Consider the following 57,671-nt stretch of genomic DNA (forward strand, 5'->3'; position numbering starts at 1 on the left):
CGGGCTGTACTACTTTGCGTTTGGTCATGGTTTTCCTTTGGAGGTGGCAGTCTCCTGCCTAATGACCGTTTACACAAAATTATTTACACCCTCAATTCCAACAGTCAAATCGGCTCCTACCAAGAACCCCCTCCAAGTCATCAGCGACCCATTCCATGGCGATGTAGTGCTCGTCGGTGTCCTGGTCGAATCCCGAATCGAATATCTGGACTATATTTGGATGTTGGAGGTCGGAAAGCGCTTGTGTCTCTCGTCGAAATGATTCTTCGACAACTGGGTCAGTACCGCCTATCGGACGGAAAACCTTGAGCGCAACATGCTGTTCTTCCTGGGTATCAAACGCCCGATAAACTGAAGCGATGCCTCCTGAACGCGGCTCCCCGCTAATTAAATAGCGACCATCAGCCAACAGTCTCTTATTGGTTTCTTTCTTATTCTTTATCCCGCTCAACGTCAGCGTTTCTTTTTGGGCGCTCAATCTTAATTCTCCTTGTCCAATTCGATTTCTGTTGAACTGAAATCTCAGATATCTATTTACATCAATCCAAGTTTCCAGAGGTAAGCCCATCCCACGTCCAACACCAACCACCGGGTGCGGTAGAGGCGTTCCAAGCCGCCGGTACTGGCCAGAGGGTTCGGAATTCACTGAAGGCGTGTTCGTCGTTCATTCAAAAAGCTGCGGCAGCAAGCGTCGTTTGAAGAGCAAATGCTCTTCTGCGCCTGGAAGTAACTCCAAAACAACGTACCGTGTTGTCTGAAGTGCTGCAGGTGGAGCGGAGGTTGTCGTCACGATGTATTGAAACGGGACAGCCCCATCAGCAAACATCAACTCGGCTGCCTCTGCCGCAGTCAATAAGAATTCGCGATACAAGCGCTCGCTCATATCGGCCTCACGGGGGCAATCGTGCACGGCAAACCCGGGATGATGGCTTTCTAGGGCGATCGCCGCGTCAAGCAGGCATGTCATGTCGCCAAGAAGCACTTCGAGAACCTGATAGGCTTCCCCGCCCACCGAAATCTCGAACGGATGGTCGTCGGATTCAGGAACGAATCTGCCATAGCCTTCCTCGCCGAGCAGCCTTGCGGCAATTGACCGGGTCAGCACTTTGAGGGCCTCTGCCCGTACAGAGTGCACTTGGTTTTGCTTGACCAAGGCAGTTTTCTTGGCGTTTAGCTCCTGAGTAAGCTTCTGTTGCTGGCTTCGTGCAAGCTCCAGTTCTCGGGAATCTTTCCCTCCGGCGCGAGCAGCGATACGCGGTTGCAAATCACCCCAAACCGATTTGAGGTAATCGCGCTGCGCCTCACTCGTGCCTATACGAACTTGGAGCCGCCGAATCTCTGCCTGCTTTGCGTTGACAAGAGAGACTTGGTGACGCAGCTCAGCGGTTGCTGCTTGTTCTGTCACCGTTGCCGCTTGCACTGCTGCCCTGAGCTTGGGTTTGTTGGCCTCGGCTTCACGCTGGCTGAGACGCCACGGCAAGCTAGGCGTGCTCCGGCGACTGAGAATGTAGTCACATTTTGAAAAATCAACATCGCCATGGCGACAATGTCCTGCAAGATTTTCTAGCTGCTGTAACTCGGTCGTCAGGCGAATGTAATCCGCTTCGTTGGCGTCCAGCAAAGATTGAGCAATCTCCCGTTCCTTTTCACGAATCGCCGCCTCACGGCGGAGCGCTTCAAGCTCGACCAGCAACGGTGCCAAGTTCTCCTCTGCTGCTTCAGTTTCGCGTTCCAACGTGGTTTCGGCTCTCACGGCTTCAGCCAGTGCATCCGCCACCATCGACTGCAATGACGGCCCCAAAATCGTCTCTAAAACGGGCAAGTCGTCATCTGCCTTGAACTGCGCTCTAAGCTTTCGCTCTAAATGAGCCAGCTCAAAAATTGACTCGCGTTCCAATGCCTCTAATTCTTGCTCAAGGTTAATCAAGTCAGATTGTGCATGCTCCACCTCTCGCATAAGTCGGTCGGTATCGGCATCCAGCAAGCCCAACACAGTGTGGACAAAAAGGGGAGGATCTTGCCTGGGCCGGCGAAACCCCAATCCGTCGCCATCGCGCCAATGGAAAAAACCATCGAAACGCGTCTTCTGGTCGCGAATACACCAGGCCAGCAGGTGACGCCATTCCAGAGTCTGGCTGCTGCCAGGTAGCGACGTAGCCGGCAGCTTGGCGATGAATGCCTCATGTAGTGCAGCCGAAAATGCCGAGAAATCGCCATCCAACCCACCGGCGAGCAAGGATTCGAGCTCTTCTCCCTTACCCGCGCTAGAGTGACTATGCGTACCGTATGGACGGTAAACGAGCCACGTCGTCCCATCCACATGAACCTTGGCGGCTACGCCGCCCTTCGGAAAACCAGCCAGAGCCTTCTCGCGCAGCGACGATATCGACGGTGCCTCATCGCCCAGGCAGTAACGAAGCAGCAGGCACAAGGATGTCTTGCCGACACCGTGCCCGGCGCTTGCCAAGCCCGAGGCCGCTTCGGATTCAGGTTCTCTCGCCCAAACAATATTCAGGCCCGGATGCAAATCAATGGTCCGAACGACAGCAAGAGGTTCCTTGGATTCAAGCAGCCATAGCCGCTCGATCCAGAGGCGCGGAAAGGATCGAGGCGTTGAATCAGCTTGTAACCAAGTTGCCATCGTGTCCTCTCAACCTACACCGCTGTCGCGTTCGCCCTGCTCGTTGCTTGACATGTCAGCGCTTTGAGCACGCCGCCGCTGCGCATCGAGTGCCAAGATCAAATCGGCCAATTCCGTTTGTACGGGACTCATTCGTACATCCGCCGGGATTGGATTGACCCCCGGCCTGAACAGGGTTGTTTCACCTTTACGCTCTCGACGGACCGAACCACTCGCCTCCAGGCGCTCAACAAACTGTGGAATCAACGCCAGCGCCTCGGGCGAGGTCAGTGCAGTCATGCTCCCTACCAGTGACTGAAGCCGCTCGGCTTGTTTCGATTCAAGCAACAGTTCCGGGTAGCCGGTTCGCGTTGCGGAAGCAACCATCTCCTGCAACTCGGCAACGGAAATGCCCACCCCACACTGAGCGACCAGCGCAGCAACCAGCCCCGCCAGTTCGGCCTCGCTTTCGTTCCGGATGACCGCAAGTTCAGAGTAAACAACCAAAACCCCATGATCCGGCAACACTGTGGGAACGAGCTCTCCCGACTCCAGCCTATCCCACGCCTCCAGCACCAGCCGCCGGGTGCGGTATTCGCCGAACTCACGCATCTCGCTGTTCTTGAGCACGCGGAAGGTTTCGCTGGGGTAGTCCTCGCCCATGACGTCAGCGGGGTCAAGGATGTAGCGGAGTTCGTCGCGGGTGATGCTGTAGAGGCGGGCGTACCAAGCGTCGAGTTCGGCGCGGATCTGGGCACGGCGCTCCGGGTTCCAGGCGAAGGGGGTAACCCGCTGGTCAGCCGGACGGGGGTCGTAGGCGGCGAGGTCGTCGGCCCAAGGCTTGAGATTGTGGGCGGTGTAGGTGAGTTCCAGCACGCGCGGGACGATGTAGGCGAGGTCGGCTTCGGTATAGCGGTCAGGGGGGAACACCGGGAACTGCTTAACTATGAAGAAGTTTAAGTTCGTTCCACCAATTTTCTGCCGTGCCACGAAGTCAAGAACCAAGGTTCCTAGGTTACCAATCAAAGCAGCCCAAGACCTTGCATTCCGTGTAGAAATCAATATTGGAAGGCTATTGCCAGCCGCAATGCGTGGCACTGCCGTAGCGATAAATGAACGCTCATTTGTCGCATTCGTAATGCCTCGAAAGCCCATCAACCAGCGGCGGCTACGGGCATCCATCCAAGTGTCGAGCAAGACCAGCAGCGCCGCCGGTTCGGCGATGGCTTGGGCCAGGGTCGCAAGTTCCGCGTCGTTCAGCCCTACCTCGTCGTCCTGCAAGGCCCATTTACCGAACTCGATCAGGGCCTTTTTGCCGCTGATGTCAGCCGCCTTGAGCGCTTGCGCTAACGCCGGGAACCGCTGTACCAAACCCGCTTCGGCAATCTTTAGGCCTTGCAGGCGCTGGCGGCTGGACCAGTCGTCACCCTCTTCCGGCGCTCCGGCGGCGCGGCGAAACAGTTCGCCCGCCACCCAGGCGGCGATAGCGAACTGGAGTTTCTGCTCGTCCTCGGCTTGGTCGCTCGGACTGGCAATGTGCATGCCCAGCCAGGCGTTGGCCACCCGCGCCGGCACCCGGGCGATCCGGGCCAGCACCTCGCGCTCGTCTACCCAGTAGCGCGGGCGCACCACAAAGTCGGGTTCTGCCTTCTGGGCATCGGTGCAGTCTTCAGTGTCCAGACCATCCGGCCTGGCAGGCGCGGCCACATAGGTGGCCCAGCGGTGGTCGAATTGGTGGATCATCTTGGCTTCGTATAGTGGCAAGCGCGGCGCTTCGCCGGGAGCGGCGGGCTCATCGCGGAACAGGCCGCTATCGTTGGACATGTCGAGCATCCGCATGAAACGGATGCCCCACGGATTCTTATCCGTTTCACCCTCCTCGATCAGTACCGGCGCTGCGCGGTAGAGCTTCTTGGTCAGCTCGGCGTCGCGCTGGCTGCGGAACACCGGGCAGGTGCGGGTGTTGGGGTTGATAAGGCGGAATTCGTCGGGGGTGAGGGTGAAGCGACGATGCTGGTCCCCGAGGTGCTCAACAGAAAGAGCGTAGTGAACCAGTTGCGCGGCTTCCGCCTTTGGCCCAAGTGTCACCAGCGCAAACGGCGTGTCTGGATGCACCGCAGGAAAGATTCGCTTGGCGTTATCGAAACCAAAGAAAGATGCAAGTCTGCCCGTTTGGGATATGGCCTGAAAGAAATGCTTGGTTGAATCGTCAGTACCGAGGCCGGATTGCACAATAAAACCGGTACGTCCAGTGGGCGCTACAAGCTGGAAAAAACTCTCGGCAAACAAGGCATAGGTATTGACGTCGCCCACGCCGGTTAACGGGTAGCGGCCGCTATCATGGGCGTAGAGGCTGGCGGCCTCCGCACCACGTCGGGCGCTGATGAATTCCTCGTGCAACCGCATCTCGGCCCGATTGGGCGGGCTCAATCCTTCGGCAGCTTCCACGTCCGGGAACAGGGTGTGCAGCAGGAGGCCTTGTTGCAGCCATTCGATGCGCTGGCCGCGTTCGGCTTTGTTTTTGGCCATGGCCACTAAAGGGCTGCGGGCGGCAAAGAATTCTTCTTCCTGCAACTTGATTCGCTCCCAAGGTGGATTGCCCAGCATGACCGAGAAGCCACCCCGAGCCCGCACTTGGGGAAAGGCCAGCCACCAGTGGAACACGCCGTGCGCGCGGCAGAGTTCCTGGGCCGCGTTGTCCACCTCGGGCTTGCTCTGCCCACCGTTGATGATGCCCCACAGATAGCCGGACAGGGGGATGTGCGGCGCGTCCTGGGGTAGTTTGGGGGCGAGAAAAGCAGCGACATAGGTGTCCGCCAGGTGTGCCAGGATGCTGTGCCGCGCCTGGTCGGCTGCCTGTGCCCAAGCGGCGCGTTTGGCCTCGATGCCGGCAAGGCTGTCGTCGGCCAGATGTTCGACTGCATCAGCTTGGGTGGCCAGATCGGTCTTGGTAAACAGGTCGCCGGCGGTGATAGCCTGCCAGCTTTTGAGATCGGCCTTGTTCTGTTTTTTCAGTGCACTGGCGGTAGCTTTATCGTCGCCAGAGAGTGCAGCGTAGGCTTCATCAGGAATACCGTTTTCCAGCACCTTGGGATCGAGCACGCCGAGTAGCGCGTCGCCGACTTGCAGGTGGTGGTCGAGGAAGCTGAGCGGCATGTCAGGCGTATAGGCCTCCAGCCACAACGCAGTCTTGGCCAGGGCAATGGCCATGGGGTTCTTGTCGACGCCAAAGATGCAATGGCTGACCACATCACGCAGGGCGTGACGGTAGTCGGCCTGACTAGGCGCGCCACTGGGGGCGCGGAGCTTGGCGACTTCGTCCGCCAAGCGACGGGCGGCGGCGAGCAGAAAATGGCCAGATCCGCAGGCAGGGTCGCAGATGGTGATGTCGAGTAGGGCTTCCACTGGGCGTTGCGGATTCGCCCGCAGGGTGCCGGCAATGACCGGCTCCAGCGCGGACTGGATAAGTTCCTGCACTAGAGGGTCGGGGGTGTAGTAGCTGCCGGTGAGCTTGCGGGTGTTACCGCGGGTGGAAGCGGTGGTGTCATCGTCGCCCACAAACGCCAGCCGAGCGGCATGCGCCTGAGTGAGGTTTTGCAGATCGGGCACCAATTCCAGGAGACTTTCGTAGACGCTGCCGAGTTCTTCCGGGCCCATGTCGCGGTAATTGACGCGGGTGAGGCCAGTGGGCTCGCGGAAGTAGCCGAGCTGGAAGATGGCAGCAAGCAGCCAGCGATTTTCGATCTGGGCAGCGCCGAGGTGGGCGCACTGGTCGGCATCGAACAGCCCGCCCAGCGCAGGCAATGCCAGTGCCGGTTCCCCCCGCCCAAGGGCATCGAAGGTGATGGACAGGGCCTGCCAGAGATCGCTGTGGGTGTCGAAGCCGCTGCGGCGAGCAGCGCGCTCGCGCAGCCAGGTGAGCGAATAGCCGGCGAGATAGCGCTGCTGGACGTCCTTGGGGCTGTTGGGAGTAAAGATGAGCGGCAGGCCGGTGGCGCCTTCGGTGCGGTCTTCCACGGTGGCTAGGAAAATAAGGCGATAGACCAAGCGCAGCAGTTCTTCGAAGAAGGCCTGTTTGGACAAGCCGTTTTCCTGTTGCAGTGCTTGGCGCAGGGCGTTGTTGTCGCGGTGGCTGAGGAAGCCGGTGCCGAGCGCCCTTAGCGCCTCGGCGACGCCGTCGCGCAGACGATCTCGGGCACGCACGCCGGCTTCCTGACCGGCATTGCGCCAGCGTTCCCATGCGCAGTCGGCGGGGTCGAAAGGCGCCCCAGCTCCGCTCCCGCCCTGCGCAGAAGAAGCACCCGCAAAACGGCTGGCATGCGCCAGCAGCCAGAACGCAACGAAGTCGGCGTACAGCTCTTCGGTGAAGATGGCCTCGAGGTCGATTTCCACATAGACCGGGCGGGTGAGGCTGGGGTTGTCACGCAGGATGCGGAGGCGCAGACCATTGCTAACCACGGCCCAAAGCGCGTCATCCGAGGCGTTGAGGGCTTCCTGCGCCAGCATGAAGGGGGAACGGCGACGGACCTTGCCGGTTTCCGGGTTCGTCTCGCCAAAACGATCATCCGGCACATCCAGCCCCTGGTTGTGGGCAGCCAAGATGAGGGGCACGCGCCCGCCACCGGAGAGATGGTCGATGTTGTAAGTGTGGCCCGAGGCATGGATGCGCGCGCTCTCCTCCAGATCAGTAAATCCCAGGACGCTGCGAAGCAACGGCAGCAGGAATTCGCGCAGGGTGAGGTTGTGGGCATTAATGTCGGTGCGCTGACGCTGCGTCTGAAAGTCAGTCCAAAGGTTCTGGGCGATCTTCCAGTAGCGAGCAACCTCGTCACGCAGTTTGAGGCCACGGGGAATGCTGTAATGATTTTCGGTCTGCTCGGTTTTGTCGGGAGTTTGCAGGCTGGTGAGGCGCGCAAGTTCGTCGGCGGGGATCAGGCCGCCTTCTATACGGATGGCCTGATAGCCAAGCTGGGTGGTGGAGCGACGCGCCATGGCTTATGCCCCCGCCTCGGCCGGGACCAGCACATAGACGCCCATGATGTCGACAGGCAGGCTGGCTGTGACTTGATAGGAGCCTTTGGCTTCTGCGGCATCACGCACCCGGCGGTGGTCTTGGAGCAAAGTCTGGGCGCGTTCATGGGCAAGGTTTTCCAGCTGGCCCTGCCAATCTGGGATGGCCTGCAAGGCTTGCTTGATGTGTAAGTCGCGCACCGGCGGTGGCATGTTGCGCACCGCTTCGGCGCCAAGTAAAGCTTGGGTTTGTTCGGGCGTGAGCACTTCGGGCGAGGCAGATCCAGAAACGGCGATGGCGATGGTTTCCTCGCACAACATCAGGCGAGTGCCGGCTTCGCGGATGACACTGAGCTGATGGCGCAGGCGCAGCAGCAGTACGGTGGTCTTGAGGCTGACGTTGCCAACAAACGCGGCGCCGGCGCGAGCGACGGCATCCGCATCGCTGGTCTCAGCGGCGGACTCCAGCGCCCGCTCAAGCAGCGTGTCGGCCAGCGCCACAACCAGCGGGTGGGTGCGCTGAATGAAGTGCGCACCCTGTGCGGCGGGCTGGTGGAAGTCGATGCGCAGCGTGCCGGTGAGACCGTCGGCGGCAAGACGTTCGCGCACCGTGGCAGGCAGGTGGTCGAGGTAGAGCTTGTGGTGCTGCTTGTAGGGCTCAAGCGCGGCCCCCAGCTTGGCGACGGCGCGGCTGACGAAGCGTTCGACGTCGTCCTCGCCCCCGAGTACGGCGGCGGACTTACGCCATTCGGGCAGCACGTCCTCCGGCTTCAGACGGCGCTGGGAAAAGATGGAGCGGTTTTTGGCGGCCTTTTCGCGGACGCTCTGCCAGGCGGTTTCGATTTCCTCGGCAGGCTCACCAAAATCAAACATCGCCTGAGCCTTGTTGCCGATGGCATTGTGCTTGCGCATCAGCACCGCATTGAGCAGCGCCTGTGTGAGCTTGCCCTCGTTGTCGGGCATGGGCACCAGCACGCCCAGTTCTTTGCGGATGCTCTCGGCCTTGCGCAGGATGACTTGCAACACGGCGCCATCGACCGGGTTGTCTTCGCCGTAGAGAATGGTGCTGCGCACCTCGGGCTCTTTCTGGCCAAAACGATCGACTCGGCCTTCCCGTTGCTCGTGACGGGTAGGGTTCCACGACAGGTCATAGTGGACGACGGCGGAGAAGAGATGCTGCAGGTTGATGCCCTCGGACAGGCAGTCGGTGGCCACCAGGATGCGCTTCTCGGTATCACTCATTTCTTCAATCGCCGCCTCACGCTCACCTGAGGTTAGTTCGCCGGTGACGGCCTTGATGGTGACGTCTCTGAACTTGCCGCGAAGGAACTCGGCCAGGTAATGCGCGGTGGCAATGTAGCGACAGAACACCACGGGCTTGAAACCCTCTTTGATCAGGGCGACCAGGTGATCCTGCAGTTTGGTGAGTTTAGGATCATTGGCGGCGCCAGCCAGGCTCTCGGCGGCGACAATGAGCTCCCGCAAGCGAGCGCTGTCTTCCGTCTGAGCGGCAGGTTCGATGTCGTCGGTAGATAGCGCGTCGTCGAGGCCGTCGAGCACGCGGTCACCGGCCTGGGCTTCGATGTCATCGAGTGTGAGTTCGTCACCCCCCGCCTCTTCCGAAGCGCCTTCGAGACGGGTGCGCAGTGCATTGACCGCTGCCGCCGGAGAAGAGGAAATACAGCGCAGCAAGGCCAGGGCTGCCCACCAGTTCATGCGCTGTTCTCGCTGACCCCGGCCTTCGGCCCGTTCAACCAGTTCGCGGGCATAGTCCAGCACATCGTTGAACAGCTGCCCCCAGGCGCCGGTCAGGCGATAGGTCAACTCGGCGGTCTTGCGGTCGGGGAACATCGAGGTGTCCTGCCACTCGGCGATATCCGGGCGACGGCGCTGGACGAAGTGGCGCGAAAGATCGTCGCGCAAGTCCATGCGCGCGCCGGGCGGCAGATCCTTCAGCGCGGTGAATTCGGGGCGCAACAGGCCAAGCAGGTTGAAGAAGGCATCTTCGTCTCCACTGTGCGGAGTGGCCGTGAGCAGCACCATATGCCGGTTGGCGTCTTCTGCCAACCCCTTGAGCAGCTGGTAGCGCTGTTGGCGGCTCTGACCGCCTTGGGTGCAGGTGTGCGCCTCGTCAACGATGACGAATTCGGGGCAGAAGCGCTGGAAGGCTTCGCGGCGACGCTCGGACTTGATGTAGTCAAGGCTGACCACGGTGAAGGGATTGGCGTCAAACACCGATGTGCCGGGCGGCAGATCGCGTTCGAGCCGGGCCGCCGAGGATGTGCGCACGATCACCGACTGGATATGAAAGCGCTCGGCCAGTTCGCGCTGCCACTGCTCGCACAGGTGAGGCGGACAGAGCACGGTGAGGCGCTGAATTTCGCCTCGGTCGAGCAGTTCGCGGGCTATCAAGGCGCCTTCGATGGTCTTGCCGATACCGACGTCGTCGGCGATCAGAAGGCGCACCGTGCCCAACTTCATCGCCATCAGCAATGGTACGAGCTGGTAGGCGCGTGGCTCGACGGCGATGTTTCCAAAACTGCGGAAGGGTCCGGCGCCATTGCGCAGCTTGAGCTGCAGGGCGTCCATCAGCAACTGGCTGGCGGCATGGTTGCGTGCCTGCTCGACCAGGGGCAACGGGAAGGTGGCCGGCTGAACCGGTTGGCGCTCCAGCGGCAGGAAGATAATGGATTCATCCTTCTCGCCACCGCCCAGAGGGCGCAGACGCAGGGTCTCGGCGGAGGATTCCGGCAAGACAATCCATTCTCGTCCGCGAGCCGAAACAAGACTACCGGGATAAAACTCGGGGGTGGGTGCGTTCATGTTTTATGCCGTGATGCCAGCGCCGAACAGGTCGGCGTAGGTAGAGAAAATTTCTGGCCAGGTACCCGTGTCTTTGGGGAACCGAACAATAAGGTAGCCCTGCTCTTCCAGGCGACGATTGATTGCGGCGTCCTTGGCCCGCTGGGATTCGCTTTCGTGGTGCGGGCCGTCGATAAAGATTGCGAGTTGGTAGTCGTCGTAGAAGAAGTCGGCGCAAGTTTCGGCTTTAGTGATGGTGTGCTGGCCGCGATCCGGCTTGCGATGGCCATGTGCTTCCACATAAGCCAACCAGGCTTGTTCCAGAGTGCTGCCGGAGACGCGTGCCAGCTCGGAGCTGTGCTGGTCAGGTGCACGCCCCTGGGTGCCCTGCCTGGTCTGGGCAGCGGTGAGCCGACAGAGCATGTCGAGCACCAAGCCATCGGCCTCCTTGTCCTTGCGGTCAATAAGCGGGTGGTCGGGCTGGTTGTAGTAGGAAAGCAGGCACTTGTAGCAACCGGCCTCGCAGAGGGGCTGACCGTTGACATCGGCCTCTTCGATCAAACCCACCTTGGTCCAGGGCTGGCCTGCTGGTGGTGGCTGAAAGTGCATGATTTCCAGTGCTTCTGCCGCAACCGCCGTCAGGGCTTGGGGTTCGCTGGCGAGGCGGGTGAGCACGCCCGCGCCACCTTCAGCCGCTTCGTAGAACAGGATGGACTGGCGTGCATCACGGGTGGGCAGTGGCTCGGCCATGAGCTCGCTTTCTTCGAGCTGATAGACCGATTCGATGCCGCGCTTGAGTGCGTATTGCAGGGTGGTCAGGGACGTTGCCGAAAGCTGGCCGAACTTGCTGTGAGGGCGAACGATGAGGATGTTGCGACGGTCTTCCACGTAGGGGACGATGCGCTGGGGCGGGGTTCTGTCCGGCGGGGCATTTTCATCTCCCTCTCCTTCGCTTTCATCGACCCCGCCAACCCAGTGGCCGGTGACCGGATTGATCATGAATCCCAGCACCGACTTTTCCTTGCGACGGCGCCAGCCGAAGTTCATGCGCCACACGGTAGCAGCGGAGCCATACTGGAGTTCCAGCAGAGGGCCGGCGGCATCCGCGACCACGCAGGTGACCATCTGCGGTTTGCCGTCGACTTCGGCGAATTGCAGCGTGGTCTGCATCTCGTAGCCCTGGCGGACGCGCTCTTCCTCGTTGGCGGTAATACGCTCCGCCCGTTTGGTGGAGACGTTCTCGATGCGATAGAGATTCTTCACCTCCTCGGCGTTGGCCAGGGAAGCACCGCAGGATACGCAGCAGTCGGCGTCACGCTGCGAGCGGAAATGGCCGTAACCACAGGCCGGACAAAGGCGCGCGACTTCGGTGGATAGCTTGGCACCCTCGGCGACCTGATCCTGGCTGGTGATGGCGAGCAGAGCCTTGATGACGCGGTATTGGCTACCCTCGTGATAGATGAGGCTGTAGGGGCCAAACTCGCTTAGCGCCAGGAAACGTGGGCGGGAAAGGAATCTTTCGCGCCCGATGTTGCCCCGGCGCGCCGGGATGTACGCCATCAAGGGCAAGCGGGGAAAGTTGTAACCCGGCAGGAAACCTTGGCTAGCCAGGTAGCGGTAAGTGTAGAAGTCGCTGTTGAACGCGCTGTCGCCTGCTAACAGCAGGTCGCGCTGTTTGCGCGCCTCATTATGGCGTTGCTGTGCTTCGCGCCGCTCGCGCTCGCTGGCAGCCGGGTTGTTCTCGATCTTGAAATTGAGCTCGATCTGGCGGGCGGTGGCTCGGTAGAGGTCTCGCCAGCGTTTGAGGGAATCATCCAGTTCCTTATAGGCGCGCTGGAATACCGTCTCCGACCATGTCTCGGTGAACCAGGGTGCACGCTCGGGCGTGAGTTCATCCTTCAGCATGGCCAGAACGGCGAGGCCACGCTTGTGAGCGCGCTTCTTGGCATCAGGCTTGTCGAGATCGGTCAACAGCTCTTCCAGAATCGGAAGGGCATCGGGCTGATTCATGTCGAGCAGGTCACGGATGCTGTTACCCAGCCGTTTGCTGGTTTCCGCCAACCAGATGGCGTGCATGTGGCTTTGCACCAGTTCGCGGTTGGCCAAGTCGAGCGTGGGTGCCTTGACCTGTCCGTGCACCATCTTCACCGGGTCGCGGAAGTAATACTGATCGTGCGGACTCTGGTTGGCACAGTAGGTGATGACCAGCGCAGGTTGGCCCGCACGACCAGCCCGGCCGCTGCGCTGGGCATAGTTGGCGGGCGTGGGTGGCACGTTGCGCATATACACGGTGTTAAGCGAGGCGATATCCACACCCAGTTCCATGGTCGGCGAACAGAACAGAACCGGCAGCCACTCCAGTTCGCTGCCATGCTTCTCACGCCATTCCTTGCGATCCTTCTCGGTGAAACGGAAACGCGCCTCACGCTCCATGCGGTCGTCCTGCTCGACCTGGGCGGTGTGCTCCCGCGCCTCGAATTCGAAAAGTTGGTGGACGGGGTTGGAAAGCAAGCCTGCAATATTCCGGTAAAGGCCGCGAAAGAAGGTGTTGTCATTGGATTGTTTGGGGCTGGCGCCCTCCCCCTCGATCCACAGAAGCGCGGAGCCATTCAGCTGCCACCCCATCAGACCGGCATCGGTGTCTTCCTTGCGCACCAGGCCATAGCTTTCTGCCGCCTTGAGCAGAGCCCCGATAACTTGAGGGTAGGAAGCGTCATTGATCTGGCGGGCGTAGGGATTACCCCCGCCCCAGGTGCTGGCTTTTTTCAGTTCGCGCCCTAGACGGGAGCGGCTGGAACCAATGACTAAGTATTCCTCGATTTTGTTCTTGCGTCCGCGAGGCCCGCCGTCTTCACGCGGGCGGCTGGTAACAAACCACTTGGCAGGAACGGGGCGCTCGTCTTCTGTGAAACCCCAAGGCTCACGCAGATTGGCGTAGCTCTGGGTGCGAAGCTGGTCTAGCTCGGCTCGGTCAAGGTAGCGGGTGGCAATACACAATCCTTGGCGCATGGTTTCGAACAAAGCGCGCAGGACCTTGGCGCGTTCGGCTGGCTTGGCAGCTTGCAATACAGCGGGAGACTCGGCCCACTCCGCTTCATCGGCGGCAAGGTCGTCGATGTCCTGATAGACAATGCGCACCAAGCCAAGCTGTTCCAGGTTGGGGTTGTTGAAACGCCAGCCACGCCGCAGGTCAAAAAAGCTGCGGTAGCCGAGGATGGCGCGCATGGCGTCCTGTACCTGGCGGCGGTTGTTGCCCTTGACCTCGGGCTGTTGCATGTATTCACCCCGTACAACTGGGTCGTCCCGAAGGAAGCCAAGCGCCTCGAATACCGCATTGGCCACCTCTTTTTCAGTAAGGGGATGGGCGCTGTTCTGTATGGCGGACAACAACGCTGCGCGCATCAACAGCACTTGCACAAAATCGTTGAAGTGTCCGGCTTGAAGGGCTGCGTCTTGACGGTTATCGGAGAAGCCCAGGACCTTTTTGGCATCAGCGCTGAGCTGTTGATCCTGTTCGTAGAGATAACGCAGCGATGACAGCGTGAGCATGGTCGTTGCAGAACTACGACCCTCACCTGATAGTGACGTCAGACGCAATGAATCCTTGCCAGAGGTGGTATGGATAGCGCCGCAATTGAGACAGAAACGGAAGCCACCGGGGATGAACCAGGCATTTAGCCCGCCTTGGGTGGTTGTCACGCCGTCGGGGCGCACCCTGGCTGGCTGGGGAACAAATTTCCTGTAGGCGGATTTGATGCGCCACTCACCGTCGGCACGCTCTTCAATCCAGTTTTCCGGAAGACGCTCTACGGCTTCGTCCCACACGTTCCCGGCATCGGGCATGAGAAAACCAAATTTGACGCCCTCATCATCGTGCTGGCGTTCGCCGATATCCCTGCGCTCGAAGGCACTGCCTCCTACTCCATCGGTATCCCATACGGGAACGTATTCCTGCCCGCAGTCACGGCAGAAATGGACGTTGTAAAGGAGACGGCTCCGGTCACCGGCGACAAACTGCTGCCCATCCAGCGTGATGTGGCGTTTACCCGGTTCTTCGAGGGTGGCGTAGACCTTGCCGCCCCCCGAAATGAACTGGTGCAACTTGAACGCAAAGAGGGAATTACCAGAGGCATTCTTGACGTTGTATGCACGCAGCAGAAACTGTTGCAGGAAGGTATTGCACGTTTCCTCGTCCAGACCTGATGCTTCGGCCAACTGCTTTGCAGCCTGTTTCAGCGTCTTGGGCTTGGCCCGGCGGGGTTTGCCACTTTCGTAATCCAGTCCAAGCGTCATTTCCACCCATACCGATACGGGGTGCTTGGCCATCTCCTCGTGAGTCTGGCTCTGAGGTACACCTGCCTGTATCGCTCCCGCCAATCTGGGGGCCACCGTCAACGCGGTTTCATCTTCGGGTGTGGTACGGCGCAGGGTCTCGGTAATGATGTTTCGGTCGGGAATCGGTACCCCGAATAAGCGGGTGGCTACGCGCGCAACAGCGGCATTGCGCTCCATTTCCGTACCGTCGGTAGCCATGGTGGCAGACGTACCGATACATATCAGCCTGTCAGTCAGAGCCTCACGCACACGGCGTACCAGCAAGGCAACATCGGCTCCCTGCCGACCCCGGTAGGTATGGAGTTCGTCGAGTACCAAGAAGCGCAGTCCCTTGGCATTGCGCATAACGGTCTTGTCGATGTCGTTCTGCCGCGTCATCAGCAGTTCTAGCATCATGAAGTTGGTCAGCAGAATGTCCGGCGGGTTGGCGGCCATGGCCTGGCGCTCTTCGTCGCTTTCCTGGCCGGTGTAGCGGCCAAAGGTCACCAAGCGTGAGGTGGTGTCACTGCCCAGAAATTTCTTGAGTTCTTCCAACTGGCTGTTGGCCAGAGCGTTCATCGGGTAGACAACAATGGCACGCGTGCGTGGCGTGGGGTCCGTTTCCTTGACCTTGAGGCAGGCGTCAACGATGGGAATGAAATAGGCCAATGATTTGCCGGAACCCGTCCCGGTGGTTAGGACGTAACTTTCGCCCGCAGCGGCCAGACTGATGGCCTCTTCCTGATGCCTGAAAAGCTTGAGGGGGGAGCCCTGCGAAGCAGCGGTCTTCCCGGACCGAAAAATCTCCGCACATTTAGGATGAATATTTCCTGCTTGAACAAGCTCCTCTACTGAATGACCTGCCTTGAAGTTTGGATTGACCTGAATCAGTGGCGCTGGCCAGTAGCGCTCGGAATTATATGTTTCGTCGATAAAATTGGAGATGTCGGACGCCAGAATGCGAGTAAAGCTACGCGTAAAGTCGGAATAATCACTGACAAGCTTTTCCCTGAACTCAAAGACATCCATTAACTCGCTCTAATCCTTGACTAAATGAGAATTTTTGCTACGGCAAGCGCAGTTAACAAGAACAGTCAACCCGCGCTCCCTTGCTTTGTTATTGCACCAACGAGGTTCTCTTATTTTTGTATTCAAAATTCGGGAGAGGCTACATTTCAATCTCAGAATTTTGTCCACCCACGGTTTACAGCAGGCAACGCGCGATTCAGAAAAGCATGATCCATGCCGCCAAGTATGTGCGTTGTATGCTCGGCAAGCAAACTACTCAAGCAACTGCTTGTTTTCTGATTCGAGCCATCTGTTTTCAGCTTCCAACCTTAAAATCCGATCCAGTGCGATCTGCAATTGCGGCGACTCGACCCTACGAATATCCCCACTGTTCTCGGACAAATATTTATTTGATGTCGAAAGCATCGCGTATGCGTTGGTGCTTATGTAGCACCTGCCGTGTATAACGGTTGAACATTCGCAATTCTATAGCATCAATCGATAGTTTGGCTTTCCAGACTACACACCAATTTGCAGCTATGACTCACTTGGGGATGAGCTGTTACAGCGATTGACGCAGGAATGCGAAGAAGCAAACGTTAAGCTCACTGCGACTCATCGTCAGGTAGCTCAAGCGGAGAACGAACTAGAACGCATTAGGATCGCACGAGTGGCACGACGCATTCTCGTTCAGGTGATTGGTCGGGAGCCATACGGCGCTGGCCGGGGTATAGCAAGGTCGAGTTTAATATTTTTCATCTGGTCGAGCTTGACCTCCAGCGAGTGGCCTTTCCCATAGCTGTCTCCGACGGTTTGCTTGGCATGACCAGTAAGTGCCTGGTGAATTTCACGGGGAATAAGCGCATCCCTGCACATATCCTTAAAGTTGTGACGAAATGAATGGAACACCACATTACTCGGCATACCGAGTTTTTTATGGATGAAGCGGTTGAACCATTTCCCCTGGGTCTCGCTCGGATTGGCGGTATCGGATTCTGTGCGCAGGAACGGCCACAGACTCTCGTGGCCCGAGTTGCGGATAGCATCAACGTAGTCGAGAAAACCGAGTTCAATGAGTTTGGGGTGGATCGGAACCTCGCGGACACTGGACTGGTTCTTTCCGTGCCTGATGAACAAATGGGGGACCGGTTCGCGGAGTATATCGGAGACCGACAGGCTTCCGACCTCGTCGATCCGGGCACCGGAATACAGGGACAGGAGCGGCATCCACACGCGGGCATAATAGCCACCACCCCCACCGGCCTTGGTGACGGTGAAGAGCCCCTCGCCCTTGGAAAAAATTCGTGTGAGCTGTTCCAAGGTGAATGGTTCGCGCTCGTCGGGATTTTCGATACCTTCCTTCGTGGCAAAGCGGCTGTAGTCGAAGCCGGCAAAGGGGTTCTGCTCCAGAAGTTCATCCTTGACCGCCACGGAAAACAAGGCACCGACGAGGGTGCCTTTCTTTTCCAGGGTCTTGGCGCCGTTGCCACGTGTCTCCCTCTCGTTGCGTAGCCATTCGGTGACTTGGGCACGAGTCAGCGTCGCGGGGCTGGCCTTGGGAAGGAAGGTGGCGAGGGCATTGATGTAGGTTTCGACTTCCTGGGTAGTTCTAGCGGGCCGAATACGATCCTTGCGCCAATGATCCAAAAGTTGCTGCCAAGCCAGACCATTGTCTGGTGCGACGGGCGCGGGTTCCCATACGGCGCGTAAAGGTGGATCGTCGAGCTTGGGCGGATTCACTAAGCGTCCGGCCTGGCGCTGCTCGAGAATGTCGTAGCCTTGTTGAATGGCCGGGAGGATGTCGAGTACGAGTTTGCGTTCGGCTTCAACAGAAACTGCGAGTTGATAACCGCGTCCAACAAGGAGGTTGTGGACGGCTGGAATGAACGCGTCGGGTTGGCCTCGGGCGAGAGCCTTCGCGATCATACCTTTGACTTGTGTGATGTTCTGTGCGAGTTCGTCGTAGTCGTCGTCATCGAGTCCTTCACGACGCCAGACAAGATCAGCTTCGAGACCGGCAAGCCACAGGCTGCGCAAGCCACCGGCAAGCTCCGGCGTGACTTCGGTGATGGCCTTGAGGCGTCTATCTGCCGGCGTCTTGAAGTAGGAGTTCAGCGCATCTTGGTTTTGGTGCTGTTGGGCGGATTTCTCATGCAGTTCGCTGAACTGGCGATCAACCTGGACAGAAAGGAGACGGGCTTGGCTCACCGCTTCACGGTAGTCCTTTCCGAGGGATTTCTTGATTTCGCGTTTGCCGACGGCCGCGCGCAATGCTTCTGGCACGGTGATGCGGAAAAGGAACCCGTGAGGGGTCTTGTAGCAATTGCGTGGAAGTGCAGGCATCGGGGTCTCCTCGACCCGCCCGCTCCGGCTCTTTGTACTAGCTTTTTGTACCATTTTGGCCTCTGAACGCCTTGATGACATTAGCATTCAGCATGTTAGCACAAGATGGCGGAGAGGGCGTCTGACTAAGCCAGCTACACCCATATCCACACAAGTACACAAACGTTTGATTAATATTAATTAAAAATCCACCGAGGTACAGCATCGTCCATTTACTTTCAGCCCAATCCAAGTTACCGTTGTGGGTAGAAAAGGGGGTAAAGAATGGGACGATCTATTCACCGGCTCAGCGCGCTAGCTGTCAAACACACTTCAGTGCCAGGCTATTATCCAGATGGCGCGGGACTGTATCTTCAAGTATCCCAGAGTGGCACGAAATCCTGGATTTTTCGCTATACACGTGAAAAACGTACTCGAGAAATGGGTTTGGGCCCCTTGCACACCATCTCCCTATCTGAGGGTCGATTAAAGGCGACGGAGCAACGCAAGCTACTACTAGACGGCATAGACCCAATCGAAGCACGCTCTGCCGCAAAGGTGCAGGCCAAGTTGGCTGCTGCCAAAACCATGAGTTTCGATAATTGCGCCAAAGTCTATATTGATGCACATCGGGCTAGTTGGCGAAACGCCAAGCATACTGCTCAGTGGGAAAGCACCCTCAGGTCTTATGCTACACCCATCTTCGGCGACATTCCTGTTCAGAATATCGACACTACATTGGTTATGAAGGCAGTCGAACCAATTTGGGTCGAAAAGCCAGAAACGGCTAGTCGGGTCCGAGGCAGGATTGAATCAATCCTGAATTGGGCGACAGTACGCGGCTTTCGCACAGGAGATAATCCGGCCCGCTGGCGTGGGCATCTCGATCATCTGCTGCCCAACCATACGAAGATACGCAAAGTCGAGCACCACCCCGCTCTACCCTATACTGGTGTCGCCGACTTCATGACAGAGCTTGTCAACCAAGAAGGTATTGCTGCCAGGGCGCTTGAATTCCTTATATTGACTGCCGCACGCACCGGTGAAGCCATCGGAGCAACCTGGTCTGAATTCGATTTAACCAATAAAACCTGGACAATTGGCGCTGAGCGAATGAAAGCCTATAAGGAACACCGGATACCGCTGTCACCAAGAGCATTACAAATTATTGAGGGAATGCAGACAATCTCAACTGGAGGCGAATATGTTTTCCCTGGTCGACAAGAATGCAAGCCACTTTCCAATATGGCGATGTTGGCGTTGCTCAAGCGCATGGGGCGAATCAAACTGACCACTCATGGCTTTCGTTCCACATTCCGAGACTGGACGGCAGAATGTACCAATTACCCTCGTGAGGTTGCGGAAATGGCGCTGGCTCATAGTGTTGGAGATAAAGTTGAGGCTGCCTATAGGCGCGGAGACTTGTTTGAAAAACGGTGCCATCTAATGGCTGACTGGGCGCAGTACTGCTCATCAGCAGGAGAATCCACCGTAAAGATCGTCTATATCACAAACAACACCTAGCCCCAGACGAACAAAAAAATACCAATGAAGAAACCATCTAGATCACTTTTTACCCTTTCAGAAGTTGCTGACCACTGGAGCCGACTGACGGGAGAAACCTTTACTGTTAACGATTTGATTGATTATGCCGCGCATACCAAAGCTTTGGACGTAATAACTGCGAATGCCGCTAATGCCCAGAAAATCTGCATCAGATCTTTAAACCTATGCTTTTACGTGCACCAACATAAACTAGACGCGGCTACTGCCAAGATTTTGCATGCTGACGAATATAGTGGTGTTTTATATGCGCCACCGGCTTGGGTACAGGAAATTTGCCAACACGGGTCAGTTAGGGTCGGACGAAGCATGGAAAATGCCTCTGAACGAATGATTTGTTTCGCATCTGATATCAAACTCACCAGACAAGATCTGCGAGTTTCAAGCGAAGAGGTAGAACGTTTCCAGCAGCTATTTATGGGTGAATCGACTGATGCCGAAAAAATTTCCGCATTGGAGAAATCTCTCGAGACAAAATGCTTCGAAATAGACAATCTGATGGTGCAAATTAAGGAATTGCGTGCACAAATCGAAACACTGAAAAGTGAGCAGCTTCCCATTTACATGCAACCTAATAATCCTTTTTACGCTCCAGAGCTTGATGCAGCGATACGTGCCCACGCCATAGCGGTCGAAGAAGCCAGGATGCTGGATAAGTCAACCAAGTATGGAGCAAAAAAATATCCTGATTGCGTAAGAAAAATTCTGCCAGATGCTATTGACGCAACAATTTTAAGGATTTCGGCCTTGATTAGCTGGGCGGATACAGTGGACAAGAAAAAAATTGCTCTGACCTTGAAAACCCAGTCTAAATAAGCATTTAAAAGCTGGTCTGACCTAAATTCGGCTATCAACTCAGAGCATAATTTTCTGTAAAAATCATTCCAGTTCGTTAAATATCTCTCCTGAACCAACAACGAACAGGAGAGTATTTGCATGAGTACCATCATTCAATCTGCGTACAGTATTAAGCAGTTCTGCGAAGCACATGATTTATCCCGTTCTGGGTTTTATAACTTGCTCAAAGCAGGGCTTGCACCCACGATCATGAAGGTCGGTCGCCGCACGCTAATTTCAGCTGAGTCAGCTAATATTTGGCGCAAAGCGATGGAAACCAACCCTCAGAACTCGCGGCGTGAAAAGCAATGATCAGCGCGCGTAATAATTTCCTGAATTACTCTCTCCCATTCACCCCCTTATGGGCGATTCCTCTCATCTCCACGAACACATCCGCCCATCTGGATACCCTGCGGAAAATCATCTCCAGCCCAGAACTGGCCAAAAGCAATGATTGTTGAGAAGAGGCACGACGGCCATGTTTACGAAACCCTACGGGTTGCGCAACACGGCGTGTGCCAAAGGGTGCCCACCCTTTGCAACCGGGACGCTATGGCGCCGAGAATCCTACCCAGCTACGCAGGAGTTTGATTCATGGCAAGACCGCTGAAATCCGATCAGGTCCTCACCAAGGTACGTGGCTTCCGGCTCACCGAGGAAGTCAGCAATGCCCTCGATGAAAAGTGCCGTAGCGCCGGCCTGACCCCGTCCGAATTTATCCGCGACTGTGTGCTCACCAACCGCACCCAGGTGGTTGCCCGCGCCAAAGCCAGCAAAGATAAACAGCGCTTATTGTTCCTGTTCAACAAGGCCTCGAACAACATTAATCAGATTGCCCACCGGGCGAATGAAGCCCACGCCATGAAGAAAGTAGACGCGCTGCTTTACCGCACAATCCTGGGAAGCCTGGCTGTGCTCTCGCAGATTCTGAAATCGGAGATCGACAATGTTGATTAGGATTCGAGGCGGCAACGATGGCGTCAAGGCCTACCTGGAGAACGGCCAGAAGAATGGGCGCCAATTTAATCGCGATGAACTGGATGAGCGGGTGGTGTTGGCCGGCGACCTGGAGATATGCGATGCGGTCATCCAGAGCATTACCAGTAAGGCCAATCGCTACGACCACATCACGCTCGCCTTCAAAGAAGATTTTATTGAAACGTCCGCCCTGAGACTGATCACCGAGGAATTCAGGCAATTTGCCTTTGCAGCACATGGTGACGACGAATATTCTTTTTACGCCGAAGCGCACAACCCGAAAATCAAATCCTACGCGGATTTGGCAACCGGCAAACGGGTCGAGCGCAAACCGCATATTCACATAGTGATCCCCAGTCGCAATCTGCTGACCGGTCAAAGCCTGCGATACTTCGGCCAGGACAAAACAATCGAAGCATTCATTGATGCACTTCAAGAGCACATCAACAGGAAATACGGGTTGGCTAGCCCGAAAGATCACCGTCGCCTGAAAATTACCGACGCATCCGAGATGATCAGTCGATACAAGGGCGATGAATTCAAGGGGGCGAATCGTCAGCTGAAAGAGCAGTTACTGAACGCGATGGTGGATCACGACATCGTCACCTTTGCAGGTTTCCATGAATTGCTGAACCAGCATGGCGCGGTGGTGGTGCGCAAGGGGCGCGACGGTGACTATCTGAACGTCACGCTACCGGATGCCAATAAAGGGATAAATCTGAAAGAATCCGTGTTCAGCCGCGAATTCATTGAGCTTCCGACGTCGGAAAAGCTCCAGCGCTTGAACCAAACAACCCCGCTTCGCTACGAATCGGGCCCGGCGGGACGCCGCAGCGACGACGCTATCCAAGCAAAGCTCGCCGTCTGGCACGATACCAAGGCCCGCCAGATCAAGTATCTGCACAGCGCCGGCAAAATCTACAAACAGGAATACCAACCCGCTGATTGGGCGACCTGTCGCGCAATTCTCAGCCGCGAAGAAGCGGCATTTAATCACAAACATCGACAGGAAAATCATGAGCGACCCGACGCTGGAGCACTTATTGCCCGTATTGGAAAGAATCTCGACGCAGCAGAACGCCATATCGGGGCAGCTCGCGCAAGCCTTGGCACTCTTGGAAGCATTGAACACGCCCGAGGATTCCTCGCTGCTCGAACAGCTCTCCGTGCTGTTGCAGCCGGCGAGCCAGGATATGACCGGGATCAAGTAGCAGGCCAACAACGCGTCCGCTTCCAGGTCATCCGACGTCGCGCCGACAATATGATCGGCCAGCTATGCACAGAACCTCTGGCGCGCCAGCAGATCAGCAAAGCGGCCGAACTGGCGGAATTCAAGAAAATTCGCACCCATCTTGAAGCACATCGCCTGCTGGATTACCTCTCGAAAACCCATGGCCTGATGCCGGAGAAATATGACATTACCCAAGGGCCGGACGGCAGTCCACGTATCCGGTGCGGGCACCGCCATCTGAACGTCAGCGACTTTCTGACCCGGGAAATGAATCTGCCCTGGCATGAGGCCGCACCAATCCTGCGCGAATGCTATGCAGCGCAGCGCGCAAAGATGCGCAACGAGCCGGCACGGCCAGCTGACAATAGCAGCAAACACTTGTGGCAAGCCTTTCAGGAGTGGAAGCGCGAGGTGCATGCTCCGCAGGCAAAAAATGCCTGGCAGCGCCAGCAGCAAAGCGAACGCGAGCGCCGTGCCGTCATCAAGGCCGACTGGCAGCGCGACAGTAGCGGCATCCATGCTGACCACACTTTGTTCACCGCCCAGCGTCGCGCAGCGTTGTCGGTTGCCCGTATGGCGCGCGCCGTTGCCGAGCAAAAGCTGCGCGGGCAGATTGCCATCGAACGTGCCGATCATCGGCAGAAATACCCGAAACGCCATTACGACCTGTACCCACAGTTTCTCGTCACCTGCGCCGAGCAGGGAGACGAACAGGCATTGGCCGAGTTGCGCCGGAAGTATGTGGAGGCGCTACCGGAAGGCGACTACATTCAGCCGGCAGCAACGCATGAAGCGACTCGACACACGGTGTTGCAGAGCCTGAGCTACCGCATCCATCGCAATGGAGATGTGACTTATACCCTGAAAGGTCAAGCAGCGCTGACCGACACCGGCCAGGTGGTCAAGGTATTGCAGTCGACCGACCGGGATGTGATCGAAACCGCACTGCGCCTGGCACAGGCCAAATTCGGCGAGAAGCTGAGTATCCACGGCAGTGCAGAATTCAAGCTGCGCGTCGTCGAAATTGCCGTGCAGAAAAATATGCGCGTTGTATTTGTTGATCCAGTGCTGGAAGCCCATCGACTGCGCCTGGTGAGTGAACGCATGGCTGTCTGGGCTACGATGAAGCATAGGCCACAGCATCAACCCACGACACAGCACCCCAAGCCCCCTGCCCCGCGCGTGCAATCTACCCAAGAAGCACCTGTCGCCTTGGCCGTCGAGCAATTCCACACCACCGCGCTGATAGCAACGTTTGCAAACAAGCCAGCCCGGGCAAACGGGCGATATCTGGGCCCTATCAAACGCGAGGACGCCTACTACCTATATCAGGATGTGGGCATGGGCGAGCTGGTGCGGCATGCCAAAGCCGATTTGGCGAAAAACAATCGGGGATTGCCAAAAAACGGTACTGACGTTGATATCCGTTACGATGCCAGCCGCCACGTGCAACAGGTGCGAGAACTCCAGCGCAGCCGTGGTATCCGGCGCTAGTTGATCATCCACCCCAGAGCACACTACGGAAACCCAAAAAAAACTTCAAGGAAATTTGAATCATGGCTAAGACATATCCGTTTATCCCTTTCCTCTGGATCGACTTTCCCTACTGTGTCCAGGATCACCACCTCATCGATTGGCCGGCATCGGAAACCACACCGAAGCACATCGCTGATCTCATTGAGCACAATTCTGGTCGCAAGATCGAGCGCAACGCGGATGGCAGCGCTCAAACCGAAGTGATTGACGCCCTACTCCATGAGATGCGGGAAGTTGCGCTAGAAGAGTTTAATGCCATGAGCGACCTGGTTTATCCATTCCCGGATTAATGTAAAACCCTCACTTTGCCCGGTGATCGGGCACCCCACCCGCCAGCAAAAGCACGCGGGCATGCGGGTTGCCGATCCAATCGCCGGGCCTTTCACACCTCACCTTTTACCCTGCCGTTTCAACAACGGACTCACAGCAGCACTGTTGCTTTGCTCTCTTGTTATCAATCCGACCGGCACCGCTATCGGACTTCGACCCCGCCAGCGCCAGTGAGCGGGGAATCGAATCCGCTAGCCAACCCAACGCCGGTCAAGCCGGCTTGATTAAAAGAGAGGAAAAACCATGAATCTATTCATTGCCCTGATCAAATTGCCGTTTGCGATGCTCCAGCTGGTCTGGTCGTTGCTGTTGCTGACACTGGAGCTGGCGCGTATCAGTTACCACCTTGGGCGATTACTTGTTATTCTGTTGATGACCTGCGGGCGTTGGTTGCACAGGGTGTACTCGCGTTGGTTTTAACCGGCAGGCAAAGACAAATGCTCATTTTCCTGGACACCGAATTTACCGATTTTATCGACTTTGAACTCATCAGTTGATCGAGACGCGCGTGAATTAAATGATTTTTCGGCTGGCGCGTGCGACCAAGATTACCAAACCCAGACCAGCCAGCATCAAGGCATAGGTTTCGGGTTCAGGCACAGCAGCGATGGCGAACGTGTAGATGCCTCCAGAACTGCCAATAGCGTTACCCGCGATATTCACATGGTAGTTACCGGAACCAAGCATTGCGCTAAAGGAGACGGGATCATAACTACCGACAGCTTGCGTAGCGCCAGTCATAAAATTATTGCCGGAATCAAACAGACTGGCGCTAAGACCTTGAATGTTATATACGCTCAGGCTACCAAAATTCAGTACTAGTTGAACGGCCGCCGCCGCTACGGAAGGATTGCTGCCTACAGTCATATTGTAGGTGTCCTGAAAGCTGCCAGGAGCCACGATGGACGTATTGTTATATGGCACCGTAGTCAAAGTGCCCGCATTATAGATTGCTGCCTGGGCAACTGTAGTACCCAGGCTCAAGGCCGCTACTACAGCCAGTTTAAGCATAGTACGCATCACGAAAGCTCCTATTCTCAAGGTGGGTTGAACTGGAGTTTCAGTATACGAAGGCTCTATGGTAGAAATATTTCTTATATAGGCCCAAGTTATGAGTTATTCGGACTACGATAACGGCAGTACCAAACCGGGACTCGATAGATAAACCGCACCCTTTTTCCAGCGCTCCTGCAGAAAATGTCCGTCAACCAAGAAACTCAGTCCGCGCGACGCGCTACCGCAAAAGCTATAACACTCAGGCCGGAAAGCCAGAGGAATCCGGTCTGAGGCTCAGGTACGGGTGACACAATCGATTCTACCCAAGGAGAATAAGCCGACAACAGCATGCCGCCGCCGGTAGACCCAAAAACCGGCTTGCCACCTCCTACCGTACGAATAAAAGTATTGATGCCAACCAATGTCCACTTACCCTGGCTGTCCTGAACAAAGCTGGGACTTCCGGAATCGCCGCCCGCCAGTGTGCCTTCTATCGTGTTGCCCAAAGTGTAATTGCGCGGAATATTCGGACCAAAAACATTGCTTGATACATGGGTACCGTCGAAATCGAATTCATAGGCTTCCTGCATGGTTCCGCCATTGGCATCACCATACAGCATATCCACCCGGTTTTCAGCCACACGCTTGACTGCTGGATTGGCACCAACAGTGACGCCCACGTCGCCTGAGCCGCCGCCACCATAGCCTACGAAAGTAATCGCATCTCCGCGCGCAAGCGGAGCCCAAGAAATCGGATACACCGGCACATCACCCGGCACATGACCATTCAGCTTGATAATGGCCAAATCGTCATGAGCAATCCCACCGGGGGACGCGAGCGATCCCGAATAGCTGGGATTAACATGCACCTCAGCAGTGCCAAATGTCTCTGTCAAGGCACCGCCATAGTTCAAATTAAACCGGATTTTCGTGGGATCAACACCATTGACTACATGTGCGGCAGTCAGCACGTATTGGTCACCAATCAACACTCCAGAATAGGTACTGCCGTTGATTGAAATTGAACCTACACCCGCAAAGGGTGAGTTTTTACTGTTCACATCCACTCGGGCAGCAGGAGAATCGGGGGCTATACCACCGATAATTGCGTGTGCCTGGTCTGTCAGCGCCAATACCAAAAAAATCAATCCCAATAGTTGCAGTGTTTTCTTGTTCATTATTTTACTGATCTCGATTCAGATGGCACCACTGCCTGTAAAAAAAAACTCCATTCAAATCTTATTCAAATCCTGCTCGGAAAAGCCCTCTTGAAAACAAAGAGCACGGTCGGTCAACCCATGCTCTTTGATCTTGCTATGGCCGCGTTGATTATTGCTGATTACGACGACGCAAACTGAGGTATCCAAGCAAACCCACCCCCAGCACCATCATGCTCCAGGTAGAGGCCTCTGGAACTGGACTCACATTAAATGTAATTCCAGAATATTTCTTTTCTGCGAAAGCCATTTGTGGGCCAGTATCGGCCTGGGTGTAAGCTAGCAGAATATTCTCCAGCGTGACGCGGGCACTTCCGACGTTATTCCAGGCAGCGCTATTCAGATCGGCATTCGCGCCAGCAGCCCAGTTGTGGTTAATACCATCCTTGATGGCCAGCGGAGCGGCCGGCGCGATTGAACCAACAATTTCCATCGACGGATTTGCATTGTTGCGCACGCGCATTTGACCCAGCGCATTCACGAAGCTGTTTTGCCCCATCATCAAATAATCACCGCCCTCGTTCAAATCAATCGAAGTTAAACGCAAATTCGCGGACGGCTTGAGCAAAATATCAAAGTTGCTGGTCTGGCTGGCAAGGCTGACGCCAGCACCATTGGTGGAAATAGCCTTGAAGCTGGTTGGAGTGAAAAATAACGTATTGCCGGACAGGGTCGGCGTGCCAAACAACCCAACCAGCGCATCGTCATAAGTAACGGAAAATGCCGCTCCATCGAGCGTTACCGGGGCTGCCTGGACGTATCCCGCCGCACTCGTCAAAGCAAGAGCAAGCAAAAGTTTTTTAGCTGCGAACATGATCAATACTCCTAAAAATTCATCATCAAAGTTTTGATTGGCTTGAATTCAAGCCAATCCCTAAACAACGGCCAGACTGGAATACCGAATTTTTCAAACATGCCAATTGAAATTTCTCGGATAACCCAGGATAAAGCGGGTGTATCTGTGCGCGCGGAAAACAATTACCCCATTTTAGCGTGCAGTACTGTGCGCTGTTCTGATTATACCGAGCCAATATTTCACTCAGCTTACCCGCTCAGTACCCTTACATAGGTCACTCGGTCTATGAATCCTTATCCGAAGCAATTGTATTTCCACGGTGCTTGGATAACGGCCAAGTTGATGGTGGTCGTGCGTTAGGTGTCCAGTCACCTATGAAGCAATACCTAGGCCAGATCTGGCTTTATGCGTACAGACCCAGAGGTTTACTCGGCAATGAGACGAGATTATTGGAATGACGGTTCGCCTTACACACGCGGAATAAGTGCAGAGAGGATGGTAGCCGGAACCCGGGCCGATCAGCAGTGTCTTGCCGTTTCGGCAATATTGATGAATTTGCTACGTAGGGAATTGTGCAGGATGCTCCGGAATACCCGGAGCTGTTGACTCACAACATTCGATTTCGGGAGCGCATCACGCCGTTTCTTCACTGGATCGTTTGAAGCCATCAATGCCATTAAGCGCGCAGATGCAGGCCAAGGATGGTTTCGCTATTGCAACCGTATGCCGTTTACAATAGCTGTCGCCGCGGCCAGAGAATGTGACTCAACAATAATATCGCCATGAGCCCAATACCCCACTGCGGCAAGGTCGGGATATCTGCGCTGTCGGCAGCAATGTTAATTACCACAGTGGCGCTGTTATTGGCAGTGGCTGAATCGGGCAGATCCGAAGTCACGCTCACAGACAAGTTTGCGGTCCCTGAGGCACCCCACATTACGGTGATATTGAGTACTACAGTTGCGGTAGCTTGCAAGGTACCAACCGGGCAGGTGACCACAGTTCCGCTTACCGCACATCCTGCCGTCCCTTCCACAAAACTTGCGTCCGCTGGCAAAGTGGCGGAGACGCTGACATTCGTCGCCGCCTGGGGCCCCGAATTGGATACACTGATTGAGTAAGCGGCCGTGGAATACGCCACGCCGTTGGCAGGCCCCGCGACACTGACTGACAAATTCGCCTGTGCTGCGGTATTGAGCGCCCAATTCAACGCTATATTTCCACTTGCCCCATTGGCCCCATCCACCGTGATTTCGTATTCCACCCCGGACTGCGCCTCGAACAACAGGCTGCTCACACCATTCGCGGTGCCATCGTTGTCATTGGCTGCGATGGGAGTCAGCGCATTGATGGCGGTTCCGCCATACACGGCAAGCATGGTATCAAAACTGCTGCCATGGGTGTCCAGGCTGACCTGGCCCGCCGCCGGCGCAGTCCACTTCCACCAGACCGAGCTGCCGCCGGCGTTACCCGCATGACTGGGCTCGCCGGGCTCCTGGGTGGCGAGCCGATTTTGCCCGGTTGTATTACCCGCACTGCCGCTCAGCGTGAAACGAGCAACGAAATCATCATTGGCCGGGCGAGTGGCGGCGAGCAGATTCAGGCGTGGCTTGACGATGCCGTTGCGAGGGTCGGTCAACGCAACACCGTTACTGGTCAGGCGAGTTGCCGTTTGGTCGAGCGTCTCCGTCGCAAACGCAGAGCGCAGAACCGCGACCGCCCCTGCTACATGAGGCGATGCCTGCGATGTACCGCCCTCGGTGTACCCACCAGCCGTTACCAATGCACCAGGTGCCAGCAGCGTCAGAAAATTCGCGCTATTGGAAAAGCATGTAATCTGATCCGCTTGGGTTGTCGTATCGCTGCACAGGCCTGCCCCCCAATTAATTCCACCATAGTTGGCGTCGTAGACCGCACCTACCGAAATCACACCCGGCGTGCACGCCGGGTTTGCTATAGCATCAGAATAGGCGTCGTTACCGGCAGCCGCTACCACGCTGATGCCGGCGGATCGGGCATTGCCCACCGGGGTGAGGAAAGGATTGCCGCTGCTACAGGGCGCGGTGTTTCTGCTGCCGTCGCCCAGACTCATATTGATCGCCGCAATGTGGTAGGTGGACTGATTGGCAATCGCCCAGTTCATCGCCGAGATAACGTCCGAGGTGTAGGCCGACGTGCCGGAGAACGCGTTGAGCATGGCAATACGGCTATCTGGCGCCACGCCAAGAGCTATCGCGGAGACATTGGTGCCATGGCTGGTATCGGTGGTTCCAGTGCCAAAATTGACCGAGGCCACCACATGGCAACTGGCGGGCGTGCCCGGTGCCGTACACGAGCCGAAGGCGGAACGCGTGTAGTCGATGCCATTGTCGATCACCGCGACGGTCGTGCCATTGCCTTTGTCTGCGGCGCTGGCTACTGCAGGTTGGCCGATAAACGGCAGGCTCACCGTCAGTACCGGATGGAATTCCCGGTTCGGGTAGACTGCTTTGACTGCCGGACTGGCCAGCAAGGCCTGGAGTGCTGCCATCGAGTGGAAACGCTTGTACGCCATGGGCAAATGACTATAGTCACGCAGCGTTTCTATGTCAGGACGCGCTATCGCACGATCAACCCCGAGCTTGATGGCCTGATACCGCTGGGCCTTCAGCGCGAGAATCCCGGCGTCATCGTGCATCAGTCCGGCACGCTGACGCATGGTCGCAGCCGCTTGTTCAACCGCCTGGGATTGGTATTCGACGATCAGATCAACCGCCTGTCCGGCCAGCAGCCGGCTTTCGATCGATGCCGGTAACGCAATAGGCTGGGCAAAGCAGACGCTTGCCCAGAGCAGCGGCAACGCGGCAATAAAGGCAAAAAATCGGTTGGCAGGCAAAATGATCGCTCTGAAGTAATGGTGGCTGGATTTACGCAGGGTAGCCACTGTGCATGACAGTTATGCGATGACAGCCAACTGCTCGGCTGCCCGAACCTGTCATCTCCGCGTCATGTTGCACGTTTACCCTTGACTCTGTTTCCTCCACTTTGGGCGCCTCCTGCTGCGCCCCTTTTTTTGGGCTTGCCGGGGGAGCCCCACAGCGAGCCTTCATGCCCGACACCCACTACGCCGCCCTGCTGCACGCCGACGCCCAGGCCCACGCCCGGCGGCGCCAGCCGCTGCGCCTGATCCTGATCTTCCTCGCGGTGTTCTTTGCCCTGCAGTACGCCTGGGAGATGAGCCGCGACACCTGGCTGGAACGCACCGTCATCGACCACGCCACCGTCATGCCCGCAGCCTGGCTGATCAATGCGCTGGGTAGCGCAGCGCCGGTACACGCCGATGCCTACCGCATCGTCTCGCCACTGGCGCGGCTCAACATCCGCAATGGCTGCGAAGGGCTGGAGACCCTGTTTTTGCTGGTGGCGGCATTTTTCAGCCAGCCTTTCCCATGGAAAGTGCGATTGTGTGGAATCGGCCTGGGCACCTTGCTGGTGTATGGCCTGAATCAAGCCCGCATCGTGATCCTGTGGCACGCCTGGCTGGATCAGCGCAACCTGTTCGGGGTGCTGCACGGTAGCGTGCTGCCGCTGGCCATGATCGCTGTCTGCCTGGCCTACTTCCTGGTGTTCCTGACGCGCCATGAATCTCACCCGGCGTGAAGCGCTGGGCATGTTGTTGCGCCTGGCGCTGGGCTTGCCGGTGCTGCTCGGGCTGGCTTGGCTCGGCGGCAGGGATTACGCCACCTTCTTTGTGCCGTTATACAAGTGGGTGCTCGGCCTTGCGCTGCCCGACTTCAGGGTGCTCAGCCTGGACATCCGCTTCGGCCACGAATACGTGTTTGCCACCGAGGTGATCGCCGAACACGTGCAAGTGCTGTACGGCCAGCTGCTGCCTGCCGGCTTCACCATCCAGGCGTCCACCCCGATGACCATCGCGCTGATTCATCCCATTGTGCTGGCGCTGGCGGCGCTGGTGTGGCCGCGGTTGAGCTGGCGTGGACGGCTGCTGCGCGTGCTGGCGAGCCTGCCGCTGCTGGTGCTGCTGGAAATGCTGGATGTGCCGCTGGTGCTGGCCAGTTCGATTCATGGCCTGCTCAGCTTCAACCTGGCTCCGAACGGTATCAGTGCACCCTGGCTGGTCGAATGGGTGCATGTGATGGATGGGGGTGGACGCTTTGCCTTGAGCATTGCCGCAGCGGTGGGGGCGGCGGGACTGCAGCGGGTGGTGACAGCTGGTCGGGTGGGGGGCGGCTGCGGGCTAAGGTTGATAGCGCTGCTGGCTAGTCCGATCTACTCATTAAAATGAGATGCCCGAGAAACAAGATGGTCATGTTGATGCGCCAAGCTGTCCCATCAAATCATATTGATGGCGCTGCTTGGTATCTGCTGTCAATCATGGAGTCCAGCAGCGAGCAGAGTGTTCTTAAGGAGTGCTGGCGCCAGCGCTGCAGGGCCATACGCATGAATACCGATTTCCAAACATAAAATTGTAAAGTCAAATGACATACTATTTGAAAAAACCAAAAGAGAAAAACATGCTGTGGCGTTTCGTCGCTTCAGTCGTTTTGACAATATCCCTTAGTGGTTTGTCCAGCGCCTCATATGCAAACTTCATTGAGCGTGAATGGCAAGGAACGGGTCAAAAAGACCTTATCTATGACACTACCTCAGGGCTGGAATGGTTGAAACTAACCGTGACGCAAGGCAGTTTCTCTTATAACACGATGCAGACCCAGCTCCTTCCAGGTGGGGAGTTTTACGGTTTCAGATACGCAAATGCGGGTGAAGTTAACAGTTTGTTTCATTCGTTTGGCTTGGCAATGCACGGTCTGGACAACACGGTCGCCGACCATGCTCGGATCGAAAATTACCAAGCACTCTTCGGAATCACGGAGCAAAACATATTTTGGGGAAATTTTATTCAGAATAACTACACATTTGGACTATTCGAGCAAGTTGATCCTGATAACTTTTACGGGCTAGGAAATGCGCATTTCTATTCGTTCGTATCGGAGAACTTTGCATTTGGCTATACAGAAGTCACTACTTACCCTTGGCTAGACTACCGAACAGATCACAGTCTTGGACACTATTTGGTTCGTAGAGGTAGCATCCCTGAGCCGGGCAGCCTCAGCCTCGTACTGGTAGGCTTAAGCGTTATAGGCTTCATGGCTCGCCGCCGAACCACTTGAATATCACGCGTTTCGTTGCCTGGGGCACCTATCTAACGGAGAACGAAATCATTGGGTTGTACTCGATTGATACCCGCCGACGGCACCCATGTGAATCACGCCATGCGCCAATACACCCTGCCGCGCGGCAACGGCATGACGAATGGCTCATGCTCCTGGCTGACAGATGCCTGTCACATAGTGGTCATAGGTACTCTTTACAATTAGCAGCGGTATTGGTCTGCATTATGTACATCGAGGAGCGCTTCTATGACCATAGAACATATTGTGATCATCGTCAAAGAGAATCATACCTTCGATAATTATTTCGGGACCTTCCCAGGCACCGATGGCGTTATGCTGGACATGGCTGAAAACCCGCCACCGAGTGATCCGGATCATAAGCACGAAACATGGATGAATCGGGCTAACGAAGCTCGCTATCGCGTGCAGTATGGCCGCAATGACATTCCGGCTTATTTCAAACTGGCCGAGCAGTTCACGTTGTGCGACAACTATTACTCCGAAGTCGCCGGCCCCTCTACGCCCAATCATCTAATGTTGATCTGCGCGGATGCGCCGATCATCAACAATCCTCGCAATCATTATCATCCCCATGCGGGAGAGGCCTACAATTTGAAGTCCTTGCCCAGGCAGCTTGAGGATGCGGGATTAAGGTGGGGCAATTATGGCGGCTATGCCTTCCATTACATCAATGAACTCGCGCAACATCATGCGAACCACACCCGCGATCTGTTTGTGCAGCATGCCAGCGCGGGCCAATTGCCGTCGGTATCCTGGGTTTATGGCGATGGACGACCTGACCTGTCGGAGCATCCCAAGCAAAATGTCACGGACGGCTCGCAATGGACGGTCGAGCAGATCAACGCAATTATCGCCGGTGGTCTATGGGAGCGTACCGCCATATTCATCACTTGGGACGATTGGGGCGGCTGGTACGACCACGCCGAACCGCCGACCGTCGAAACTTGGGACAGTCGGCGGGCGCAGCGCGCTGTTGATGCCAATGCACAGTTTGACGGTGAGCCCTTTCGTTACGGCTCACGCGTTCCCTGTTTGGTGGTTAGCCCCTATGCCAAGGCGGGGCATGTGTCCAAGCAATTGAATTCGCATGTCTGTCTGGTGCGTTTCTGCCAAAAGATATTTGGCCTGCCGCCATTAAATGACAGGGATGGGAATTCGAACGCGATGGATGATTGTTTCGATTTTAATCAACGACCTCTAAGTCCACCTGGCAGGATGTAGTGGCCGGGTAGAATGATGTGAGAGAAATATGAGTGCATGGAATACCGGGACATTTGACAATGACGACGCGGCGGACTGGCTGGCTGAGTTGCAGGCAACAGATGACGATGCAGTCTTGCAAGCCGCGCTTGAGGCAGCAGATGCCGGAGAGGACTATCTCGAAGCGCCCGAAGGCGCTCGCATCCTTTGCGCGTGCGAACTCGTGGCGGCTTTAACCGGACAAGCGGCTTCCGACCTACCCGAGATGGCGCGCGAGTGGGTGGAGCACCACTCCGCGCTTGATGTTTCCACGCTGCTTCCCATAGCCAGAAATGGCATTGACCGCGTGCTTGCGGTGGATAGCGAACTCGAAGAACTGTGGCGGGAAAACGCAGATGAGTACTCCGCATGGCGGCAAAGGGTATTGACCCTCAAGGACAGACTGGACACCTGACCCACCCCTATTCCTCAACTCAGGGACTTCATCTTGGGTGACACCTCCGACCATACCCTCCTGACTGAACAGGAGGCTGCCGCCTTGCTCCAACCCTACGTGCACAATAAGTCCGCTCTAGATTGGCTCACAATTGACCGTCTGCACGGCCCTGCCATCCCATTCATATTGTTACAGGGGGATCCCTATTACCGAGAGAGTGACTTGATCTTCATTATTACCCGCATGCTGGATTCGAAAGCGCGTTTTGTCCGCGTTAATCATCGGCTCTACGCCGACCATCGCAATTTGTCCGAACGACGCAGGAATGGTGAACGCAGGAAGTGTGAAGTGATTTATTTGCGGCAAGGAATTGAACGTCGCCGATGGAGTGATCCGGATCGCCGCCTGAGCGGTAGTAATCGGCGCGCTCACCCACAATGACCCAGGAAAAGTGATCGATCCAATTCAGCAAAGCCAGAATTTTCCAGCACAAGAGATACTCATCATTCTTGGTTAAATTTGAATTTGCATTAAATGACACTGGGTTTGGCGCCTGTTCTATCTGCGTTTCCGTCCGAGCAGCACCAGCATGGGCAATAGCAGTGTCATCAACCACAGTGTACCGGGCTCGGGAACAGAAAGAGAAATGCTGCCTGCTCCAGGTTGCAGGAAAACCGGATTGGCAGAAAGAATAGGCTCAGATGGCAGGATTAGTGGCCCACAATCATAGGGCAGAGTACTGAGACACACGTTCCCGCTCGTTGCTGCATTGCTAAGCCCCCTACCCCCTATCAGGTCAATGCCGCCGTCACTGATACCTCCGGTGAAGATAAGCTGTCCGGACGTTTCGAGTATGAGGAGGTTAATTCCCGTAACGTCGATAACTCCGGCAATCAAGATGTCTCCCAGCGACAGCAGTGTTACATTCGGCATCCCCGCATTAAAGCGCAAGGTGGTGTTAGCACCGATGTTGATCGAACTGAAATCAAAAATTCCGTCGGCACGGAACGGCAAAGTGTAGTCAGTGGTGGGCGCGAGTGATCCGTCGGCTCCGCTAATGACCGTGGCGTCCGAAGGGAAGGCTGCGGTCAATGTGAACACAACCATCAACGCTTGAATCCATTTGTGCATCACAAGCTCCTCCGCTAATTGGTGGTAATGAAACTTACTGTCCAGCCACGACCGTTTGATTTCAGTGTGTGTAATTCGGGTAGCCCATTTTAAGCGGCTCAACACTCAAACTACAGATACCCCGACTTCCGGATTCAATAGGCGTTACGGTTTCTAAGCACGACAAGGAAAGTCTTGAGGATGATCACCAGGTCGAATAACAACGTCCATTGGCGCAGATAATCCAGATCGTATTGAATACGTGCACGCATTTTTTCCACGGTTTCGGTTTCGCCACGCAAGCCGTTGACCTGAGCCCAGCCGGTAATGCCGGGCTTAACTTTGTGGCGCAGCATGTAGCCATTGATGAGCTTGCGATACAGCTCGTTATGCGCCACCGCATGGGGGCGCGGACCCACCACGCTCATCTGGCCCTGGAGCACATTGATGAATTGAGGCAGTTCATCCAGCGACGATTTGCGCAAAAAAGCCCCGAATCGCGTCACGCGCATGTCCCCTTTCGTTGCCTGCTTAATCTCCTCATGGCTATCCTCGCAGACCGACATGCTGCGGAATTTGTACACCATGATTTCCTCTCCATCTTGTCCGTAACGGCGCTGTTTGAAGAGTATAGGACCAGGTGACGAGAGTTTTACACCCAATGCAATCGCTGCCATTAAAGGCGCCAGCAATACCAGCATCAGACTTGAAAAAACAAGATCAAAAAAACGTTTCCCAACCCTGTTGATGCCATAGAGCGGGGTTTCACATATCGCCAGCACCGGTATGCCGCGAATATGATCTATACGCGCCTGGATCAAATCAGACACGAAAAAATCGGGCACGAAATAAATCGATGCGGTGGTATCGCGCAATTCGTTCAGCATCTTGACAATACGAGGTTGCGAACTGACAGGGAGCGCAATGTAAACCAGGTCGACGTTGTTGTTTTTTACATACTCAGGGATGGTTTCCAATGTACCCAGCACGCTGTCTTTACTGACTACCAGTCTGTCTGATTGAATACGGTCATCAAAATAGCCGACAAATTTGATTCCGGAATATCGATCCGAATCGAACGCCTCGGCTAGCTGCCTGCCGAGCTTTCCCGCACCGACGACCACGGCGGTACGCTCCCCGCCTTCCAGCACAATCAGCCGGGGCAGCAGACGCGAAGCAAATCTATGCGCGATAAACAACATGACCGGAACAGCCAATACCCACTGCACAACAACTTCCACGGGAAAGGTATCTTCATAACCTCCGACATAGCCAAACAACAGCAGTATTCCCGCCACGCTGAACCATGGCAGACTGATGTCACTGAAAAACGCGCGAAAAGTCGGCTCAGGCCAGGTGCCGGGGAATGTCAGAGAGAATACAATCAGGGACAGTAACTGATATTCTCTGCCAAAATTTTCCCCATTGAGCAAGACAACACCAACCAGCGCAGCAATGCTGACTACCGGATCGAGCAGCAGCTTTGTTAGCGAGGCGAGCGAGAGTTGGCGGCGAAATAGCCACTGCTGATGATTTTGACGAAGGCCGAGTTCTTTCATGTGGGGCAGTCTATCTTGTGTTCGTGACAGCCTTGCAACACCGGGGTTACATCTCGCCCCTATGTTTCCGGGTCAGCATTGATCATTCTTGGGATTTCAGCTTTTTTCCAGGTGTCAGACAATGTCTTCGTCAAGCCTTCTACCTGAATACTTTCCGTATGAAACCTGGCAATCTCTTATTGAACAGGCTTAGCGACGGCCTATTGCATAGTATTCAATACCCTGCTCGCGAACCTGCGAGGGAACATATAAATTACGCCCATCAAAAATGGCAGGAGTCTTCAATGCAGCCTTGATTGCAGCAAAATCCTGCACGCGAAATTCTTTCCATTCAGTCACAATCGCCAGCGCATCGGCCGCTTTCAACGCACTCATCGGTGAATCTGCATAAGTGAGTCGCGCATCAGCTCCATAGATACGCCTTGATTCCTGCATCGCCACCGGGTCGTAAGCAGTCGCGGTCGCACCCAATGCCCACAAACCTTCGATCAAAACACGGCTGGAAGCAGCACGCATGTCATCCGTATCAGGCTTGAACGCCAGCCCCCATATCGCAAAATGCATGCCTTGCAAATCAGAACCGAAGCGTGCCGTAATCTTGTCCAGCAGCACCCGCTTCTGCGCCTCATTGGCAGCTTCCACTGCTTGCAAAACCTTGAGAGTCACATCGTTTTCGAGTCCAGTCCGGATTAGTGCCTGTACATCCTTGGGGAAACAGGAACCTCCATAACCACAACCCGGATAAAGAAAATGAAAACCGATACGCGGGTCTGCGCCGATACCCAGACGCACCTGTTCGATATCGGCACCCAATTTATCCGCCAGAATCGCGAGCTCGTTCATGAAAGAGATACGCGTCGCCAGCATTGAGTTTGCAGCATATTTGGTCAGTTCGGCAGAGCGCACATCCATGACCACGATACGGTCATGGTTGCGGTTGAACTGTGAATAGATGTCACGCATCAAAGCAATCGCACGCACATCCTCAGCACCAATCACAATCCTGTCGGGGCGCATGAAATCCTCTACTGCCGCCCCCTCCTTCAGAAATTCAGGATTTGAAACAACCGCAAAAGGAATGTCAGTACCACGTTTGGCCAATTCGGCCGCGACTACGGCACGCACCTTATCTGCCGTACCGACTGGTACCGTCGATTTGTCCACAATGACCTTGTACTCAGTCATGTGACAGCCAATGTTGCGGGCGGCGGCAGTCACATACTGCAAGTCAGCCGAGCCATCCTCATCGGGCGGCGTACCTACGGCGATAAATTGCACGTTACCAAAGGCCGCGCTTTCCTCTATGCTGGTGGTAAAGTGCAGGCGCCCGGCAGCAACATTGCGCTGCACCATTTCCAGCAGCCCCGGCTCATGAATGGGCATGCCACCCGATTTCAGCGTATCGATCTTGCTTTGATCGAGATCCAGGCAAAGCACGTCGTTGCCGACTTCTGCAAGACAGGTACCAGTGACGAGACCGACATAGCCAGTGCCAATGACAGTGATTTTCATTGTTATTTCCCGGTTAAATTACCTTCTGCAAAGCCAGGGCTTACCTCAGCGTTGTTTCTTGGAGTTGGCTGGTAAGCTGCTGCCTGGCAGGTGTTTACCAACCCCCTTCCATATTGGGAAGCCAGCGGATTGAGCTTGTGCCCAAGATCATGGGCTGTAGATTGAGTTTTAGACCTGCGTCCAAAGCCCAACTTACAACTGCGTAGCCTTACGCTGATCAAATTGCCTGCGCTACTTGCCCATCCAAAACGCCACCGTAGGTGAATGCCCCACCTGCCGGAGCTTCTGGAGAAATCGGATCGTGACGAGGCACCTTTTGTTGAAAGTAGTCCTTGCTGAAGCAATGCACATCTGGCGAAGCCAGTGCTTCCGTAATGGGCCACCAACGCAGTTCCACATGCGGTCTCTCGGGACTGGGCAAAGGGAAATCTTCCGCCACATTCAATTCGTGGCCGAGCACCACATAATGCGATGGAACGCCCGCTTCTTCGGCAAAGCAATCCGCGTGAAAATGCTCGAATGCCCCAAGCCATTTAGGCACAATCTTTCCCCCTGCGAGCGCGACGCCCAAACCGAGCTCGGTTTCGGCAATACGTGCAAGCGCGGACTGGATAGGTTCATTCTTGAAAATACGGCCGCCCGGTACAAACCAGGATGGCTGCGCCGATTGGTTGTTCCGCATACTGAGCAATACCTCCTGGCCACGCATCACGACCAGACCAACGGAAACCAGCGGCGCCACGACTATGGCGTTTTCTATCGCACGAGTCCGGGCATTGCCGAAAACCAGTTGTCTGGTTGCGCCAATCACGAACAGGGTGTTGGTGACCAAATAGCGTTTCCATAAACGGCGCGGCTCGGAAACGAGGCGATGCAGCCATTCCAGCCCCGCGTTTTGCATCCATACTGGCGCCCGGCTGATCGTACCAGCGTGATAATCAAATGCTGCACCCACACCAATCATGACCGCATTCACTCTGCCACGATGAGCCGCCATCCACTGTTCCTGCTTGGGGCAACCGAGGCTTACCCATACCGTACCTGCCCCAGAGGCATTAATGCGTGCCACATCCGCTTCGTCTTCAGCGGCTGTGGCCGGCCGAAACGGTGGAGAGTGCGCACCTGCAATCCTCAAGCCAGGAAACGCTTCTACTAAACGACGCTGTAAAATTTCCAGCGTTTCCGGTCTGCTGCCGTAGAGATAAATGGACTCACCCTTTTTTGCAGCCTGTTCGCAGTACTTCCACATCAAGTCAGGGCCGTTGATACGTTGCTGATCCACGTAACCAAGCTTGCGCAGCACCCAGGCAACCGGCGCCCCGTCCGGAGTTGCCATATCAGCCTCTTTCACCACACGACCAAAAGCTGCATCTTGTCCGGCAGTCACAACCGCATGTGCGTTGCAGATACACACGTAACGGCTGTCGCGCCGAGCAGCCCAGCGCGAAATACGCGCAAGCGCATGCTCCCAGGTCAATACGTCTATGGGTGCCGATAGCACGGCGGCTGTTTTTTTCTCATACATGGTTGTTATTCTTTTTGTCGAATGCGGTATTTCCGCCAGCGGCACCGATCACATACTTGATCGGTGTGGTTGTCGCTGACTCTACGGCCAGCTCGTAGCGTTTCATGGTCGGTTCTCCCTTATGGTTGAATCTGTGTCGAACAGTATCCGGATGGATAGGGAAAATCGCCGCAAAAAAACTTCACTCTCCCCGCCCATTCCCCGCGGAAGCTGCGAGTTGAGACTGTGGGAGATAGTAGGTTTTTGTGATGACTCCGGCGTGACGAAACAATGAGCCGTTCGGACTATGAAACCGCTAAACCGGGGCTTAACCTGGAAGAAGCAATTGAAGCCACAGAGAACACAGAGGCCACGGAGTGGACGCGAGTTTTGAGGAAGATTGTTTTTCTGCTGATGTGTGAGTCTGGAAAAGCCGCCAATATTCTGGAGCACAAAAAAAAGCGAGTGGCGCTTTATACATCACTCGGCAAACATGATCAAAATCTCATGTGGGTCTGGCTTTATGCCGACCTACGATCGTGCGGCAATATGCTGCAGATTATGTGCCGGTTGCGGAATCTTTGCCCTTCACTTCCCGGATCGCGTCTTGGTAGATCGCGATCAACTGCTGATAATTGCGTTCCGCCGTAAACTCGGCCTCGTAAAGGGCGCGGGCATTACGCCCCATCTGCGCCATCTGTTGCGGATGCTGCTGCGCCCACCGCATCTTTGCGGCGAGATCTTGTGCATTACCCGGCTCAAACAACAGCCCTGTCACGCCATCTTCAACCAGATCAGCCAATGCGCCAATACGGCTGGCAATTACCGGCAAGCCACAGCCGAATGCCTCAACCAGCGTGCGCGGAAAGTTTTCATACCAGATGCTTGGCAATACCAGCGCCATAGCTCGGTTCATTTCACCACACACAGCTTCGCCAGACACCGCCCCGAGCGCGTGAATACCGGCAACACCCTCCAGCAAACCAGCCTCGGGTCCGCTGCCTGCCATCCGTACAGAGGTATTAATGAGTTGCCCGGCGGCAGCCACGAGTACATCGACCCCCTTTTCAGCCGACAGGCGCCCAACAAATAAAAATCCGTCACGAGGACCCTCGACGGGCGCAGCAAAGTCAACGAAATTAGGCTTGATCACAAAGCGTTCGGCAGGCAACCCCCCTTCAATAAATTTGCGCCGGCAAAAATCGTTCAGTGCGATATAGCGCGTGACCTTGTTACGCCAGGTTCCCATGGCTCGATGCACCGTTATCATGCTAGTCAATACTGCGCTCTGCACCTTAGATCCGCGATAACAGCCGCGCACCACGCCGCGCCAGGGTACGCTGCCCAAACAATCCTCACAAACACGCCCTTCGCGCAAAAACATCGCTTGCGGGCACAACAGCCGAAAGTTGTGCAAGGTCTGCACCACCGGCACAGCCAGGCGATCGGCAACCCAGTAAATGGCAGGCGAAATCAAAGGAAAAGTGTTATGGACATGGATCAAGTCGGGCTTGAAGTCCAGGATGCGCGCTGTTACATCATCACGCGTCTTGAATGACCAGGCGGTCTGAACGGCGGTTTTAATGCGCGACGCCTGCTTGATCTCATCGTTATGGCGAAAATACGTTTCCACCACATGCCCCCTGGATCGCAACAACGCCAGCTCATCCTCTACCACGGCATCCTCACCGCCGCGTTGCTGGTATGCGTTGTGTGCCAGCAAGATACGTAAAGTACTCACTTCGCCCCGCTTCCAGCATGAAGCTGGCGTGCCGGATTACCTACTACAGTCACGCCAGGCGGCACGTCATCCACAACCACTGAACCGGGCCCGATAGTGGCACCAGCTCCAATTGTTATCTGGCCGATCACCACCGCATTCGGAAAAATACAGACATCATCCCCAATAACCGGCGATCCTGCCTTTCGCCCATTGCGCTTACTGCCGATTGTCACGCCTTGGAACACAGTGACGTTTTTACCCAATTGCACGTTTGAATTAATAATGATCCCGTATGGATGATTCATGCGCAGAGGGTGCTTAAGAACGGGCAATTCCACATGGAACACAATAGACACCAGTTTTCTCAAAATTTTCGGCTTCCAACCCCCCCCGCTGAAAATCCAATTGATAAACCTGTTGACCGGACCAATCGGGTCGCATCGAACATCCGTCATAAACATCCCCTCCACACACCCTTACGCGCTGGCAAAATTAACTTCAAGAAACTGTGTAAGCCGCTTTGCCGCGACGCCACTGGCATATTCCTCAAGGAAACGCTCGCGCACAACGAGGCTGGCTGCGGCCATCCAGCCCGGATTACTCATGGCATCGGCCACGATGCAGGCTGCCGCTTTGGCATCGTGCAACGGCAGCGCCGAACCCCCTGCGCCGTCACCTAGCACTTCTGGAATGCCGCCAACCGGTGCGGCAAACACTGGCCGCCCACGCGCCATCGCTTCAATCAGCGTGATCCCGAAACTCTCCAGCGTGGCCACATGAATGTAGGCACGGTGCCGTCCAATTTGCTCGGCAGCATTGCTGGCGAATCCGGCAAAACGCACCAGCTCGCCGATTTTCAAGGCCCGCGCCTTGTCTTCCAGTGCCCTGCGATCCGGCCCGTCACCCACCAGGGTCAGCGACAATGGCTGTCCCATATCGCGCAGCGCTGCGACAATCTCCAGCAGGTATTGCTGATTCTTACGCGCTTCAAGCGTGCCGATAGTAATCAGGTCGGCCACAGCCGTTTGCTTTTCCGGCAAGCCTGGGTCGGGCAAAAAATTCGGCACCACGGCGGCGGCGACTTTCGTTATGGCCGGGATGCGCCCAACCAGCTCGCGCCGCATAAAGTCGGATACGAATACCAGTCCGTCCAGCCGCGGCAACACCTCGGCTTCGAAAGCCTGGATCGCGCAATAAAATCGCCCACCGTTCGGTATCAAGCCCTTGCCGGCCCACTCGTCGGCTTGCGAGATATTGAAGTGCGTCACCATCACTACCCGCTGGTTTTTCGACACCCGCGCACTGAGCGCTGCTTGCGCAGAAAGAGGGCATTGCGCATACACCACGCATGCGGCGCCTGTTTGCAGGCGGCGCTTCAATGCCTGTCGCAAAAAATAGGCGTGCCAGTGGCGATACCACCACACACCCAGCTCTCGATTAAACAGATCGACCAGTTTGCGCAAACCGAATACTGGATATACCTGCCAAAGGGGCGCACTGTAAGGAGTGATCAGATCACATCGCTGACCTATCTCGCCCAGGTATGCCATGTATGCACGAAAGTGAGTCTGAACGCCCGTCTCGCCCTTGGGCCGCATTATGGTCGCGATCAGGATTTGTTGAGACATGCGAGCACCCCCTGTACGTAGTTATCCACCATGCATTCCAATCCAAAAGCCTCGGATGCTTCGCGAGCCGACTCACGCATGCGCCGGAGTGAGACAGGGTCATGGAAACAAGCGGATACAACCTCGGCATAGCTTCGGGGATCAAAGTCGGTCATGGCGCCATTGACCGAATCGGTTAAGTAGTCTATTTCCGGGGAATGCAAAGGAATATTGGTGGTGAACAGCGGCAGGCCGGCTGAGAAAGCCTCAAGTACAGCAAGCCCAACCAAGCCTGGGCACAAAAAGATGTCAGCAATGGCGAAATAAGCGGCCTTATCAGCCCCGAATCGTGGGCCGACGTAATGAATCCACTCGTGGGTAGCTGCAGCCTCGCGAGCCACCGACTCTTCCGGTCCAGCCCCAACCAGAACGAGGTGAAAGCCCGGCACCCGCGCATGAATGTCGAGTGCCGCCTGGACCAGAAAATCCAGTTTTTTCGAGACATGCATGCTGCCACAAAACAGACCAACAGACGCTTCAGCAGATATGCCAAGACTACCCCTAAGCGCCAATTTCCGCCGGTCATCGAAAGCCCCAAGCTCTTTTTTGAAAGACTCCAGGTCGACGCTGTTCTGTACAACGGTAACGCGATCCGATGCAAAGCCATTGTCCACCACGTACTGTGCAACTCTTGCCGTGTACGCAAACCACCAATCAGCCCTGCGCAACAAAATACGCTTAACCAGCTCCATCCATTGCGATCCATCTTGCTGCCAGTTGCGGCCATGACCCCAATAGGCCATCCGCACCAGCCCAAAAACACGCAGGACAACAAACATATAATTGAGCAGGTGCTTGGATGCCTGCTCGACAATAACGAGATCGGCTGCAATGGCCTGGCCGAGACAAGGCTGATACAGCAGCCGGTAGCCGGCAAACCAGTATGCTCGCACCTTGTGGCCGTATGTGATCGGCAAATCAAGCGCGTCTTTGCGCAATGCCTCCTTGTCATTAGGCTTGCTATACACAACCTTTAACACTATCCCCTCTGACTGCAATCGCTCATACAGCAAATCGAAGAAAGGGCGTCGGTATTGCTTGGCAACCGCCTGGATGATGCAAACTGTACGCACGCTCAAAGTACCAGTCTCCCTGTCCCGCTTTTCATAATTCCTCGTTTGTACATCATTACAACACTCCAAAAATGAACGAGCTCGGAGTGTTCATCGCGAATTTTCATCATTAATGATCACTGGCCGACCATCCAGCGCAATTTCGTGTCCTGCCGGCAGGATCTCGGGTACGCGACCCCAGCGTGTTGCGTTGTGGTCGAACACGATGAGGAGTGGCTTAACATTTTTTCCTGCCAACCAGACCACCTTGAATCGGCGCCCAGCGGTACGCACACGACATTGCCACAAGCTCCCTGTAGGCTGGCAACTCGCTGCTTCAAACTGGTCGAACAGGTGAACGGCTGCCGAAGCAGCTGCGCTGCCAAAATCAAAGTGAGTGCCCGGCTCAAAGAAACCGAGGTTTTTGTTATCCCACGCGTACCAGTAAACCCGCGACACCCCCTCGGACGCATTAAGCAGGTAGGTGCGCAACGTCAGGGCATACACCAGATCTTCCACCGACATCCCGGGCCACTGCTTCGCCTTCGCTGCAAATGCCACACCGACCTCGGTGTTCCAGATCGGCACATGACTGAGCCCATGCTTCGCCAGCACCTGCCGCATTGCACGGATGGTTGGCACTGTTTGCTCAGGTTCTTCAGAAAAATAAAAATGCTGGCTGACGACATCGAAATACTGCCCGCCTCCAGCCGCAAGATAACGATCGAACTTCTCTGCCCAATGACCGGAAGAATGGAACGACGGTGAGAGTACGCACGCCTGAGGATCGGCACGCTTGATCTCCTCGTAGGCCACCCGCGCGAGGCTCACCATGGCATCGACAGAACCGGTAAAGAACTGCGCGGGAGCCCCACCTGCCCCAGGCTGCTTGAAAGCCGGGTCGCTCGGGAAGCTCGCCTCGTTCCAGGGTTCGTAGCACTCGATACGGCCGCGAAACGTGGTCGCAATAGTGCGGACATAGCGCCGCCAGTTCTCAATGTTCGCCGGCTCGGCGGCACATCCAAACCCGTAAGCACATTTTTCATCAGGCCGCGCAGACGCCCAACGCGGTGTGTTGCCGATGGTCCAGAGAATTTTAAGATGGGCTTTTTCGCTGGCGGCAACATACTCGTCGATGCGGTCAAACTTCCACAGATGCGGTTGCGGCTCCAGGCTTGACCAGCCGGTACCCGTATCCCAGAGGCGAATAGCGCTGTACCCCTTGCTGGCGGCTGCCTCAATGTGCGCCGGGTCGTGCACATGAATTCCTAGCGTCATGATACCGCCCGCGGCAGCGGCTACGTTCCAAACAGCCAGCGCCAACAAAGCACATGTCAAGGTTAATTGTTTTTTCATGATGGCGAACCCAGTTGCTTGTGCTGATCCGTGGCGCTCGACAATCCGCGCAAAGCCAGGAGCACCATGACCAGGGGCCAGGTTTTGGTGGCAAACAACGACACAACGGTCGTCAAACCTTGAAGAATAAAGAGCAATAACGCCACCGTCCCCGTGCCGCGCGCCCATTTCGGCATATCCGGGCTATGCGACATGCGGAACATCTTGATCCAGAGTACCATGTAGAATATCAAGCCGAAGATGCCTTGCGTGGTCAGAAGATGAAGCATCTCGTTATGCGCATTATGAATATCTTCACCGGGCAAGCTATTTTCAGCAGCAAGCACAATATCGCCGGACAAGCCTCGTCCAAACAACCACTCAAGCGGCGAGAAGTTTGTTATACCGATTATCAGATTCGTCCAGATATCACTGCGCCCCTGGGTGAATGCGCGCTCGTTGCTGGTATCGAAGCCAAGCAGCTTGGTAGGGTCGTATACCAGCATGACAATCAAGGCCAGCCCCCCGAACAACAGACCAAAGCGGATAATCATACGAATGCTGATGCCACCTTTAAAGGCTATAAAAATCAGTGCAATCAGAAAAGTAAAATAATTGAGCCGCGAATTGGAAAGAATGATTTGCACAGCTGCCATCGCCATCAATAGGGCCAGAACAGCAGTGATCGTGTTGCGCGAATACAGTGCATAAATCACCGTGGCAAAACATAATGCATAAGCCAGATCGGTCTTGAAGAAATAATACCCTTTGAATGTATGAACCGATCCCCATTGAATCCAGCCAAAATCGAATGGCAATAACGCTGCATTGACGCAAATGGTCAACACTGCCCCGGCTGCCAAAGCATAAATCATCCAGCGATCCGCCGCATAGGCCACCAGTACGAAAAACACGAACGGGCTGATGATCTTGAATATTTCCGACGGGGGGCCCCCATAGGTAACAGCCAGTCCGAACAGGAAAAAGAAGTACAGGGCGATCAACCCGATATAGGCGAGCAATGATTTATTGCGGGGGTCCGTCGCAACCCCCTGAAATGCCATGCCGTATCTTGCGAATAGCGAAGCTAATCCAAGTAATAAAATATAGCCATATTTCACCGCCCCCACTTCGTAGAAAGCATCGGTGAGAGGCTTGGCCAACACCAGGAAAAGCAGCGGCACTGAGGAAAACAGCGGCAGGTCCAACTTCCGGCGCGCGGCCGGAGGGGGCAGCAGCGAAATGGGCCGCCCGACCTGAATTGAGCTGGCGCTATTTGAAACAGGAGGGTTGTTCAATTTTTTCCCCTTTCTAACCAGATAATGACGGGGCCAAAACGGCCTGCCGAAAGCTTTGTATAAACCATCGCTGCCAGCGGTAAGCCCAGAAACCAAGTGACTCTGAAAGCAAACAACAACACGATGGCACAGCAACCAGCCAAAAGTGGCGGTACACCGAAGCCTATTGCATTTACTTGTGGCAAGCCATGCAGCACGGCCGCCACGCAGACACCCGCCCCCGCCAGGGCGGCATATGGCGACCATTACTCGTCACCAGTCTGTCCACAGTTAAGAGAGCAGTAAGCCTATAAATACCCGGTTTGAACTCCACCAGTATGTCGTCCACAAAATCTCCGGCTCCATCATGCAAGAATGGGCTATGGAGCCACTCATCAAGAGATGCGAAGCGGATACATGTTCCAGAGACCGGGCTCTGATCGTCGGGCACGACCACTGCTCGTTCAATACCTGGCAAGCTCACTCCTGAAGAGCGCGCGTTCGCGGCGTATGCTGTTTTGATCTGCTCTATCATTTCTGCCGTGACATACCCAGCTTAATGCGATTAACCTCGCCAACGATCAGCTTGAAATAGGGCCAGATGAAATAGATCGGCCAAGCCAGGCCACCATGCCTGCGGGTGAAATGGCTCCAGGAGCGTGGGGGCAACCCCTTACGGGACATTATTTTTTTCCAGCGGGTGGACAACGGCAGATTGCTATCCCGGTAGGTGCCTGATGCTGAGTTGTTCGAGCAGTGGCCTACAAAGCCCGGGGCCACGAACACGCGGAACCCCTTGGCACGAGCACGCAGAGCGTAATCAATGTCGCCCATGGCATGTTCAAAAACCGGATCCAGATTGCCGACCGCGTGGGCAATCTGCATGGGGATCAACACCACATTACCGTTCATCGCATGGCATTCGACCGGCTCCGTTGCATGCCATGTCCGCTGATAGGAAAAAGGCCGCCAGCGCTGCGGCGCAATATGGCCGCCATAGGTCAACCGCCCGGTTTCGCGATCAGCAGTCGAGCCAACAATCATCACTGGTTTGCCATGTTTGTGCCTGAGTGTGCGTTCGATATTCAACAGTATGACAATGGCATCGGGCAGCAGATCGGTGTCGTCGTTGAGCCAGAGCAGGTAGTCGGCACCGCGCTCCATGGCACGTGCCTGTGCCTGGTGCATGCCACGATTCCAGAACAAGGTACCATCGCCCGCCATCATCTCCACCCACGGATGCTGCTTACGCACCGCTACCGCCGTGCCGTCGGTGCTGCCGTCATCTACCAGTATGGCATTCGGCTCAATACCTGCCTGCCTGGCGGCCGCCCCAAAACGTGCCAGGCAGGCCAACGTTGCCGCCCGGCGATTGAACGAAGTCATTACGGCGATCAGGCGATCAGGCATGGTCGATTCGTTGTTCACATTACCCCCCAATTAACACACCCGTGCCAATTGCCGACAAGGTCTTTGCCAACAGGGCTGTGTGTCGCTGCCAAGCCGCCATAGCCGGAGTAAACCTTCTTGAAATCCACTTGCAGATGGGCAACATTTTCCGTTGCGATGGGTGCGGCGATTCTGGTATGCATCAAGGACACTTCCGTATTGCGATGCGCGCAATGCGCGTCATTCCGGGAAATCGTGCAAGGGCGGGTGTTGTGTCCAGTATTCGGCCAAGCAGCCAAGCCAAGTGTGAATCCAGAAAAGCCGCGGGAAACAGTAGCAGGAAAATAGCGACAGCCCCGAATCCGACGGTCGCTTGTACAAGAAGGTGGGGGATGGCGGCGAGAATCGGCATGGCGATCTGCACGACAGTCTCGGTAGCCATGATTGATACTGCAAGGACGGTGGCAAGGAGGACAGAGCCGCGCAAAGCCAGATAAAGATCTTTCGCGGTCACATGAAATCGCTTGCAAACCTCGGCCGTCATCCAGACACAGCGTAGGGTGTAAATGGCGGTCAGCACCCAGGCGATATCGACGAGAGGCCGCGCCGACACAGCTATCAGCGAGGCCACAAATATAAGTGCCGTAACAATTTGCACGCGCAGTTCCACGCCTGGTTCACCTTTGCCGTTTAGCATGGGTCCGGCGATGGCCATTGCGCTGTGAGGAATCATGGCTAACGCCAGTGGAGGGAGAAGCTGGGATGCACCAACCCATTTTGCGCCGAGGAGTGCATCGACTATGGCCGAGGCTGAAACTGCAGCGAAAGTGAAAACAGGGAATGCCACTAGCGCGACCCCCGACAGAGCGGTGAGATAAGCACGACGTAATGAAGCCGGATTGTCCTGGACCCTGGCACTCGTTGGAAAAAGAACGGTTTGAAGGTTTACAACGAGATGATTGGCGGGGGTTCGGACCAGGTTGTTGGTCACATTGTAAAGACCGAGTGAGCTTGGTCCGAAAACTCTGCCGACAAGCACCTGGGTTCCATATTCGATAACCCAGTTTACCAAATTGGTGAAAAGGATGATGGTGCCGAACCCTTCTAACCCATTGGTGAAAAACGGATTCTCCAGAGCAAAACTGCCGCGGGCAACGAGGTTCAGGGCGACACAGGCCGAGATGCTTTGCGCAAACCATGCGGCGACGAGGCTCCACACACCGCCGCCCGCGAGCGCAACCCCCACGCCGACAATGACGTATCCAAAAAGATAAGAGCCGAGGCCTATCAGGGTCAGCGCGCGGAACTGGAGTTCGCGCCGCAGGAGAGCAGCCGGCGAAATGCTGAGCGCGCTAACGATAAACGTGGGGGCCACTGCACGCAAAACGGGAACCGCCTCGGGGGCATGGAACAGCGCTGTGGCAATCCACTCCGCCAGGAAAAACATGGCGCAACTCGCAACGACGGCAACCAACAGCAGGCGAGAAACAACGGCACCGAGCTGCTCCTTGCTCAGGGTAGAAGTTTGCACCAGCGCAGAACTAAGCCCCATTTCTGTGACTAGGGCGCTTAAAGAAACCACAAGCAGCGCATAACCGAACAGGCCGGTTGGCTCCGGGCCGAGCAGGCGTGCCAGGATAATCTGGCTGACGAGTTGCGCCAGGATGCGCCCGACCGTACCCAAGTAGTTCCATTTGATGGCGCGAAGGCTGCGTCCGGTAAGACTATTAGGATTCGAACTCATGGTTTGGCCCAGCTATGGGTGTTCAGGCCGCATTATTTCGGAAATCCCGGTAAGCTGACGCCAACCGTAACGCGAAAAAAAGAACTGCCATCTCCTCCAGAACCTCTGGATACGGGTGCGTTCCTGCCATGGCAGCAAATGGTCGATGAGATCATGATTACTGGCCTGGAGCATAGCCAGGCGCGGCAAGAATGCCGGCACGGAAATGATGACAAGTCCGACTATTCGCAGGCGTATTTCCTGGGTATGCGGATTGGCTCGCATTGCTGGATCGCCGACGACGTTAATGTATTTCGTCACGCTTTGCTCCTGACTGCTTGTTGACTTGACGCCCATTCACGAAAGTCTCGTCAAGCGCCTGAACCGTACCTGCAGTTTCGGTTATCACCCTTGAATAGAGGGCGCTGTAGGCGAGTACCCCCCTTCTTGCACCGAAAGCTTGATGTATGGCAGCACTGCGAGCAGCACCCCGACCGTCCAGGCCCGCCCCCTTTTGCAACAGGTGCCGTAACACTGCGGCGATGCCGCCCGCGCTGGGTTCGCAGTAGCTGACATCTTCAAGGTACTGGCGAAAGTCGACCAGGCCGGGCACTTCAGTCAGCAGCGCAGGCAAACCCACCGCAAAGGCTTCCAGCGTCGCAATCCCCAACCCTTCAAATTGAGACGGCATCACATACAGTTCTGCGGCGTGCAGGACAGGACGCACGTCATCAACCGCACCGATAAACCGGATACGGTCAGCAATGCCCAGTCTTTCTGCCAATACGCGCTCGGGCGCCCCTGGCTCTTCCAGCCCGATATGCAGATAACGCCAGGGAAATTCCGTACAGCGCGCCAAGGCTTCGATAAGCGCGGTGTGGTTCTTGACCACCGAGCAATTGCCCACGCTCACCAGCGCGTATTCGTCAGGCCGAACACCAAATGCGGCGCGCGCCGCCGCGCGCTCTTCTGGCGTGACCGGATGAAAATGCGCGCTGTCGAACCAGTTCGGAATAAGCAACGGTGATGTGCCGTACAACCTGCGCTCGGTCTGCTCCACACCCGGAGCGATGGCGATGAAACGTACCCCCAGCCGTTCCGCCAGACGCCGCTCGAACCCACGGCGCATACGTAGCCATCCGCCAAAATTAAAATTGTTGTGCACCGTGCGGACCAGCCTTCTGAGTCCCGCCATGCGCGCAGCCAGCACGTAACCGATGAATCCGCGTTCGGAATGCATGTGTACCAGGTCGAAACCAGAACGCTTGGCAAAACGCGCCACCGCCATAAAAAATGCAGGTGAACGGGCAAATGGAATATGGTGAATACGGTAGCCCGCCGCTTCCAGTACAGGAGCATACGGTCCGACGGTTTCGCCGGTTGCAAGCAGCTCGCATTCAACACCGTTTTCACGAAATAGCGGCGCAGCGATACGCAACATGATCTCGGCGCCGGAAGGGCGTAGCTCGTTGAGAACATGCAGCACTTTCACGCGGCCACCTCATTGGGTAATTCCGCTGGCATGACGCCCGCATCCGCCAGCACACGGCGATAGTGTTCAAGATAGACTTGTGTGACTGCAGATGAAGAGAAATGCATACTGGCCCTGACACGCCCTTGAGTGGAATAGCGCGCATACAGTGCGGGATCGGCCAGGATTGTGAGGAGCGCTGCGGCTATTTTTTCCGGCGACCGGACGTCTACCAGAGCCCCCCCTCCATCGTCAGTACCCAGTACCCAGGCCACTGCGCCGCTATCCTGCCCAGCCACGACGGGCAAACCTAGCGCCATCGCTTCGGCAATGGTCATGCCGAAGGATTCTTCCAGAGCTGGGTGCAGCAGGATGTCCATCTCAGCCAGCTCATGCATCGTCTGGGCGTGAGGGACCCAACCATGAAAGATGAACGCCTCTTCCATGTGATGCTCAACAGCCCATGACCAGGCACGTTCACCCGGCCCGTAACCCGGACCGTAAAGGTGCATTCTGGCGCCTGGATAAATGGCGCGAATGCGCTTCATTGCGAGCATGCCGGGTTCTGGATTTTTTATTGATGTCCAGCCGTTCAGCAACATGGCGATCCGGGGCTGGCTGGCCTGAAAATCTGGCGCAGAACGTGGACGACCTGCCTCAAATACCTTATCCGGAAGCGGGTTCGGCACGACACTGAGGGGCGCACGCGTCATGCCGCGCAGCGCCTCGACCAGGTAAGGCGAGACCACCGTAGCGTGTCGGGCCCGGCGGAGCACAGACTTTGCCATTAAAAGCCTGCCCACCCGATAGAGGTCGCGCTGCATGTTCAGAATGGCCCAGGGCGAATCGTGGCAAGTCAGTAAACACGGCAAACCAGTGTCCAGCGCAGCAGCAGCAAACTCATATGTCCAATGCGCATGGACGATATCCGGGCTTTCTTGGAGAATCGCATCTGTCAGCGCATGGCGCTCAAGCGCGAAGAAATCCAGCATCCGTCCCCTTGCACCCCGATCCGGGCGCAAGCTGTGCCGCCGCCGTGGCACATAGTGCACTGTGAAGCGATGTCCCCGCGCAATCACCCGGTTCTGTCGCCGGGGTACCAACGCTGGGTCAGTCGTAAACGCTGAGACCTCATGCCCGTTCCCGATCAGCGCTTCGATTAGCGTGACCAGCAGTGATGCACCTTTCATCTCACGCGGAAGATGGCTCGTATCACCATCAAGCAGATGTTCGATATCGGGTGTACTGAGCGGCCCTGCAATCCCTATGCGCATGAGTTTTTACCTGCCAGCCATACCTTGCAGCATACCCAACCGCTTTCAGGACAATGCCTTTGGTGGCGGGCATCGAACCCGGCAAGCTGCATATGAAGTTGCGTTGCTTGACGGCGCATCATGCGCTGCGGTCGCGACAAACCCTCCGATTCGATGGCAAAGCCACGCATACCCTCACCCTGCAAGGCATAAATAACCCGCTTGACGATGCGGGTGGCTTTGATCTGACAGAAGATGAGTCTCATGGTCACGCGTTTGCGACGATGAAATCCTGATATGCAACAACCAAGCCACTTTGCATGGTGGTGGTGGCCTTCCAGCCCATGGCGTTCAGGCGCCCGACGTCCATCAGCTTGCGCGGGGTGCCATCGGGCTTGGTGCTGTCGAAGACGATCTCGCCCGCGAATCCCACTACGTTTTTGACCGTTTCCGCCAGTTCGCGAATGGTAAGGTCGTGGCCGACGCCGATGTTCATCAGCGGTGGCAAGCCGTCGTTGCGGTCCTGCCCCAGCAACGGGACGAACTGCGCATCCGGCAGGTTCATCAGATAGACGCAGGCATCGGCCATGTCTTCGCTATAGAGAAACTCGCGGCGCGGAGTACCGGTGCCCCACACGGTGACGGTGGAGGCGTTGTTGACCTTGGCTTCGTGAAACTTGCGGATCAAGGCGGGAATGACGTGGGAATTTTCCGGGTGGTAGTTGTCGCCGGGACCATACAGGTTGGTGGGCATGACGGCCAGATACTGCGTGCCGTACTGGCGGTTGTAGCTCCAGCACATCTCGATGCCGGCGATCTTGGCCAGGGCATAGGGGCGGTTGGTGGGCTCCAGCTCGCTGGTGAGCAGGTGTTCTTCCCTCATCGGCTGTGGCGCCAGCTTGGGGTAGATGCAGCTCGACCCCAGGAACAGCAGGCGCTTGACGTTATTTTTATAGGCGGCGTGGATGATGTTGGTCTGGATGGCGAGGTTGTCGCGGAGGAATTCAGCGGGATAAGTGTTGTTGGCGTGGATGCCGCCGACTTTGGCCGCAGCCAGAAACACATAATCCGGTTTTTCGGCAGCGAAAAAAGCTTCGACTGCGGCCTGGCTGGTGAGATCCAGCTCGGCGTGGGTACGAGCGAGGCAATGCTCAAAGCCCTTGGCATGCAGGTTGCGGGTGATGGCAGAGCCGACGAGACCACGGTGACCGGCGATGTAGATTTTCGCGGCCTTGTCCATTGCGGCATTACTCATGGTAGTCGTAGGCGGCGAAGCCATGTTTTTTAACCAGCTCGTCGCGCTCGGCACTCTTGAGATCTTCACGCACCATTTCAGCCACCAGGTCTTCAAAACTGGTTTTCGGTGTCCAGCCGAGCTTTTCCTTGGCCTTGGTGGGGTCGCCAAGGAGCGTTTCCACCTCAGTCGGGCGGAAGTAACGCGGATCCACCTTGACGATGATTCTGCCGCTGCGGTCGGTGCCTGTTTCATCAATGCCCTTGCCTTGCCAGGTGATCTGCATGCCCAGCTCCTTGGCGGCAGCGTTGACGAAATCACGCACGCTGTACTGCACGCCAGTGGCGATAACGAAGTCTTCCGGCTGCTCCTGCTGCAACATTAGCCACTGCATTTCAATATAGTCCGCTGCATGCCCCCAGTCACGCAAGGAGTCCATGTTGCCAAGGTAGAGACAGTCTTGCAGGCCGAGCTTGATACGGGAAAGCGCCCGAGTGATCTTGCGGGTGACGAAGGTCTCGCCACGGACAGGGGACTCGTGGTTGAACAGGATGCCGTTACAGGCGTAAAGACCATAGGCTTCGCGATAGTTGACCGTTATCCAGTAGGCATAGAGCTTGGCGACGGCGTAGGGGCTGCGCGGGTAAAACGGGGTGGTTTCCTTCTGCGGAGTTTCTTGCACCAGCCCAAAGAGTTCGGAGGTAGAGGCCTGATAAAACCGGGTTTTCTTTTCCAACCCGAGGATGCGGATGGCTTCAAGAATCCGTAGCGTCCCAATACCATCCGCATTGGCGGTGTATTCGGGCGTATCGAAACTGACTGCAACGTGACTCATGGCGGCGAGATTATAGACCTCGTCGGGCTGGACTTTCTGGATAATACGAATGAGGTTGGTGGAGTCTGTCAGGTCGCCATAATGCAAAACAAAATTACGGTTGGAGACATGAGGATCCTGATACAGGTTGTCAATACGATCGGTATTGAACAGGGAGGCACGGCGCTTGATGCCATGGACGACGTAACCTTTTTTGAGCAGGAAATCCGCCAGATAGGCGCCATCCTGCCCTGTGATGCCGGTGATAAGAGCAATTTTATTCATTAGTTATAAGTCCAATAAGTTTACATGATAAATTTGGTCATCTTCGTCGGCTCTGACGCTTGCTGAGCTTGGCGGATAGCAACGAAAATCGGTGATGCAAACGTGTGATTTTTCTGTTCCTGCGTATGGCTTATACAAAAATTTCAAGGCACGCTGAGGTTACCTGGCTTGCCTAACTTTCCGATTAAACGAGCCTGGCCAGCACTATTGAGCGCATCCATCAAATCATTCACAAAGCGATCCTGCAAAGCAAAGGCACGCGTATCATCCGGGTCAATGGAAGAAATCCTAAACAGCAAACCGTCCGGAATATTGCCAGTCAACCCATACTTCAATTGCGCCAGCCTCCATTGCAATCCATCTAGCGCCACCTGGTCACCTACAGTCGTCCAGTAGGTAATGGGCTCATGTCGTGCACCTTGCGTTGCAACCAGCCGTTTTACAGGGATTGCCTCATTAATTTTGTCGAGAGGCAAAGCCCCTTTGGCCGTATTGAATATTTGAAAGCCTTGTGCCGGATAGCAGACCTCAGGCTTATGCACTTGCAACCCATCACTCTGGTTACCTCCATATGCAATGGAAAGCATGATTCGCTCACCCTTGCCATTGACATAGGTGCGCGCCAGCGTTTGGCTATAAATTTTGTCTATCACTGCCTGCAACTCTGGATTGGTCACTACCGGCATAGCCTTTTCATCCAGACGCCAATCACCGAATTGCTTGGGGACCAGCGTTTCCAGGTTGATTTTCGAATTGTCGTCGGCAATTTTGTGGGTCGGTTTCATCGCCCAGGCCAAGCCCGCGCCCAGCAAAAGTACCAGACTGATAATCAGGGATTTAATGGAAATGGATTTCATGCCCGCACATTTCTTGGGCGATCCGGGAGGAAATAACCCAGCAAACCGTCCAGCCCAATCAGAAACAATAAACCGGCTATAAACAGCATGATGCCGGCAAAACCATGGAGAAAGCCCTGACCGGCTTCGTCACCGAGGTAGTAAGTGATCAGGCTCAATATCAGCACCCTCAGCATATTGGCGAGAAAGGCAACAGGCCAGATGGATAGCAGTAGTAGAGCGATGCGCAGCTTGCTGGTGTGTTGCATGATGTAGAGGTAAAGAATCCCCATCGCAGACAGTGAGAACATGGAATTCAGCCCGGAGCAGGCGTCCGCGACCAGCAACTGATAGGTACCGATGGTAAGCACAACGCCGTTACGTGCGACCGGGTAACCTGCTACATAAAGCAGTTGTTCCACCAGCACAGAAATGTAATATTTAAGCGGCCCGGTGGCCGCATCCACAATAGAGCTGGGAAGTGGGATCATGAAAACCATGAACAACAGCGGAAACCAGAGTTTTACAACCGCCTGACCGCCTCGCATTAGCTGCAACACGCCAATCAGAATGATGATTTCCGAGCCAATTTCAAATAACAGAATATTTTGGGAACGCCCCACCGCATAAACCAGTACACCCAGAAACAGGATGCCTGCACCGAGCACGGGCTGAGTGACGATCGCCTCTGTTAGCAGCACTTCCCTTTTTTTCCAGAAAAACCACAGCGCGACTAACAATACGATCGGGCCGTGGGCACCCTCTTCGCTCTTCCACAGCGTGCGATCGAGATCGTAGTAAGTGGGTAAAAACAAGACCAGAATACCGGTCAGGATAGGCAGCCACTCAAACAGCCGAGCCTGCCAGTCCAGATTACGCCGATGCGGCGCTGTCGATGAAGGTGCGTGCATGGTTAGCGCTCGTTAAGAAGCGTACCGACGATTTGCGCGCCGCTGCCAAATAATGCATCACGGATTCGTTCGATTTCATGGTAACGCGTTTGATGGGGTTGGGCGACGACCAGCACGCCACCCGCCAGTACTGACAAGGTCGCCGCATCGGTATGGGTATCAAACGGTGGGGTGTCGATCAGCACCACGTCATAGTCCTGACCAATGCTGTCCAGCAATACGCGCGTGCTGCCACGGCCTATGAGTTCCGCCGGGTTGGGTGGAATGGTGCCGGCCGGCAAAATGGACAAGCTGACAAAATCATCCATACGCACAATCGTTGATTGGCCGCCTCTGCCCGCCAGAATATCAGCAAGACCTGTACGCTGCTGTTCCAAACCGAATATGTTGTGCTGGCGCGGATCGTGCAGGTTGGCATCGATCAGCAGGGTGCGCTGGCCAAGCTGCGAGAATACAATGGCCAGATTGGCGGAGACGTAGCTGGCGCCCATACCCTTGAGCGGTGCAATGATTGCCAGCCGCCGCCCTCCCAAACCAAACCAGCGCTGCATTAATTGATTGCGCAGTGCGCGAAACTGCTCCGCCATCGGGCTTAAAGGCCGATATGCAGCAACCAGCTCATCAC

46 protein-coding genes (1 of these 46 running past the window's edge) are annotated in these 57,671 nt (G+C 55.8%); 12 read left to right on the forward strand and 34 right to left on the reverse strand.

Features of this window, described 5'->3' with window-relative positions; genetic code table 11:
- Positions 1-91: 91 nt before the first annotated feature.
- From EI185_RS04335 to EI185_RS04365, 6 genes are all read right to left on the reverse strand, one after another.
- Complete coding sequence (locus tag EI185_RS04335; RefSeq protein ID WP_189836276.1) at positions 92-478, reverse strand: protein kinase domain-containing protein; 387 nt, start codon at positions 476-478, stop codon at positions 92-94.
- Positions 479-664: 186 nt separating this feature from the next.
- Positions 665-2,641 (reverse strand): coiled-coil domain-containing protein, encoded by a 1,977-nt coding sequence (locus EI185_RS04340; protein WP_124703908.1) that lies wholly within the window; start codon positions 2,639-2,641, stop codon positions 665-667.
- A 9-nt stretch (positions 2,642-2,650) separates the two neighbouring features.
- Positions 2,651-7,612 (reverse strand): Eco57I restriction-modification methylase domain-containing protein, encoded by a 4,962-nt coding sequence (locus EI185_RS04350; RefSeq protein WP_223247663.1) that lies wholly within the window; start codon positions 7,610-7,612, stop codon positions 2,651-2,653.
- 3 nt (positions 7,613-7,615) lie between these two features.
- On the reverse strand, positions 7,616-10,453 hold the full coding sequence (locus EI185_RS04355) for a DUF8741 domain-containing protein (protein WP_124703909.1): 2,838 nt from the start codon (positions 10,451-10,453) through the stop codon (positions 7,616-7,618).
- Positions 10,454-10,456: 3 nt separating this feature from the next.
- Positions 10,457-15,775 carry a DEAD/DEAH box helicase gene (locus EI185_RS04360; RefSeq protein ID WP_124703910.1) on the reverse strand — a complete coding sequence of 1,773 codons (5,319 nt, stop codon included), beginning with the start codon at positions 15,773-15,775 and terminating at the stop codon, positions 10,457-10,459.
- Between the two features lie 669 nt (positions 15,776-16,444).
- Positions 16,445-18,097 carry a site-specific integrase gene (locus EI185_RS04365; protein ID WP_124703911.1) on the reverse strand — a complete coding sequence of 551 codons (1,653 nt, stop codon included), beginning with the start codon at positions 18,095-18,097 and terminating at the stop codon, positions 16,445-16,447.
- Positions 18,098-18,361: 264 nt separating this feature from the next.
- Here EI185_RS04365 and EI185_RS04370 point away from each other — a divergent pair, with 264 nt between their 5' ends.
- From EI185_RS04370 to EI185_RS17950, 7 genes are all read left to right on the forward strand, one after another.
- The gene (locus tag EI185_RS04370) at positions 18,362-19,600 is read left to right on the forward strand and encodes a tyrosine-type recombinase/integrase (RefSeq protein WP_124703912.1); all 1,239 of its coding nucleotides are present in this window, start codon (positions 18,362-18,364) and stop codon (positions 19,598-19,600) included.
- A 24-nt stretch (positions 19,601-19,624) separates the two neighbouring features.
- A complete protein-coding gene (locus tag EI185_RS04375) occupies positions 19,625-20,455 on the forward strand; it encodes a hypothetical protein (RefSeq protein WP_124703913.1) in 831 nt (276 codons plus the stop codon).
- A gap of 120 nt (positions 20,456-20,575) precedes the next feature.
- Positions 20,576-20,788 carry a hypothetical protein gene (locus EI185_RS04380; protein ID WP_124703914.1) on the forward strand — a complete coding sequence of 71 codons (213 nt, stop codon included), beginning with the start codon at positions 20,576-20,578 and terminating at the stop codon, positions 20,786-20,788.
- A 282-nt stretch (positions 20,789-21,070) separates the two neighbouring features.
- Positions 21,071-21,433: a plasmid mobilization protein gene (locus EI185_RS04385; RefSeq protein ID WP_124703915.1), complete on the forward strand. Its 363-nt coding sequence runs from the start codon at positions 21,071-21,073 to the stop codon at positions 21,431-21,433.
- A complete protein-coding gene (locus EI185_RS04390; protein ID WP_124703916.1) occupies positions 21,423-24,179 on the forward strand; it encodes an LPD7 domain-containing protein in 2,757 nt (918 codons plus the stop codon). Before EI185_RS04385 ends, EI185_RS04390 begins: the two co-directional genes overlap by 11 nt.
- Positions 24,180-24,241: 62 nt before the next feature.
- A complete protein-coding gene (locus EI185_RS04395; RefSeq protein ID WP_124703917.1) occupies positions 24,242-24,511 on the forward strand; it encodes a hypothetical protein in 270 nt (89 codons plus the stop codon).
- Positions 24,512-24,794: 283 nt separating this feature from the next.
- Entirely contained in the window at positions 24,795-24,971 is a 177-nt protein-coding gene (locus EI185_RS17950) for a hypothetical protein (protein ID WP_189836278.1), read from the forward strand.
- A gap of 93 nt (positions 24,972-25,064) precedes the next feature.
- Here the strand turns inward: EI185_RS17950 and EI185_RS04400 are convergent, their stop codons facing one another.
- The 4 genes from EI185_RS04400 to EI185_RS04415 form a co-directional block, all read right to left on the reverse strand.
- On the reverse strand, positions 25,065-25,571 hold the full coding sequence (locus EI185_RS04400) for an FxDxF family PEP-CTERM protein (RefSeq protein ID WP_124703918.1): 507 nt from the start codon (positions 25,569-25,571) through the stop codon (positions 25,065-25,067).
- Positions 25,572-25,768: 197 nt separating this feature from the next.
- Positions 25,769-26,725 (reverse strand): trypsin-like serine protease, encoded by a 957-nt coding sequence (locus EI185_RS04405; protein ID WP_124703919.1) that lies wholly within the window; start codon positions 26,723-26,725, stop codon positions 25,769-25,771.
- A gap of 151 nt (positions 26,726-26,876) precedes the next feature.
- Complete coding sequence (locus EI185_RS18150) at positions 26,877-27,578, reverse strand: PEP-CTERM sorting domain-containing protein (RefSeq protein ID WP_223247664.1); 702 nt, start codon at positions 27,576-27,578, stop codon at positions 26,877-26,879.
- A gap of 712 nt (positions 27,579-28,290) precedes the next feature.
- Positions 28,291-30,483 carry a S8 family serine peptidase gene (locus EI185_RS04415; protein ID WP_124703920.1) on the reverse strand — a complete coding sequence of 731 codons (2,193 nt, stop codon included), beginning with the start codon at positions 30,481-30,483 and terminating at the stop codon, positions 28,291-28,293.
- 164 nt (positions 30,484-30,647) lie between these two features.
- Here EI185_RS04415 and EI185_RS04420 point away from each other — a divergent pair, with 164 nt between their 5' ends.
- From EI185_RS04420 to EI185_RS04440, 5 genes are all read left to right on the forward strand, one after another.
- On the forward strand, positions 30,648-31,199 hold the full coding sequence (locus tag EI185_RS04420; protein ID WP_124703921.1) for an exosortase/archaeosortase family protein: 552 nt from the start codon (positions 30,648-30,650) through the stop codon (positions 31,197-31,199).
- Positions 31,180-31,845, forward strand: a complete 666-nt coding sequence (locus EI185_RS04425; RefSeq protein WP_124703922.1) for a hypothetical protein — start codon at positions 31,180-31,182, stop codon at positions 31,843-31,845. The genes EI185_RS04420 and EI185_RS04425 overlap by 20 nt, the downstream gene beginning before the upstream one ends.
- Before the next feature lie 205 nt (positions 31,846-32,050).
- Positions 32,051-32,731 (forward strand): PEP-CTERM sorting domain-containing protein, encoded by a 681-nt coding sequence (locus EI185_RS04430; protein ID WP_189836279.1) that lies wholly within the window; start codon positions 32,051-32,053, stop codon positions 32,729-32,731.
- Positions 32,732-32,980: 249 nt separating this feature from the next.
- The gene (locus tag EI185_RS04435) at positions 32,981-33,976 is read left to right on the forward strand and encodes a phospholipase C (protein ID WP_124703960.1); all 996 of its coding nucleotides are present in this window, start codon (positions 32,981-32,983) and stop codon (positions 33,974-33,976) included.
- A gap of 28 nt (positions 33,977-34,004) precedes the next feature.
- Entirely contained in the window at positions 34,005-34,409 is a 405-nt protein-coding gene (locus tag EI185_RS04440) for a DUF4259 domain-containing protein (RefSeq protein ID WP_124703924.1), read from the forward strand.
- A 171-nt stretch (positions 34,410-34,580) separates the two neighbouring features.
- Here EI185_RS04440 and EI185_RS04445 read toward each other — a convergent pair whose 3' ends face one another.
- The 24 genes from EI185_RS04445 to epsG form a co-directional block, all read right to left on the reverse strand.
- Positions 34,581-34,823, reverse strand: a complete 243-nt coding sequence (locus tag EI185_RS04445) for a hypothetical protein (RefSeq protein WP_124703925.1) — start codon at positions 34,821-34,823, stop codon at positions 34,581-34,583.
- Between the two features lie 126 nt (positions 34,824-34,949).
- Complete coding sequence (locus tag EI185_RS04450) at positions 34,950-35,522, reverse strand: PEP-CTERM sorting domain-containing protein (protein ID WP_124703926.1); 573 nt, start codon at positions 35,520-35,522, stop codon at positions 34,950-34,952.
- 134 nt (positions 35,523-35,656) lie between these two features.
- The gene (locus tag EI185_RS04455) at positions 35,657-37,060 is read right to left on the reverse strand and encodes an undecaprenyl-phosphate glucose phosphotransferase (RefSeq protein WP_124703927.1); all 1,404 of its coding nucleotides are present in this window, start codon (positions 37,058-37,060) and stop codon (positions 35,657-35,659) included.
- A 189-nt stretch (positions 37,061-37,249) separates the two neighbouring features.
- A complete protein-coding gene (locus EI185_RS04460; protein WP_124703928.1) occupies positions 37,250-38,572 on the reverse strand; it encodes a UDP-glucose dehydrogenase family protein in 1,323 nt (440 codons plus the stop codon).
- 217 nt (positions 38,573-38,789) lie between these two features.
- The gene (locus EI185_RS04465; RefSeq protein ID WP_124703929.1) at positions 38,790-40,097 is read right to left on the reverse strand and encodes a WecB/TagA/CpsF family glycosyltransferase; all 1,308 of its coding nucleotides are present in this window, start codon (positions 40,095-40,097) and stop codon (positions 38,790-38,792) included.
- A 538-nt stretch (positions 40,098-40,635) separates the two neighbouring features.
- Entirely contained in the window at positions 40,636-41,817 is a 1,182-nt protein-coding gene (locus EI185_RS04470) for a glycosyltransferase (protein WP_150132661.1), read from the reverse strand.
- Positions 41,814-42,254, reverse strand: a complete 441-nt coding sequence (locus tag EI185_RS04475) for an LbetaH domain-containing protein (protein WP_275937722.1) — start codon at positions 42,252-42,254, stop codon at positions 41,814-41,816. The genes EI185_RS04470 and EI185_RS04475 overlap by 4 nt, the downstream gene beginning before the upstream one ends.
- 21 nt (positions 42,255-42,275) lie before the next feature.
- Positions 42,276-43,427, reverse strand: a complete 1,152-nt coding sequence (locus tag EI185_RS04480; RefSeq protein ID WP_124703931.1) for a glycosyltransferase family 4 protein — start codon at positions 43,425-43,427, stop codon at positions 42,276-42,278.
- Positions 43,409-44,539 carry a glycosyltransferase family 4 protein gene (locus EI185_RS04485; protein WP_223247669.1) on the reverse strand — a complete coding sequence of 377 codons (1,131 nt, stop codon included), beginning with the start codon at positions 44,537-44,539 and terminating at the stop codon, positions 43,409-43,411. The genes EI185_RS04480 and EI185_RS04485 overlap by 19 nt, the downstream gene beginning before the upstream one ends.
- Before the next feature lie 90 nt (positions 44,540-44,629).
- Entirely contained in the window at positions 44,630-45,796 is a 1,167-nt protein-coding gene (locus tag EI185_RS04490) for a hypothetical protein (RefSeq protein WP_145962395.1), read from the reverse strand.
- A gap of 74 nt (positions 45,797-45,870) precedes the next feature.
- Positions 45,871-47,151, reverse strand: a complete 1,281-nt coding sequence (locus EI185_RS04495) for an O-antigen ligase family protein (RefSeq protein WP_189836281.1) — start codon at positions 47,149-47,151, stop codon at positions 45,871-45,873.
- Positions 47,148-47,357: a hypothetical protein gene (locus EI185_RS17955; protein WP_189836282.1), complete on the reverse strand. Its 210-nt coding sequence runs from the start codon at positions 47,355-47,357 to the stop codon at positions 47,148-47,150. Before EI185_RS17955 ends, EI185_RS04495 begins: the two co-directional genes overlap by 4 nt.
- 304 nt (positions 47,358-47,661) lie before the next feature.
- Positions 47,662-48,540 carry a glycosyltransferase family 2 protein gene (locus EI185_RS04500; RefSeq protein ID WP_124703962.1) on the reverse strand — a complete coding sequence of 293 codons (879 nt, stop codon included), beginning with the start codon at positions 48,538-48,540 and terminating at the stop codon, positions 47,662-47,664.
- Between the two features lie 14 nt (positions 48,541-48,554).
- Positions 48,555-48,722 (reverse strand): hypothetical protein, encoded by a 168-nt coding sequence (locus EI185_RS17960; protein ID WP_189836283.1) that lies wholly within the window; start codon positions 48,720-48,722, stop codon positions 48,555-48,557.
- Positions 48,722-50,263, reverse strand: a complete 1,542-nt coding sequence (locus EI185_RS04505; protein ID WP_124703935.1) for an oligosaccharide flippase family protein — start codon at positions 50,261-50,263, stop codon at positions 48,722-48,724. The genes EI185_RS17960 and EI185_RS04505 overlap by 1 nt, the downstream gene beginning before the upstream one ends.
- A gap of 12 nt (positions 50,264-50,275) precedes the next feature.
- Positions 50,276-50,563, reverse strand: a complete 288-nt coding sequence (locus EI185_RS04510) for a hypothetical protein (RefSeq protein ID WP_124703936.1) — start codon at positions 50,561-50,563, stop codon at positions 50,276-50,278.
- Positions 50,547-51,734 carry a glycosyltransferase gene (locus EI185_RS04515; RefSeq protein ID WP_124703937.1) on the reverse strand — a complete coding sequence of 396 codons (1,188 nt, stop codon included), beginning with the start codon at positions 51,732-51,734 and terminating at the stop codon, positions 50,547-50,549. The genes EI185_RS04510 and EI185_RS04515 overlap by 17 nt, the downstream gene beginning before the upstream one ends.
- The gene (locus EI185_RS04520) at positions 51,731-52,987 is read right to left on the reverse strand and encodes a glycosyltransferase family 4 protein (protein ID WP_124703938.1); all 1,257 of its coding nucleotides are present in this window, start codon (positions 52,985-52,987) and stop codon (positions 51,731-51,733) included. Before EI185_RS04520 ends, EI185_RS04515 begins: the two co-directional genes overlap by 4 nt.
- Positions 52,978-53,232, reverse strand: a complete 255-nt coding sequence (locus EI185_RS04525; RefSeq protein WP_124703939.1) for a hypothetical protein — start codon at positions 53,230-53,232, stop codon at positions 52,978-52,980. The genes EI185_RS04520 and EI185_RS04525 overlap by 10 nt, the downstream gene beginning before the upstream one ends.
- 2 nt (positions 53,233-53,234) lie before the next feature.
- Complete coding sequence (locus EI185_RS04530; RefSeq protein ID WP_124703963.1) at positions 53,235-54,206, reverse strand: GDP-L-fucose synthase family protein; 972 nt, start codon at positions 54,204-54,206, stop codon at positions 53,235-53,237.
- A gap of 7 nt (positions 54,207-54,213) precedes the next feature.
- Complete coding sequence (gene gmd, locus EI185_RS04535; protein ID WP_124703940.1) at positions 54,214-55,299, reverse strand: GDP-mannose 4,6-dehydratase; 1,086 nt, start codon at positions 55,297-55,299, stop codon at positions 54,214-54,216.
- 143 nt (positions 55,300-55,442) lie between these two features.
- Positions 55,443-56,156 carry an exosortase-associated protein EpsI, B-type gene (gene epsI, locus EI185_RS04540; RefSeq protein WP_124703941.1) on the reverse strand — a complete coding sequence of 238 codons (714 nt, stop codon included), beginning with the start codon at positions 56,154-56,156 and terminating at the stop codon, positions 55,443-55,445.
- Positions 56,153-57,046: an exosortase B gene (xrtB, locus tag EI185_RS04545; RefSeq protein ID WP_124703942.1), complete on the reverse strand. Its 894-nt coding sequence runs from the start codon at positions 57,044-57,046 to the stop codon at positions 56,153-56,155. Before xrtB ends, epsI begins: the two co-directional genes overlap by 4 nt.
- Before the next feature lie 2 nt (positions 57,047-57,048).
- Positions 57,049-57,671: the 3' portion of a chain length determinant protein tyrosine kinase EpsG gene (epsG, locus tag EI185_RS04550; RefSeq protein ID WP_189836284.1), read on the reverse strand. 283 nt of this gene lie beyond the right edge of the window; only the last 623 of its 906 coding nucleotides appear in the window; the start codon falls outside the window, past its right edge; it ends in the stop codon at positions 57,049-57,051.

It is taken from the genome of Sulfuriferula multivorans (assembly GCF_003851125.1).
GTDB lineage: Bacteria > Pseudomonadota > Gammaproteobacteria > Burkholderiales > Sulfuriferulaceae > Sulfuriferula > Sulfuriferula multivorans.

Excerpts from the sequence above, each read along its gene's own strand:
- EI185_RS04450 (WP_124703926.1), bottom strand. The coding sequence starts at position 35,522 with ATGCACAAATGGATTCAAGCGTTGATGGTTGTGTTCACATTGACCGCA.
- EI185_RS04490 (WP_145962395.1), bottom strand. The coding sequence starts at position 45,796 with ATGACGCTAGGAATTCATGTGCACGACCCGGCGCACATTGAGGCAGCC.
- EI185_RS04520 (WP_124703938.1), bottom strand. The coding sequence starts at position 52,987 with ATGCGCATAGGGATTGCAGGGCCGCTCAGTACACCCGATATCGAACAT.
- EI185_RS04475 (WP_275937722.1), bottom strand. The coding sequence starts at position 42,254 with ATGACGGATGTTCGATGCGACCCGATTGGTCCGGTCAACAGGTTTATC.
- EI185_RS17960 (WP_189836283.1), bottom strand. The coding sequence starts at position 48,722 with ATGCATACCAGAATCGCCGCACCCATCGCAACGGAAAATGTTGCCCAT.
- EI185_RS04375 (WP_124703913.1), top strand. The coding sequence starts at position 19,625 with ATGAAGAAACCATCTAGATCACTTTTTACCCTTTCAGAAGTTGCTGAC.
- EI185_RS04460 (WP_124703928.1), bottom strand. The coding sequence starts at position 38,572 with ATGAAAATCACTGTCATTGGCACTGGCTATGTCGGTCTCGTCACTGGT.
- EI185_RS04340 (WP_124703908.1), bottom strand. The coding sequence starts at position 2,641 with ATGGCAACTTGGTTACAAGCTGATTCAACGCCTCGATCCTTTCCGCGC.
- EI185_RS04390 (WP_124703916.1), top strand. The coding sequence starts at position 21,423 with ATGTTGATTAGGATTCGAGGCGGCAACGATGGCGTCAAGGCCTACCTG.
- EI185_RS04380 (WP_124703914.1), top strand. The coding sequence starts at position 20,576 with ATGAGTACCATCATTCAATCTGCGTACAGTATTAAGCAGTTCTGCGAA.
- EI185_RS04500 (WP_124703962.1), bottom strand. The coding sequence starts at position 48,540 with ATGCCTGATCGCCTGATCGCCGTAATGACTTCGTTCAATCGCCGGGCG.
- EI185_RS04365 (WP_124703911.1), bottom strand. The coding sequence starts at position 18,097 with ATGCCTGCACTTCCACGCAATTGCTACAAGACCCCTCACGGGTTCCTT.
- EI185_RS04355 (WP_124703909.1), bottom strand. The coding sequence starts at position 10,453 with ATGAACGCACCCACCCCCGAGTTTTATCCCGGTAGTCTTGTTTCGGCT.
- EI185_RS04455 (WP_124703927.1), bottom strand. The coding sequence starts at position 37,060 with ATGAAAGAACTCGGCCTTCGTCAAAATCATCAGCAGTGGCTATTTCGC.
- EI185_RS04435 (WP_124703960.1), top strand. The coding sequence starts at position 32,981 with ATGACCATAGAACATATTGTGATCATCGTCAAAGAGAATCATACCTTC.
- gmd (WP_124703940.1), bottom strand. The coding sequence starts at position 55,299 with ATGAATAAAATTGCTCTTATCACCGGCATCACAGGGCAGGATGGCGCC.
- EI185_RS04480 (WP_124703931.1), bottom strand. The coding sequence starts at position 43,427 with ATGTCTCAACAAATCCTGATCGCGACCATAATGCGGCCCAAGGGCGAG.
- EI185_RS18150 (WP_223247664.1), bottom strand. The coding sequence starts at position 27,578 with ATGTTCGCAGCTAAAAAACTTTTGCTTGCTCTTGCTTTGACGAGTGCG.
- EI185_RS04360 (WP_124703910.1), bottom strand. The coding sequence starts at position 15,775 with ATGGATGTCTTTGAGTTCAGGGAAAAGCTTGTCAGTGATTATTCCGAC.
- EI185_RS17950 (WP_189836278.1), top strand. The coding sequence starts at position 24,795 with ATGAATCTATTCATTGCCCTGATCAAATTGCCGTTTGCGATGCTCCAG.
- xrtB (WP_124703942.1), bottom strand. The coding sequence starts at position 57,046 with ATGCACGCACCTTCATCGACAGCGCCGCATCGGCGTAATCTGGACTGG.
- EI185_RS04530 (WP_124703963.1), bottom strand. The coding sequence starts at position 54,206 with ATGGACAAGGCCGCGAAAATCTACATCGCCGGTCACCGTGGTCTCGTC.
- EI185_RS04395 (WP_124703917.1), top strand. The coding sequence starts at position 24,242 with ATGGCTAAGACATATCCGTTTATCCCTTTCCTCTGGATCGACTTTCCC.
- EI185_RS04370 (WP_124703912.1), top strand. The coding sequence starts at position 18,362 with ATGGGACGATCTATTCACCGGCTCAGCGCGCTAGCTGTCAAACACACT.
- EI185_RS04420 (WP_124703921.1), top strand. The coding sequence starts at position 30,648 with ATGCCCGACACCCACTACGCCGCCCTGCTGCACGCCGACGCCCAGGCC.
- EI185_RS04425 (WP_124703922.1), top strand. The coding sequence starts at position 31,180 with ATGAATCTCACCCGGCGTGAAGCGCTGGGCATGTTGTTGCGCCTGGCG.
- EI185_RS04465 (WP_124703929.1), bottom strand. The coding sequence starts at position 40,097 with ATGTATGAGAAAAAAACAGCCGCCGTGCTATCGGCACCCATAGACGTA.
- EI185_RS04350 (WP_223247663.1), bottom strand. The coding sequence starts at position 7,612 with ATGGCGCGTCGCTCCACCACCCAGCTTGGCTATCAGGCCATCCGTATA.
- EI185_RS04400 (WP_124703918.1), bottom strand. The coding sequence starts at position 25,571 with ATGCGTACTATGCTTAAACTGGCTGTAGTAGCGGCCTTGAGCCTGGGT.
- EI185_RS04525 (WP_124703939.1), bottom strand. The coding sequence starts at position 53,232 with ATGAGACTCATCTTCTGTCAGATCAAAGCCACCCGCATCGTCAAGCGG.
- epsI (WP_124703941.1), bottom strand. The coding sequence starts at position 56,156 with ATGAAATCCATTTCCATTAAATCCCTGATTATCAGTCTGGTACTTTTG.
- EI185_RS04385 (WP_124703915.1), top strand. The coding sequence starts at position 21,071 with ATGGCAAGACCGCTGAAATCCGATCAGGTCCTCACCAAGGTACGTGGC.
- EI185_RS04440 (WP_124703924.1), top strand. The coding sequence starts at position 34,005 with ATGAGTGCATGGAATACCGGGACATTTGACAATGACGACGCGGCGGAC.
- EI185_RS04405 (WP_124703919.1), bottom strand. The coding sequence starts at position 26,725 with ATGAACAAGAAAACACTGCAACTATTGGGATTGATTTTTTTGGTATTG.
- EI185_RS04505 (WP_124703935.1), bottom strand. The coding sequence starts at position 50,263 with ATGAGTTCGAATCCTAATAGTCTTACCGGACGCAGCCTTCGCGCCATC.